The 56,342-nt window shown below is 71.1% G+C and carries 48 protein-coding genes and 3 pseudogenes (2 of these 51 running past the window's edge); 27 read left to right on the forward strand and 24 right to left on the reverse strand.

Translation table 11 applies throughout. The annotated features are described in order from the left end of the window. Nucleotides 1-856: the 3' portion of a DMT family transporter gene (locus tag KQY30_RS03145; RefSeq protein WP_217305449.1), read on the forward strand. It extends 188 nt beyond the left edge of the window; only the last 856 of its 1,044 coding nucleotides appear in the window; its start codon lies off the left edge, out of view; its stop codon occupies nt 854-856. Here the strand turns inward: KQY30_RS03145 and KQY30_RS03150 are convergent. After that, nucleotides 737-2,098, reverse strand: coding sequence for a transglycosylase family protein (locus tag KQY30_RS03150; protein WP_217305450.1), 1,362 nt, complete (start codon nt 2,096-2,098; stop codon nt 737-739). The genes KQY30_RS03145 and KQY30_RS03150 overlap by 120 nt on opposite strands. Before the next feature lie 182 nt (nt 2,099-2,280). On the opposite strand from KQY30_RS03150, the gene KQY30_RS03155 reads away from it, so the two are divergent. Continuing rightward, entirely contained in the window at nt 2,281-3,408 is a 1,128-nt protein-coding gene (locus tag KQY30_RS03155; protein WP_217305451.1) for a LacI family DNA-binding transcriptional regulator, read from the forward strand. A 421-nt stretch (nt 3,409-3,829) separates the two neighbouring features. Here KQY30_RS03155 and KQY30_RS03160 read toward each other — a convergent pair whose 3' ends face one another. Beyond that, nucleotides 3,830-5,170 carry an ROK family transcriptional regulator gene (locus KQY30_RS03160; RefSeq protein ID WP_217305452.1) on the reverse strand — a complete coding sequence of 447 codons (1,341 nt, stop codon included), beginning with the start codon at nt 5,168-5,170 and terminating at the stop codon, nt 3,830-3,832. Between the two features lie 142 nt (nt 5,171-5,312). Here KQY30_RS03160 and KQY30_RS03165 point away from each other — a divergent pair, with 142 nt between their 5' ends. The 4 genes from KQY30_RS03165 to KQY30_RS03180 are packed head-to-tail and all read left to right on the forward strand — an operon-like array spanning nt 5,313 to nt 9,873. Continuing rightward, a complete protein-coding gene (locus KQY30_RS03165) occupies nt 5,313-6,623 on the forward strand; it encodes a sugar ABC transporter substrate-binding protein (RefSeq protein WP_217305453.1) in 1,311 nt (436 codons plus the stop codon). A 10-nt stretch (nt 6,624-6,633) separates the two neighbouring features. Continuing rightward, entirely contained in the window at nt 6,634-7,644 is a 1,011-nt protein-coding gene (locus KQY30_RS03170; protein WP_217305454.1) for a carbohydrate ABC transporter permease, read from the forward strand. Beyond that, nucleotides 7,637-8,497 carry a carbohydrate ABC transporter permease gene (locus KQY30_RS03175; RefSeq protein ID WP_217305455.1) on the forward strand — a complete coding sequence of 287 codons (861 nt, stop codon included), beginning with the start codon at nt 7,637-7,639 and terminating at the stop codon, nt 8,495-8,497. The genes KQY30_RS03170 and KQY30_RS03175 overlap by 8 nt, the downstream gene beginning before the upstream one ends. A 20-nt stretch (nt 8,498-8,517) precedes the next feature. Next, entirely contained in the window at nt 8,518-9,873 is a 1,356-nt protein-coding gene (locus tag KQY30_RS03180) for a GH1 family beta-glucosidase (protein ID WP_217305456.1), read from the forward strand. 89 nt (nt 9,874-9,962) lie between these two features. Here KQY30_RS03180 and KQY30_RS03185 read toward each other — a convergent pair whose 3' ends face one another. The 6 genes from KQY30_RS03185 to KQY30_RS03210 form a co-directional block, all read right to left on the reverse strand. Further along, entirely contained in the window at nt 9,963-10,859 is an 897-nt protein-coding gene (locus tag KQY30_RS03185; RefSeq protein WP_217310702.1) for a PfkB family carbohydrate kinase, read from the reverse strand. A gap of 35 nt (nt 10,860-10,894) precedes the next feature. Further along, nucleotides 10,895-11,884 carry a zinc-dependent alcohol dehydrogenase family protein gene (locus tag KQY30_RS03190; protein WP_217305457.1) on the reverse strand — a complete coding sequence of 330 codons (990 nt, stop codon included), beginning with the start codon at nt 11,882-11,884 and terminating at the stop codon, nt 10,895-10,897. Next, nucleotides 11,884-12,783 (reverse strand): carbohydrate ABC transporter permease, encoded by a 900-nt coding sequence (locus KQY30_RS03195; RefSeq protein WP_046502106.1) that lies wholly within the window; start codon nt 12,781-12,783, stop codon nt 11,884-11,886. The genes KQY30_RS03190 and KQY30_RS03195 overlap by 1 nt, the downstream gene beginning before the upstream one ends. Next, nucleotides 12,780-13,643, reverse strand: a complete 864-nt coding sequence (locus tag KQY30_RS03200) for a carbohydrate ABC transporter permease (RefSeq protein ID WP_217310703.1) — start codon at nt 13,641-13,643, stop codon at nt 12,780-12,782. The genes KQY30_RS03195 and KQY30_RS03200 overlap by 4 nt, the downstream gene beginning before the upstream one ends. Nucleotides 13,644-13,758: 115 nt before the next feature. Continuing rightward, nucleotides 13,759-15,147 (reverse strand): sugar ABC transporter substrate-binding protein, encoded by a 1,389-nt coding sequence (locus KQY30_RS03205; RefSeq protein ID WP_217305458.1) that lies wholly within the window; start codon nt 15,145-15,147, stop codon nt 13,759-13,761. 166 nt (nt 15,148-15,313) lie between these two features. Next, entirely contained in the window at nt 15,314-16,075 is a 762-nt protein-coding gene (locus tag KQY30_RS03210; RefSeq protein WP_046502102.1) for a DeoR/GlpR family DNA-binding transcription regulator, read from the reverse strand. A 462-nt stretch (nt 16,076-16,537) separates the two neighbouring features. On the opposite strand from KQY30_RS03210, the gene gndA reads away from it, so the two are divergent. Beyond that, nucleotides 16,538-17,977 (forward strand): NADP-dependent phosphogluconate dehydrogenase, encoded by a 1,440-nt coding sequence (gene gndA, locus KQY30_RS03215; RefSeq protein WP_217305459.1) that lies wholly within the window; start codon nt 16,538-16,540, stop codon nt 17,975-17,977. 498 nt (nt 17,978-18,475) lie between these two features. Here the strand turns inward: gndA and KQY30_RS03220 are convergent, their stop codons facing one another. Both KQY30_RS03220 and KQY30_RS03225 read right to left on the reverse strand, forming a co-directional pair. Then, entirely contained in the window at nt 18,476-19,105 is a 630-nt protein-coding gene (locus KQY30_RS03220; RefSeq protein ID WP_217305460.1) for an aspartate/glutamate racemase family protein, read from the reverse strand. Nucleotides 19,106-19,199: 94 nt separating this feature from the next. Continuing rightward, a complete protein-coding gene (locus KQY30_RS03225) occupies nt 19,200-19,556 on the reverse strand; it encodes a GNAT family N-acetyltransferase (RefSeq protein WP_217305461.1) in 357 nt (118 codons plus the stop codon). Nucleotides 19,557-19,784: 228 nt separating this feature from the next. Between KQY30_RS03225 and KQY30_RS03230 the strand changes: the two genes are divergently transcribed. Then, entirely contained in the window at nt 19,785-20,984 is a 1,200-nt protein-coding gene (locus KQY30_RS03230; RefSeq protein ID WP_254406915.1) for a PP2C family protein-serine/threonine phosphatase, read from the forward strand. Between the two features lie 71 nt (nt 20,985-21,055). Here KQY30_RS03230 and KQY30_RS03235 read toward each other — a convergent pair whose 3' ends face one another. Both KQY30_RS03235 and KQY30_RS03240 read right to left on the reverse strand, forming a co-directional pair. Further along, nucleotides 21,056-21,454: a hypothetical protein gene (locus KQY30_RS03235; RefSeq protein ID WP_217305462.1), complete on the reverse strand. Its 399-nt coding sequence runs from the start codon at nt 21,452-21,454 to the stop codon at nt 21,056-21,058. A 57-nt stretch (nt 21,455-21,511) separates the two neighbouring features. Next, nucleotides 21,512-22,060: a DoxX family protein gene (locus KQY30_RS03240; protein WP_217305463.1), complete on the reverse strand. Its 549-nt coding sequence runs from the start codon at nt 22,058-22,060 to the stop codon at nt 21,512-21,514. A gap of 216 nt (nt 22,061-22,276) precedes the next feature. Here KQY30_RS03240 and KQY30_RS03245 point away from each other — a divergent pair, with 216 nt between their 5' ends. The 5 genes from KQY30_RS03245 (at nt 22,277) to KQY30_RS03265 (ending at nt 25,452) form a co-directional block, all read left to right on the forward strand. Then, nucleotides 22,277-22,678, forward strand: coding sequence for a DUF2089 domain-containing protein (locus KQY30_RS03245; protein ID WP_254406916.1), 402 nt, complete (start codon nt 22,277-22,279; stop codon nt 22,676-22,678). Then, a complete protein-coding gene (locus tag KQY30_RS03250; protein WP_217305464.1) occupies nt 22,675-22,935 on the forward strand; it encodes a hypothetical protein in 261 nt (86 codons plus the stop codon). Before KQY30_RS03245 ends, KQY30_RS03250 begins: the two co-directional genes overlap by 4 nt. Nucleotides 22,936-22,958: 23 nt before the next feature. Beyond that, nucleotides 22,959-23,390 (forward strand): hypothetical protein, encoded by a 432-nt coding sequence (locus KQY30_RS03255; protein ID WP_217305465.1) that lies wholly within the window; start codon nt 22,959-22,961, stop codon nt 23,388-23,390. A 155-nt stretch (nt 23,391-23,545) separates the two neighbouring features. Next, nucleotides 23,546-24,556 carry an SPFH domain-containing protein gene (locus KQY30_RS03260; RefSeq protein ID WP_217305466.1) on the forward strand — a complete coding sequence of 337 codons (1,011 nt, stop codon included), beginning with the start codon at nt 23,546-23,548 and terminating at the stop codon, nt 24,554-24,556. Then, the gene (locus tag KQY30_RS03265; protein WP_217305467.1) at nt 24,553-25,452 is read left to right on the forward strand and encodes an NAD(+)/NADH kinase; all 900 of its coding nucleotides are present in this window, start codon (nt 24,553-24,555) and stop codon (nt 25,450-25,452) included. The genes KQY30_RS03260 and KQY30_RS03265 overlap by 4 nt, the downstream gene beginning before the upstream one ends. Before the next feature lie 82 nt (nt 25,453-25,534). On the opposite strand, the gene KQY30_RS03270 is transcribed toward KQY30_RS03265, so the two are convergent. Further along, nucleotides 25,535-26,755: an SGNH/GDSL hydrolase family protein gene (locus KQY30_RS03270; protein ID WP_217305468.1), complete on the reverse strand. Its 1,221-nt coding sequence runs from the start codon at nt 26,753-26,755 to the stop codon at nt 25,535-25,537. A gap of 242 nt (nt 26,756-26,997) precedes the next feature. Here KQY30_RS03270 and KQY30_RS03275 point away from each other — a divergent pair, with 242 nt between their 5' ends. Continuing rightward, entirely contained in the window at nt 26,998-27,660 is a 663-nt protein-coding gene (locus KQY30_RS03275) for an endonuclease (protein WP_217305469.1), read from the forward strand. Nucleotides 27,661-27,762: 102 nt separating this feature from the next. Here KQY30_RS03275 and KQY30_RS03280 read toward each other — a convergent pair whose 3' ends face one another. Then, nucleotides 27,763-27,966, reverse strand: coding sequence for an antitoxin (locus KQY30_RS03280; RefSeq protein WP_046502075.1), 204 nt, complete (start codon nt 27,964-27,966; stop codon nt 27,763-27,765). 115 nt (nt 27,967-28,081) lie between these two features. Next, nucleotides 28,082-28,465, reverse strand: coding sequence for a luciferase family protein (locus KQY30_RS03285; protein ID WP_254406917.1), 384 nt, complete (start codon nt 28,463-28,465; stop codon nt 28,082-28,084). A gap of 223 nt (nt 28,466-28,688) precedes the next feature. On the opposite strand from KQY30_RS03285, the gene KQY30_RS03290 reads away from it, so the two are divergent. Further along, nucleotides 28,689-29,255, forward strand: a complete 567-nt coding sequence (locus KQY30_RS03290) for an inositol oxygenase family protein (RefSeq protein ID WP_217305470.1) — start codon at nt 28,689-28,691, stop codon at nt 29,253-29,255. 85 nt (nt 29,256-29,340) lie between these two features. Here KQY30_RS03290 and KQY30_RS03295 read toward each other — a convergent pair whose 3' ends face one another. Next, complete coding sequence (locus KQY30_RS03295) at nt 29,341-30,921, reverse strand: M1 family metallopeptidase (RefSeq protein ID WP_217305471.1); 1,581 nt, start codon at nt 30,919-30,921, stop codon at nt 29,341-29,343. Nucleotides 30,922-31,563: 642 nt separating this feature from the next. On the opposite strand from KQY30_RS03295, the gene KQY30_RS03300 reads away from it, so the two are divergent. The 3 genes and pseudogenes from KQY30_RS03300 (at nt 31,564) to pgm (ending at nt 34,633) form a co-directional block, all read left to right on the forward strand. After that, entirely contained in the window at nt 31,564-32,082 is a 519-nt protein-coding gene (locus KQY30_RS03300; protein WP_217305472.1) for a lytic polysaccharide monooxygenase auxiliary activity family 9 protein, read from the forward strand. Nucleotides 32,083-32,095: 13 nt separating this feature from the next. Beyond that, nucleotides 32,096-32,818, forward strand: a complete 723-nt coding sequence (locus KQY30_RS03305) for a chitinase (protein WP_217305473.1) — start codon at nt 32,096-32,098, stop codon at nt 32,816-32,818. A 175-nt stretch (nt 32,819-32,993) separates the two neighbouring features. After that, nucleotides 32,994-34,633: pseudogene (pgm, locus tag KQY30_RS03310) on the forward strand (phosphoglucomutase (alpha-D-glucose-1,6-bisphosphate-dependent)). A gap of 79 nt (nt 34,634-34,712) precedes the next feature. On the opposite strand, the gene KQY30_RS03315 reads toward pgm, so the two are convergent. After that, on the reverse strand, nt 34,713-36,281 hold the full coding sequence (locus KQY30_RS03315) for a GMC family oxidoreductase (RefSeq protein ID WP_217305474.1): 1,569 nt from the start codon (nt 36,279-36,281) through the stop codon (nt 34,713-34,715). Nucleotides 36,282-36,392: 111 nt separating this feature from the next. Here KQY30_RS03315 and KQY30_RS03320 point away from each other — a divergent pair, with 111 nt between their 5' ends. Further along, nucleotides 36,393-37,895 carry an aldehyde dehydrogenase family protein gene (locus KQY30_RS03320; RefSeq protein ID WP_217305475.1) on the forward strand — a complete coding sequence of 501 codons (1,503 nt, stop codon included), beginning with the start codon at nt 36,393-36,395 and terminating at the stop codon, nt 37,893-37,895. Nucleotides 37,896-37,961: 66 nt separating this feature from the next. On the opposite strand, the gene KQY30_RS03325 is transcribed toward KQY30_RS03320, so the two are convergent. Next, entirely contained in the window at nt 37,962-39,050 is a 1,089-nt protein-coding gene (locus KQY30_RS03325; RefSeq protein ID WP_217305476.1) for a pentalenene synthase, read from the reverse strand. Between the two features lie 34 nt (nt 39,051-39,084). Continuing rightward, nucleotides 39,085-40,449 carry a cytochrome P450 gene (locus KQY30_RS03330; protein WP_217305477.1) on the reverse strand — a complete coding sequence of 455 codons (1,365 nt, stop codon included), beginning with the start codon at nt 40,447-40,449 and terminating at the stop codon, nt 39,085-39,087. Between the two features lie 357 nt (nt 40,450-40,806). Here KQY30_RS03330 and KQY30_RS03335 point away from each other — a divergent pair, with 357 nt between their 5' ends. Then, entirely contained in the window at nt 40,807-41,355 is a 549-nt protein-coding gene (locus KQY30_RS03335) for a DUF4142 domain-containing protein (RefSeq protein ID WP_254406918.1), read from the forward strand. Nucleotides 41,356-41,440: 85 nt separating this feature from the next. Here KQY30_RS03335 and KQY30_RS03340 read toward each other — a convergent pair whose 3' ends face one another. Beyond that, complete coding sequence (locus KQY30_RS03340; RefSeq protein WP_217305478.1) at nt 41,441-42,853, reverse strand: hypothetical protein; 1,413 nt, start codon at nt 42,851-42,853, stop codon at nt 41,441-41,443. Between the two features lie 186 nt (nt 42,854-43,039). Between KQY30_RS03340 and KQY30_RS03345 the strand changes: the two genes are divergently transcribed. The 4 genes from KQY30_RS03345 (at nt 43,040) to ispG (ending at nt 48,503) form a co-directional block, all read left to right on the forward strand. Then, on the forward strand, nt 43,040-44,092 hold the full coding sequence (locus tag KQY30_RS03345) for a polyprenyl synthetase family protein (protein ID WP_217305479.1): 1,053 nt from the start codon (nt 43,040-43,042) through the stop codon (nt 44,090-44,092). Between the two features lie 66 nt (nt 44,093-44,158). Beyond that, nucleotides 44,159-45,475: a 4-hydroxy-3-methylbut-2-enyl diphosphate reductase gene (gene ispH, locus KQY30_RS03350; RefSeq protein ID WP_254406919.1), complete on the forward strand. Its 1,317-nt coding sequence runs from the start codon at nt 44,159-44,161 to the stop codon at nt 45,473-45,475. Continuing rightward, nucleotides 45,472-47,334: a 1-deoxy-D-xylulose-5-phosphate synthase gene (locus KQY30_RS03355; protein WP_217305480.1), complete on the forward strand. Its 1,863-nt coding sequence runs from the start codon at nt 45,472-45,474 to the stop codon at nt 47,332-47,334. Before ispH ends, KQY30_RS03355 begins: the two co-directional genes overlap by 4 nt. 32 nt (nt 47,335-47,366) lie before the next feature. After that, nucleotides 47,367-48,503 carry a flavodoxin-dependent (E)-4-hydroxy-3-methylbut-2-enyl-diphosphate synthase gene (gene ispG / locus KQY30_RS03360; protein WP_217305481.1) on the forward strand — a complete coding sequence of 379 codons (1,137 nt, stop codon included), beginning with the start codon at nt 47,367-47,369 and terminating at the stop codon, nt 48,501-48,503. Between the two features lie 108 nt (nt 48,504-48,611). On the opposite strand, the gene KQY30_RS03365 is transcribed toward ispG, so the two are convergent. Then, nucleotides 48,612-49,610, reverse strand: coding sequence for a hypothetical protein (locus KQY30_RS03365; RefSeq protein WP_217305482.1), 999 nt, complete (start codon nt 49,608-49,610; stop codon nt 48,612-48,614). Between the two features lie 231 nt (nt 49,611-49,841). Then, the gene (locus KQY30_RS37075; RefSeq protein ID WP_302185298.1) at nt 49,842-49,973 is read right to left on the reverse strand and encodes a hypothetical protein; all 132 of its coding nucleotides are present in this window, start codon (nt 49,971-49,973) and stop codon (nt 49,842-49,844) included. 371 nt (nt 49,974-50,344) lie between these two features. On the opposite strand from KQY30_RS37075, the pseudogene KQY30_RS36165 reads away from it, so the two are divergent. From KQY30_RS36165 to KQY30_RS03375, 3 genes and pseudogenes are all read left to right on the forward strand, one after another. After that, nucleotides 50,345-52,062: pseudogene (locus tag KQY30_RS36165) on the forward strand (ABC transporter ATP-binding protein). Nucleotides 52,063-52,151: 89 nt separating this feature from the next. Continuing rightward, complete coding sequence (locus tag KQY30_RS03370; protein WP_254407528.1) at nt 52,152-53,897, forward strand: ABC transporter ATP-binding protein; 1,746 nt, start codon at nt 52,152-52,154, stop codon at nt 53,895-53,897. Between the two features lie 86 nt (nt 53,898-53,983). After that, nucleotides 53,984-55,048 carry an iron-siderophore ABC transporter substrate-binding protein gene (locus tag KQY30_RS03375; RefSeq protein WP_217305484.1) on the forward strand — a complete coding sequence of 355 codons (1,065 nt, stop codon included), beginning with the start codon at nt 53,984-53,986 and terminating at the stop codon, nt 55,046-55,048. Nucleotides 55,049-55,182: 134 nt separating this feature from the next. Here KQY30_RS03375 and KQY30_RS03380 read toward each other — a convergent pair whose 3' ends face one another. Together KQY30_RS03380 and KQY30_RS03385 are read right to left on the reverse strand one after the other, a co-directional pair. Further along, nucleotides 55,183-55,386, reverse strand: a complete 204-nt coding sequence (locus KQY30_RS03380) for an MbtH family protein (protein ID WP_217305485.1) — start codon at nt 55,384-55,386, stop codon at nt 55,183-55,185. After that, nucleotides 55,383-56,342: pseudogene (locus KQY30_RS03385) on the reverse strand (amino acid adenylation domain-containing protein); it runs 18,131 nt beyond the window's last position. The gene KQY30_RS03380 and the pseudogene KQY30_RS03385 overlap by 4 nt, the downstream one beginning before the upstream one ends.

The raw sequence follows: 56,342 nt of genomic DNA on the forward strand, positions 1-56,342 counted from the left end.
GGCGTACGGGCCGCTCAGTCTGGTCCAGCCGCTGGGGGCGCTCACCATCGTCTTCGCGCTGCCGCTGGCCGCGCTCTTCGTGGGCCGCAGGGCGGGGCGCACCGCCTGGCGCGGCGCGCTCATGGCGACCGCCGGACTGGTGGGGCTGCTCGCGCTGACCTCGGGCAGCGACTCCCAGTCGCTGGACGGCCCGCACCGGCTCGCCCTGGCCGCGGCCACGTTCGGCGCCGTGGGGGTGCTGTTCCTGGCCGCGCGGTGGGTGGGGCGGCCGGCGGTACGGGGCGTGCTGCTGGCGGCCGCCGCGAGTGTGGCGTTCGGGATCTCCTCGGTCTTCACCAAGACCGTCACGGTGGACTGGGCCTCGGACACCGCGGCCGTGCAGGTGCCGAGCCTGCTGCTGATCGCGGTCCTCGGGGCCGGCGGGCTGCTGCTGTCCCAGGCGTCCTACCGGGGCGCCGGTCTGGCCGCCCCGCTGGCCACGGTGACCGTCGTCAATCCGGTGGTGGCCGCGGGCGTGGGGCTGACGCTCTTCGGCGAGGAGTTCCGCTACGGCTTCCTCGGCACGGGGCTGGCGCTGGGCTTCGGCGCCGTGGCCGCGGGCGGGCTGGTGCTGCTCACGATGGAGCGGCCCGGGGTGTCCTCGCCGGGCGGCCCGGCGGCTCCGGTGGACCACGCCACGGTGCCCGGTCCCGCCGGGGCCCCGGACGATGCCGTGGCCCCGGCCCTGGGAGGAGCCTCAGACGCGGATGCCCGCGGCCCGCAGATAGGCCAGCGGGTCGATGTCGGAGCCGTAGTCCGGCCCCGTACGCATCTCGAAATGGAGATGCGGCCCCGTACTGTTACCGGTCGACCCTGACCTGGCGATCCGCTGGCCGCCGCTGACCTGCTGGCCCTCGCGCACATTGAGCGCGGAGAGATGCGCGTACTGGCTGTACTTGCCGTCGGCGTGCCGGATCACGACCTGGTAGCCGTACGAGCCCGCCCAGCCGGCCGAGACGACATGCCCGGCGGCGACGGCCTTGACCGAAGTGCCGGTGGGGACCGGGAAGTCGACGCCCGTGTGATAGCCGCTGGCCCAGGAGCCGGGCTGGCCGTACCGGGTGCCGGTGGAGGCGGAGACCGGGGCGGAGACCGCGCCCGAGGCGGGCTTCTCGGCGCGGGCGGGCGCCTTGACCTGCTGCGGCTTCGGCTTGGGCTTGGCCGCCTGCTGCTGGGGCTTGGGCTTCGCGGCCTGCTGGGTCTTCTGCTCCGTCTGCTTCGGCTTCGCGGCCTGTTCCGGCTTGTCCTGCGCCTTCTGCTTCTTCTGCTGGACCGCCTGCTTCGGCTTCTCGGCCGGTACGGGCTTCGCCGTGTCCTTGGGCGGAGCGGTGGCGGCGCTGCCCTTCGGGGGCGCGAGGACATGCAGGACGAGCTTCTGGCCGGGGAAGATCAGATCGGGGTCACTGCCGATGAGCCCGCGGTTCTCCTCGTACAGCCGCTGCCAGCCGCCCTTGACGGACTCCTCGACGGCGATGGCGGAGAGCGAGTCACCGCGCGCGACGGTGTATCCCTCGCGCTGCGTCGGGACGGTGGTGGGGGACGCCTTCTTCGGTCGGCTCTGCTCGGTCCTCGCGCCCTGCGCGGCCTTGGTCTGGATCGGGCCGCTCGTCCGCTCGCTCGCGGCCCTGGGTGTGTTGCCGCCGTCGCGGGAGCGGTCCGGGGTGATGTCCGGTGCGTCGCCGCCCCGGGTCAGGCCGGCGCCGGGCGAGCAGGAGGGCCAGGCCCCGGGGCCCTGCCCCTTGAGCACCTTCTCGGCTATCGCGATCTGCTGGTCCTTGGTGGCGAGATCGGCGCGCGGGGCATACCGCTCGCCGCCGTACGCCTCCCAGGTGGACTGGCTGAACTGGAGCCCGCCGTAATAGCCGTTACCGGTGTTGATCTGCCAGTTGTTGGTCGACTCACAGGCGGCGACCTTCTCCCAGACGTCGACCGACGCCCCGTGCGCGGACCCCGCGGCTATGAACGGCAGTGCCATCCCCGCGCCGCCCGCCGTAACGGTCAGCGACGCACGGTTGATACGACTCGGCTGGTACCTGCGGTGCCGACCGGTTGCGGCCATGACTGGGCTCCCCCACTGGCTGTAGGACACGTCGCAAGCGGACAACTTACGGGCTGGGCACGGACCGTGACAAGACCTCAACTACCGGCGACCGGCGCCCGGTTCGCCGGGCCGGCCACCATCACCGCGCTCACCAGCGAAGACCACGGAGAGCGCTCTCCTCTGCTGCTATAAATAGGGGCATGACGGAACACCCGCGACCGGCCGGAGCGCCCACCCTGGAGGATGTGGCGCGAGCCGCCGGTGTGTCGCGCGCGACGGTCTCGCGGGTCGTCAACGGTGTCCGGAATGTCGACCCGGTGATACAGGAGTCCGTACGGCAGGCGGTGGCCGCGACCGGCTACACGCCCAACCGCGCGGCCCGCTCCCTGGTCACCCGGCGCGCGGACGCGATCGCGCTGGTGGTCTCGGGGGCGGGGGACGACTCGTCCGACGGCTCGGCGACCGCCCCGGCCGTCGCTGCCCAGGGCTCTACGGAAGGCGACGGGGACGCCGGGCCGGACAGCGCGAACAACTCCTTCACGGCAGGGGTCTTCGCCGACCCGTTCTTCGGCCGGGTGGTGACGGGTGTCGTCAACTACCTGCGGCCGCACGGCATGTACCCGGTCCTGATGTTCGCCGAGACGTCCGGCGCCCGCGACGAGGTCGTCTCGTATCTCCGGCAGGGCAGCGCGGACGGCGCGCTCGTCGTGTCGACCCACGCCGAGGATCCGCTGCCCGAGCTGATCACGGACGCGGGGCTGCCCGCCGTGCTGTACGCGCGTCCCGCCCGGCCGGCCCGTATCAGCTATGTCGATCTCGCCCACCAGGACGGCGCGCGGCTGGCGGCCGAACATCTGCTGGCGCGCGGCTGCCGGCGGATCGCCACGATCACCGGGCCGCTGGACGTACCGGCGTGCCAGGACCGGCTCGCGGGCTTCCGGGACACGATGGCACGGCACGGCCATCCGTACATCCCCATCGCCGAGGGACGGTTCACCCAGGAGACCGGTGAGAGCGCGATGGAGCGGCTGCTCGCCGAACACCCGGATCTGGACGGGGTGTTCGCGGCGAACGACCTGATGGCGGTGGGCGCGTGCCATGTGCTGCGCGAGCACGGCAGACGGGTGCCGGAGGATGTCGCGGTGGTCGGCTTCGACGACAGCAGCGCGGCGCTGGCGTGCCGGCCGCCGCTGACCACGATCCGGCAGCCGGTGGAGGAGATGGCGGCGGAGATGGCCCGCCTTCTGCTGGACCGCCTGTCCGGCTCGGACCGCGCGGTCACCTCGGTGATCTTCGAACCGTCCCTGGTGGTACGCGACTCGGCCTGACGACGACGGCGGGCGCAGCGACCAGCCCCGGAGCCTGCGGACCGCGGCCAGGGGGTCTTGTCGATCAGGCCGGATCGGTCAGTGGGCTCCAGTGCGTGCGGTCGCAAGGCGGAGGAGAGAGCCAGGGCGGAGTCCCGGCGGCCGACGGCAACGCCGCGAGCGTGCCTACCGGACCCCGCGAGATCGGCGCGACACCCGCCAAGACACCGGAGACGTCCGGCGGGCGCTGTGCCCGTGAGCCTCTAGGGGGTGTCTTGCCGATCCGGCCGGATCGGTGAGCGGGGTCCGGTGCGTGCGATCGCAAGGCGGAGGAGGGAGCCCAAGCGGAGCGTAGGCGACTGACGACAACGCCGCGAGCGTGCGTGCCGGGCCCCGCGAGCCCGGCAAGATCGGCGAGACACCCCCTAGTCCCGGCCGGGTCTCACCCCGGTGTGCCGCCCGTCGGTGTCGACGCGCGGCGCCAGCGGCGTGGCGCCGCGACTCCCCCCGGGTCCGGTTCGGCGGCCGGGCCGGGGACGCGGGGGCGGCTGCCGCCACGGGCCAGGAACGCCGCGAGCGGCAGGGTCGCCGCGCCCACCGTGACCGCGTCCGGGCCGAGCTGCCCCAGCTCGATCGTGGTGCGCGCCGCCGCGTGCGTCAGCGCGTACGCCTCCGCGTGCCGCCGGATCGCGGGCAGCAGATGCGGTCCGATCAGCAGCCCCGCCCACCCGCCGAGCAGAATGCGGTCGGGCAGGAAGAGATTGGTCAGATCGGCGACGGCCGCCCCCAGACACTCCGCGGTGTCGTCGAGCAGGGACACCGCCACCGGGTCGGGCGCGGGCCCGTCAGGTCCGGGGAAGGCCGCTCCGAGCAGCGCGGCCAGCGCCGTCTCGTCGTCCGCGTCGTCCGGCAGCGGTCCGCCCGCCTCGTACCAGCGCTCGCGCATCGCCTCCGCTCCGGCGTACGCCTCCAGACAGCCGATGGAGCCGCAGCGGCAGCGGCGGCCGCGCATGTGCACGGTGGTGTGGCCCCATTCGAGCGCGCTGCCCCGGCCGCTCTCCTCGACCAGCGCGCCGCCGTGGATGACGCTCGCGCCGACACCGGAGCCGATGAGCGCGATCGCGGCCGTACCGGCGCCCCGGCCGCCGCCGAACCACATCTCGGCCTGCCCGAGCGTCTTGGCTCCGTTGTCGATGAACAGCGGCACTTCGGACGGTACGTCGAGGACCTCGCGCAGCAGTCGCTCGAACGGCACCGCGGTCCACCCGATGGTCTGCCCGTGCACCACGGCGCCGTCCCGGCCACGGCGCTCGATGATCCCGGGGACCCCGATGCCGATGCCGAGGAGCTGCCCGGAGTCGGCCCCCGTGTCGCGCAGCACGTCGGCGACACCGGTACGGACGTGGGAGACGATGCGTTCGACATCGTAACCGTGCTGGGCCAGCAGCCGGTCGGTGCGGGCCAGTTCCGTGAGGGACAGGTCGAACAGCTCGACCCGGACCCGGGTCTCGCCGATGTCGATGCCGATGAGCAGTCCGCCGCCGGGGGCGACGCGCAGCAGCGTACGGGGGCGGCCGCCGTCCGAGTCGACCACGCCGGCCTCCTCCAGAAGGCCCTCCGCGGCGAGTTCGGCAACGACGTTGCTGATAGAGCCTGAACTCAGCCCGGTGGCAGGACCGAGCTCCTGGCGGCTGAGCGGACCGTCGAAATACAACCGTTGTACAACCCTGGCACGGTTGTCCCTTCGCAGGTCACGCACCGTCCGTCTGCCGCGCTCTCCCATGGTGCTCCTTCCGTGGACGCAACATACCCCGGTCACAAACCTTGACGCGACCTTCCCTCACCTCTTAAATCACGTCATAAATTAAGTCATGGAGGCCGTTCGACTCCCGAACGCTGCCACCCCCGGAAAGGGGCCATCCCACATGCGCACCATCAGAGCCGCAGCAGCAGTCGCCATCGTCAGTGCCCTCACGGCCGTCACCGGCTGCGGCGGCGGTTCCTCCAGCGACGGCGGAAGTAACGAATCACCCAAAACCCTGACGTACTGGGCATCCAACCAGGGGCCCAACATCGAGGCGGACAAGAAGATACTCACGCCCGAACTGAAGAAGTTCGAGCAGCAGACCGGCATCAAGGTCAATCTCGAAGTCATCCCCTGGTCCGATCTGCTCAACCGGATCCTCGCCGCCACCGCCTCGGGTCAGGGCCCCGACGTGCTGAACATCGGCAACACCTGGTCGGCCTCGCTGCAGGCCACGGGCGCGCTGCTGCCGTGGGACCAGAAGAACTTCGACGCGATCGGCGGCCGGGACCGCTTCGTCGAGTCGGCGGTCGCCTCGGCCGGTGCGGAGGGTCAGGACCCCGCCGCCGTGCCGCTGTACTCGCTGGCGTACGCGCTCTACTACAACAAGAAGATGTTCGCCGACGCCGGCATCACCCAGCCGCCCGCCACCTGGGACCAGTTGGTCGCGGACGGCAAGAAGATCTCCAAGGACGGCAAGTGGGCGCTGGGCGCGGAGGGCGGCAACAACTCCAACAACATCCACCAGGTCTTCGCCCTCGGTAAGCAGCACGGCGTCGACTTCTTCGACAAGGAGGGCAAGCCGACCTTCACCTCCGACGGCGCGGTCGCCGCTGTGAAGCAGTACATCGACTTCATGGCCAAGGACAAGATCATCGCTCCGGGCAACGCGGAGTACGCCCAGAACCAGTCCCTCCAGGACTTCTCCAAGGGCAAGACCGCCATGGTGCTGTGGCAGGCCGCGGCCTCGACCTTCGCCTCGCAGGGCATGAAGCCCGAGGACTGGGGCGTCGCCCCCGTTCCGGTCCAGTCCGGCACCCCGGGCTCCGGCACCCAGACCAACTCCATGGTCGCGGGCATCAACATCGCGGTGTTCAAGAACACCAAGAACATCGACGGCGCCAAGAAGTTCGTGAAGTTCATGACGAGCGACGAAGAGCAGAAGCTGCTCAACAAGACCTTCGGCGCGATCCCGCCCGTGAAGGCCGCGCAGTCCGATGCCGCGTTCGCCGCGCCCGACCTGAAGGTCCTCCGCGACACGCTCTCCACCAGCGCCGCCCCGCTCCCCCAGGTCGCGAACGAGTCGCAGTTCGAGACGACCGTCGGTGCGGCCGTCAAGGGCTTGTGGGCCGACGCTGCGGCCGGCAAGCCGGTGACCACCGAATCCGTCAAGGCGGCCCTGACCAAGGCCCAGCAGCAGATGGCGCAGTGAGGCTCTCCCCATGACCGCCACCGTGACACCCAGCAGTGGGCACAAGGCGGGCAATCCGGAGAAGACGGACAACGGGGGTGCGCGCGGACGTCGTCTGCTGCGCATCCCCGACCGGATCCGTCAGGGCGGTCTGCCCTATCTCCTGCTGCTGCCCGCGGTTGTGCTCGAACTGCTCATCCACATCATCCCGATGGTGATCGGGATCTGGGTGAGCTTCCGGCAGCTCACCCAGTTCTTCATCCGGAACTGGGGCAATTCCCCCTCCGCCGGTTTCGACAACTACAAGATCGCCATCGATTTCGACGCCCCCATCGGGCAGGCGCTGCTCCACTCGTTCCTGGTGACCTGCGCCTTCACCGTGCTCTCCGTCGGGCTGTCCTGGCTCTTCGGAGTGACAGCGGCGATCATGCTCCAGGAGAACTTCCGCGGCCGGAACGTACTGCGGACGATCTTCCTGGTGCCGTACGCCCTGCCCGTCTACGCGGCGGTCATCACCTGGGCGTTCATGTTCCAGCACGACAACGGCATCATCAATCACGTCCTGCACGACCAGCTCGGCCTCACCGACGAACCGTCGTTCTGGCTGATCGGCAACAACAGCTTCATCGCGCTGGTCGTCGTCTCGCTCTGGAAGTCCTGGCCCTTCGCGTTCCTGATGCTGATGGCCGCGCTCCAGAACATTCCGCGCGATCTGTACGAGGCCGCCTCCATCGACGGGGCCGGCATCTGGCAGCAGATCCGAAAGATCACCCTGCCGTCGCTGCGCCCGGTCAACCAGGTGCTGGTGCTCGTCCTGTTCCTCTGGACGTTCAACGACTTCAACACGCCCTATGTGCTGTTCGGCAAGTCGGCGCCGGCAGCGGCGGACCTGATCTCGATCCATATCTACCAGTCGTCGTTCGTCACCTGGAACTTCGGTTCCGGCTCCGCGATGTCCGTACTGCTGCTGCTCTTCCTGCTGGTCGTCACGGCGGTCTATCTGCTCCTCACCTCACGGGGAAGGAAGGGCTCGAATGTCTAGGCCCAGGTCTCCCATCGCACCGCCGCAGTCGTTCGTCTGGACGCGCCGCGTCGTACTGACACTGCTGGCGGCCTTCGCGCTGCTGCCCGTCTATGTGATGGTCAGCAGCTCGCTCAAGCCGCTGGAAGACGTGTCGGGCAGCTTCGAGTGGTTCCCGGCGAACTTCACGATCCGTCCGTACATCGACATCTGGTCGACCGTTCCGCTGGCCAAGTACTTCGTCAACTCGCTGATCGTGGCGGGTTCGGCGACCGTGCTCTCGGTGGTGATCGCGGTGTTCGCCGCGTACGCGGTGAGCCGCTACCGGTTCCGCGGCAAGCGGGTCTTCACCGTCACGGTGCTCTCCACCCAGATGTTCCCCGGCATCCTCTTCCTGCTCCCGCTGTTCCTGATCTTCGTGAACATCGGCAACACCACGGGCGTCGAGCTGTACGGCTCGCGCGGCGGCCTGATCCTCACCTATCTGACGTTCTCGCTGCCGTTCTCCATCTGGATGCTGATCGGGTACTTCGACTCGATCCCCAGGGAGCTGGACGAGGCCGCCATGGTGGACGGCTGCGGGCCCATCCGGGCGCTGTTCCGGGTCGTGGTGCCCGCCGCGGTCCCCGGCATCGTCGCCGTCGCCGTCTACGCGTTCATGACGGCCTGGGGCGAGGTCCTCTTCGCCTCGGTCATGACCAACGACACCACCAGGACCCTGGCCGTCGGCCTCCAGGGGTACGCCACCCAGAACGACGTCTACTGGAACCAGATCATGGCCGCCTCGCTGGTCGTCAGCGTGCCCGTGGTCGTCGGGTTCCTTCTCCTCCAGCGCTATCTCGTCGCCGGCCTCACCGCGGGCGCCGTCAAGTGACCACTTCAGAAAGGCAGTCCGTGAACGACCTCAACGCCCTTCCGGCCGATTTCACCTGGGGCGTCGCCACCGCCGCGTACCAGATCGAGGGAGCCGTGGCCGAGGACGGCCGCACCCCCTCGATCTGGGACACGTTCTCGCACACGCCCGGCACCATCGACAACGGGGACACCGGCGATGTGGCCTGCGACCACTACCACCGTGTGCCCGAGGACATCGGGCTGATGAAGCGGCTCGGCGTGGACGCGTACCGGTTCTCGATCGCCTGGCCGCGGATCGTACCCGGCGGCGACGGACCGGTGAACGAGAAGGGACTCGCCTTCTACGACCGGCTGGTGGACGGGCTGCTGGAGGCGGGCATCACCCCGTTCGCCACGCTCTACCACTGGGATCTGCCGCAGATCCTCCAGGACCGCGGCGGCTGGCCCTCCCGTGACACCGCCGAGCACTTCGCCGCGTACGCCTCGGCCGTCGCCGAGCGGCTCGGTGACCGGGTGAAGGACTGGGCGACCCTCAACGAGCCGCTCTGCTCGTCCTGGATCGGCCATCTCGAAGGCACCATGGCGCCCGGTCTGAAGGACCTCACGGCCGCGGTGCGCACCTCGTACCATCTGCACCTCGGGCACGGCCTCGCCGTACAGGCGATCCGCGCGGCCTCCTCGGACGCCCGCGTCGGCATCGTCAACAACCTGAGCCCGATCGAGCCGGCCAGCGACAGCGACGCGGACCGCGCGGCGGCCGTGCGCGCCGACGGGCACACCAACCGCTGGTGGCTGGACCCGATCCACGGTCGCGGCTACCCGCAGGACATGCTCGACCTGTACGGAGTGGACCTGCCGCAGCGCCCCGGCGACCTGGAGACCATCGCCACGCCGCTGGACTGGCTGGGGCTGAACTACTACTTCCGCCAGATCGTCCAGGACGACCCGACCGGGCCCGCCCCCTTCGCCCGCCAGGTCGACGTGCCCGGCGCCCGCCACACACACATGGGCTGGGAGGTGCACGCCGAGGGTCTGGAGCAGCTTCTGCTCCGCCTCACCGACGAGTACGGCGCGCGCCGCATCTTTGTCACCGAGAACGGCTCGGCCTTCCCCGACACCGTGAAGGCGGACGGCACCGTCGACGACCCCGAGCGCTCCCGCTATCTGGACGAGCACCTCGCGGCCTGTGCGCGGGCGGTGGAGAAGGGCGCGCCGCTCGCCGGGTACTTCGCCTGGTCGCTGATGGACAACTTCGAGTGGGCGTACGGCTACGACAAGCGGTTCGGTCTGGTCCATGTGGACTACGAGACGCAGCGCCGCACGATCAAGGGCAGCGGCCACCACTACGCGGACATCATCCGCGCGGCCAACGGCGGGTCAGGCAAGGCCGCCTGACACGCCCTCATTCGCCGTGAAACGGCCGGAGCCACCGTCCTGGGGAGGTCGGACGGTGGCTCCGGACGCGGCGGAGTTCCCTCAATCGCTCAGATACTGGCCGGTATTGAGGGTTCCGTACCGGTCTGGGCGCAGACCGAGGCGGCCACCTGCGAGGCGAAGCCCAGCATCCGTGTCACCTGGTCGCGCGAGAGCGCGTCGGCGCCCCCGTCGCGGTGAGCGCCGGTCGTGGTCAGCCAGTTGAGGACGCCCGACATGAAGGCGTCGCCCGCACCGATGGTGTTGACCACCTCGACCGGCACCGCGGGCACCGACACCGGCTCGGCCGGGCCCGCGTAGCCCGTACTGCCCCGGGCGCCCCTGGTGAGCACCACCAGTCTGCCCTCCCCCGCCAGCCGCCGGCAGGTCTCGTCGGGGTCCACGCCGGGCCAGAGCCGGGCCATGTCCTCGTCACTAGCCTTGATCACCTGCGCCAGGCCGCACAGTTCGCGCAGCCGCCGCCCGCCCGCCTCCGGATCGATCGTCCGGTCCTCGCGCACATTGGGGTCCACCACCAGCAGGGTGTGCCCGGCGGCGGCCCGCGCGGTGGACGCGACGGCCTCGGCGGCCGGATCGACGACCGCCGCGACCCCGCCCGCGTACACGGCCGCGAACCGTTCCACCTCGCCCGCGTGGTCCGGCAGCCGGAACGTCGCCGTGTCCCGCAAGTGGAAGTGGTAGCTGGTGCCGTCCGGGCCCGGGTCGGCGACCGCGAGCGTGGTGGGCAGCTCCGAGCGCGCGCACAGACCGAGTTCGGTACCGGCCGAGACCAGCCGCTCCTCGATCATCCGCGCGAAGCCGTCGCCGCCGAGCGCGCCCGCGAACCAGCTCGGCGTACCGAGCCTGGCCAGTCCGGCCGCCACATTGGCGGGTGCCCCGCCCGGTTCGGCGTGGTACGTCCGCGGCTCACGCGGTGACGGTACGAGGTCGATGAGCGCCTCCCCCATCACCAGGACGGCGCCCGGCCGCACGGCGGCTCCGCTCACGGCTCGACCACGATCTTGCGGCCGAGACCCGCCTTGAACCGCTCGATCGCCTGCGGGTACTCCTCCAGCGGCAGCCGGTCGCTGATGAAGACCGCGGGGTCGAGCACCCCGGCGGCGAACAGCGCGGCGGCCCGCTCGTAGCTGTGCAGCACCGCCATGGAGCCGGTGATGGTGATCTCCTGGTTGTAGATGCGGTACGGCTCGATGACCGCCTTCGTCGCGTAGTCGGAGACACCGAACTGGAGGAAGGTGCCGCCCTTGGCGACCCGGCCGATCCCGTCCTGGATGGCCGCGGCGTTGCCGGTGGCGTCGATGACGACGTCCCAGCCGCGCGGCCGGTCGAACTCGTCGGCCGAGGCGGCGGAGCGCGAGCAGCCCAGCTCGGCGGCGGTCGCCAGCCGGTCCGGGTTGATGTCCAGCACATCGACGGTGGCGGCACCGGTCCGCTTGGCGAGTTCCAGCATCATCAGTCCCATGGTGCCCGAGCCGTAGATCAGCACCTCGGCGCCGAGGGTGGAGCTGAGCACGTCATAGCCGCGGACCGCGCAGGACAGCGGCTCGATCAGCGCCGCGTCCCGTACGTCGATGTGGTCGGGCAGCCTGACGCAGTTGGCAACCGGCGCGACCGCGAACTCGGCCGCGCCGCCGGGCTTGCTGACCCCGATCGCGTTCCACCGGTCGCACAGGTTTCCCCGTCCGGCCCGGCAGTAGCGGCACTCGTGGCAATAGAGCGAAGGGTCGACGGCGACCTTGTCACCGACGGCCAGTTCAGTGACGTCGGAGCCGATCTCCACGATCTCGCCCGCGAACTCGTGGCCGGGCACGATCGGCAGGGTGGGCGCGAACTCCCCCTGGAGAATGTGCAGATCGGTGCCGCAGAGGCCGCACGCCGCGACGGACACGACCACGTCCCGGGGGCCCGGGGCGGGGTCGGGCACCGTCGTGACGGAGACCTTGCCGACGGCTTCGACGATCGCTGCCCTCATTACTTAACAGCTCCAAGAGAAAGGCCCTGGACCAGCTTGTCCTGGGCGGCGAAACCGGCGGCGAGCACCGGCAGGGAGACGACGACGGACGCCGCGCAGAGCTGGGCGAGGAAGAGGCCCTGGCTGGTGACGAAGCCCGTCAGGAAAACAGGAGCGGTCTGGGCCGTCACCCCGGTGAGCACCCGGGCGAAGAGCAGCTCGTTCCAACTGAAGATGAAGCAGATCAGCGCGGTGGCCGCGATGCCCGGCGCGGCGACCGGGGCCACCACCCGCGCCAGTACGGTCGGCAGCCGCGCGCCGTCCACCTGTGCGGCCTCGATGATGGAGACCGGCACGTCCGCGAGGAAGGACTGCATCATCCACACCGCGATGGGCAGATTCATCGAGGTGTAGAGGATGACGAGCAGCCAGATGTTGTCGAGCATCCCGGTGTTCTTCGCGAAGAGATACACCGGCAGCAGTCCGGCGACGACCGGCAGCATCTTCGTGGAGAGGAAGAAGAACATCACGTCCGTCCACTTCTCCACCCGCTTGATGGAGAGCGCGTACGCCGCGGGCAGTGCCAGGACGAGCACGAACACCGTGGAGAACACGGACGCGGTCAGGGAGTTGATCAGCGGCGGCCAGGGGCTCGCGCCGCCGTCGGCCCCGAAGAAGACCCGGTAGCTGTCGAGGGTCAGTCCGGCGGCGAAGGACGGCGGGTTGGTCGCCGCGTCCGCCTCCGAGTGGAAGGAGGTGAGCAGCATCCACAGCGCCGGCAGACAGAAGACGATCCCGACGATCCAGGCCAGCAGCCCGAGCCCGGCGGAGCGCCGCCTGGCCCGCCGGGCGGCGGGTGCGTACGGATCGATCCTGGGCCGGGCGACCGGTGCGGCGTGCGGGGCGGAGAGTGCGCTCATGCGCGGTTCGCCTCCTCACTGAAGAGGGACGAGACCACACGCAGGGCGAAGGTCGCGATCACGATCGTGCCGATGACCACGACGACTCCGGCGGCGGAGGCCAGTCCGTACTCGTGAGCCTGGTAGAAGGTCTGGTAGATGGTGTACGGGAGGTTCGCGGTGCCGAGCCCGCCCGAGGTGAGGGTGAAGACCGCGTCGAAGTTCTGCACGATGTAGATCGAGCCGAGCAGCACGCCCAGCTCCAGATAGCGGCGCAGATGCGGCAGTGTCAGATAGCGGAAGGTCTGCCAGGTGGTGGCGCCGTCCAGCTTGGCGGCCTCGATGATCTCGGCGGGCCTGCTCTGGAGTCCGGCGAGCAGGATGAGCATCATGAACGGCGTCCACTGCCAGACGAGGGCCGCCTCGACCGCGATCAGCGGCATGTCGGAGATCCAGTCCGGCTGGGCCGGGCTGGAGACCCCGAAGAGTCCGGTGAACCACGCCCAGGCCCCGTTGAACAGGCCGTACTCGGGGTTGTAGAGCGCGTGCTTCCACAGCAGCGCCGCCGAGACGGGGACCAGCAGGAACGGGGTGATCAGCAGCGTACGGACAAAGCCGCGGCCGAGGAACTTGCGGTCCAGCAGCAGGGCCAGCAGCAGCCCGAGGATCACACTGACGATCACGACGCTCGCGGTGAGCAGGACGGTGGTGAACACCGACTCCCGCAGGCTCTCGTCGGAGAACACCGAGCCGTAGTTGGCGAGTCCGGCGAAGGCGCGCTCGTCGGGCGCCAGCGAGTTCCAGTCGAAGAGCGAGATCACCAGGGTCGCCACGAAGGGCAACTGGGTGACCGCGACCAGGAAGATCAGCGCGGGCAGCAGCGGGGCCCGGGTGGCCCAGGCGCGGGCCCGGCCGGTGGCCCCCGGCCGGCGCGCCGGGGCGCGCCGGGGCGCGACGCGCCGGCCGGGGAGAGGGGGGCGGTACCGAGGGAGGTGCTCACTGCTGCTCCTTGCCTACCTTCTCGGCGAGAGCCTGCGAGGTCTTCAGCGCGTCGGCGACCGACTTCTTGCCGGCGATGGCGGCGCTGATCTCCTGGGAGACCTTGGTGCCCAGGTCGGTGAACTCGGGGATGTCGACGAACTGGATACCGACGGTCGGCCGCGGCTGGGTGCCCGGGTCACGCGGGTTCGCACTGGCTATGGCCTGCTTGGTGACCTCGGCGAAGGCCGCCGCGTCCTTCAGGTAGTCCGGGTTGGCGTAGGTCGAGGCCCGCTTGCCGGCCGGGACATTGGCCCAGCCGATCTTCTCGCCGACGAGGTTCTCGTACTCCTTGCTGGAGGCCCAGGAGATGAACTTCCAGGCGCTCTCGGTCTTGGTGGAGGCCTTCTGCATGCCCCAGGCCCAGGTGTAGAGCCAGCCGGAGCTCTCGGTCTTGTCGACGGGGGCCGGTACGTAGCCGATCTTGCCCTTGACCGGGGAGCCGTTGGCCTCCAGCGATCCGGCGCCGGCGGTGGCGTCGTACCACATGGCCGAGTTGCCCTGCGTCATGTTGTTGAGGCACTCGGCGTAGCCGGACTGCGGCGCGCCCGCCTGGCCGTGGTTGCGCACCAGGTCGACATAGAAATTGGTGGCCTTGGTGAACTCGGGCGAGGTGAGCTGCGCCTCCCAGTCCTTGGTGAACCAGGTGCCGCCCATGGTGTTGACGACCGTGGTCAGCGGGGCGATGACCTCGCCCCAGCCGGGCAGTCCGCGCAGACAGATGCCCCGCATGTTCTTCTGCGCGCCGTCCACCTTGGCGGCGAGATCGGCGACCTGCGCCCAGGTGGGCTTCGCGGGCATCGTCAGCTTCTTCGCCGCGAACACGTCCTTGCGGTACATCAGGAAGGACGACTCGCCATAGAAGGGCTCGCCGTAGAGCTTGCCGTCCTCGGCGGTGAGGGAGTCCTGGAGCGGCTTGAGTATGTCGGCCTGGTCGAAGGCCTTGTCCTTGGCGGAGTACTCGTCGAGCGGGTGGAGCCAGCCGTTCTTGGCGTAGAAGGGCACCTCGAAATTGCTGATGGTGGCTACGTCGTACTGCCCGGCCTGGTTGGAGAAGTCCTGGGTGATCTTGTCGCGGACGTCGTTCTCCGGCAGGACCGTGAAGTTGACCTTGATTCCGGTGTCCTTGGTGAAGTTGTCCGCGGTGAGCTTCTGCAGCTCGACCATCTGCGGGTTGTTCACCATCAGCACATTGAGCGTGTCACCGTCCGAGGAGGAGGTGCCGCCCGCGCCGCTGCACCCCGCGAGCAGGGCGATCAGGGCCGCGCTCGCGACCGCGGCTTGGATCCCGCTTCGGCTTCCGCGACGCCGTCGTTGCTGGAGGTGCTGAAGTGGCTGGAGGGGCATGACGTTCTCTCCTGGGATTGCGGGTTGCTGGGGACAGGGGGACTGCGGAGGGACTGCGAGGATTCCGGAGGACTCGCAGTGGGATTTATGGGTGCTTATAGGGGTACTGGAGGACCTATGGATGTACGAAAGGGTGTACGAGAGAAAATGAGCGGGCCGGACCGGATCAGACCCGGATGACCTGCGGCCCGAGCAGCGAGTACCGCTGGGCCTCGGCCGAGGGCAGCCCCGCGTCCGTCACGATCGACTCGAAGTCACCGACCTCGGCGAAGCGGCAGAAGCTGACCGCGCCGAACTTGGTGTGGATCCCGGCGAAGACCCGTCGCCGGGCGCTCCGCATGGCTTGTGCCTTCACCTCGCTGACCGCGGGGTCGGGGGTGGTGAGCCCGTACTCGCGGGATATGCCGTTCGCTCCGACGTACGCCAGGTCGATGACGAACTCGGAGAGCATCCGGGTGGTCCAGTGGTCGACCGTGGCCATGGTGGAGCCCCGGACCCGGCCGCCGAGCAGCAGTACGGCGATCTTCTCGGCGTCCGCGAGCGCGGTCGCCACCGCGAGGGAGGCGGTGACCACGGTCAGCGGGCGGTCCCGGGGCAGTGCCTCGGCCACGAGCTGCGGGGTGAAGCCCTCGTCGACGAAGACCGTCTCGGCGTCACCGAGAAGATCGGCCGCGGCGACCGCGATCCGTGACTTCTGGGGGACGAGCCGGGTGGTCCGTACCGCGAGGGTGGTCTCGAACCCGGCGCTCTCCACCGGGTAGGCGCCGCCGTGGGTGCGCCGTACGAGTCCGTGTTCCTCCAGGGCGTGCAGGTCTCGCCGTACGGTCTCCTTGGCGACCCGGAGTCTCCCCGCCAGCGCGGTGACCTCCACCGATCCGTCTCGTCGGGCGATCTCAAGGATTTCTCGTCGGCGCTCGTCGGTGTCCACGACCACACACTTCCCTGCTTTGCTGCGGCTCAGCACCCGTTCGGGCTCATGCGTCGTTTGTACAAGCAAGGGACCCGCCGCCACCAGCTTCTTCGCAACATTGGCTGTGCCCGTTCATGCCCGTTTCACCAAGAACGTTTACGCTGGTCACTCCGGCAATCGGGGGTTCAACCATCCGGGCCGCTGCCCGATTGGTGCCCGGTACGAGCCCGTTCGGCGCCCGGTGCGGTACACGTTATCGCCGTGACCGGAGCGGGCATTCGGAAGCCCGGTCACACCTGCGCAGTGTGCGCCTCGCGCTCACACGGAGAACTACGGCACGATGCCACAGGCCCGGAAATGCACAAGGTCCAGGCGCGCTTGACGATTGATGAACAGCCGCGCTCCGCCGTACGTACCGCCTTTCGGCGGGACTCACCGGTGGCGCGCGGCGCATCCGACGGATACCCAGGAGCACACGACATGAGTGGAACAGCCCAGATCGGTGTCACGGGGCTCGCGGTGATGGGCCGCAACCTCGCCCGGAACTTCGCCCGCAACGGCCTGACGGTCGCGGTGCACAACCGCACCGTGTCGAAGACGCGTGCTCTGGTGGACGAGTTCGGGGACGAGGGCACCTTCGTCGCGGCCGAGTCCGCGGCGGACTTCGTCGCGGCGCTGGAGCGTCCGCGCCGGCTGATCATCATGGTGAAGGCCGGTGGTCCGACGGATGCCGTGATCGAGGAGTTCGCCCCGCTGCTCGAGGAGGGCGATGTCATCATCGACGGCGGCAACGCCCACTTCGCCGACACCCGGCGCCGGGAGCGGGAGCTGCGCGAGCGCGGGATCCACTTTGTCGGTGTGGGCATCTCGGGCGGTGAGGAGGGCGCGCTGCACGGTCCGAGCATCATGCCCGGCGGTTCCGCCGAGTCGTATGCCTCGCTCGGCCCGCTGCTGGAGCGGATCGCGGCGAAGGCGCCCGACGGCACGCCGTGTGTGACCCACATCGGTCCGGACGGGGCGGGCCACTTCGTGAAGATGGTGCACAACGGCATCGAGTACGCCGACATGCAGCTCATCGCCGAGGCGTACCACCTGCTGCGGTCCGTGGCCGGCTACTCCCCCGCGAAGATCGCGGAGACCTTCAGGTCCTGGAACACCGGACGGCTCGACTCGTATCTGATCGAGATCACCGCCGAGGTGCTCGCCCATACGGACGCGGCGACCGGCAAGCCGTTCGTGGACATCGTGACCGACCAGGCCGAGCAGAAGGGCACCGGCCGCTGGACCGTGCAGATCGCCCTCGACCTGGGGGTCCCGGTCTCCGGTATCGCCGAGGCGGTGTTCGCACGCTCGCTCTCCGGGCACGCCGGGCTGCGCGAGGCCTCCCGCTCGCTGCCGGGCCCGACGGCGGCGCCGCTCTCCGAGGCGGACGCGGCGCGCTTCGCCGACCAGGTCGAGCAGGCGCTCTACGCCTCGAAGATCGTCTCGTACACCCAGGGCTTCCACCAGATCCAGGCGGGCAGCGAGGAGTACGGCTGGAACATCGACCTCGGTTCCGTCGCCGCGATCTGGCGGGCGGGGTGCATCATCCGGGCCGCGTTCCTGGACCGGATCCGCGAGGCGTACGACACCCAGCGCGACCTGCCGAGCCTGCTCTCCGACAAGCAGTTCGCCGAGGAGATCGGCGCGGCACAGGAGGACTGGCGCGCGGTCGTCGCCACGGCCGTGCACCAGGGCGTGCCGACGCCGGGCTTCGCGGCGGCGCTGTCGTACTACGACGCGCTGCGCGCGGAGCGGCTGCCCGCCGCGCTGACGCAGGGGCAGCGGGACTTCTTCGGCGCGCACACCTACCGGCGCACGGACCGCGAGGGCTCGTTCCACACGCTGTGGGGCGGCGACCGCTCGGAGGTCTCCGCGTAGCGCGTGCTTCCCGCTGAGGTCCCGTCGCCGGGTCCGTCAGGTCATCGCCGCCGGGCGCCGTCCCAGGGGCCCGGGTGAGGGTTCCGGCTCCGGCGGCGGTACGGGTCCGGGGCCCGGCGGCGGCGGGCTCGGAATCGGGTCCGGTGTGGGTACGGGACCGGGTCCCGGCGGGGGCGTCGGGTGCGGCGGCGGTGTGGGCATCGGCGGTGGAGCCGGTGGCACCGGGTCGGGCCCGGGGCCCGGTGGTCCGGGCCGCGGGGTGGACCCGGGCGGTACGGGGTCGGGGTGCACGGGATCGGGGTGTACGGGGGCGGGGTTCGGGCTGGTCATGGCCTTGCCTCCAGGGGTGCGGGCGTCCTGCGTTCTCACTCTCTCCCGGTGCGCGTGCCCCCGCGCGCCGGGTCCACGCGTGATCCGTCGCCAGCGCCCGCGCGGCGAACACCCGGTGGCGCTGAGGGGCACCCGGGAGGTTTTCCGTACCGCCCGGCCGGACCGGCGTCAGATCGCGGCGGCGGCCGCGGCAGCGGCGTTCAGGCCCGGGCGCGGGCTGGAGAACACCGGGATCCCACAGGTCGTACGGTCGGCCGCGTCGGCCATAGACGCCTGGGCCAGTACGACCACATCCGCTCCGGTGATCCCGTCCACCACGGCGGCCACCATGTCCAGATAGGCGTCGCGGTCGCCCGCCTCGAAGCGCTCCCAGGCGCCCTCGACCAGCACCATGCGCAGATCGACCGGGCGCCCCGCCGCCTCCTGGCGGATCAGCGCGGCCGTCGGTTCCAGTGTGCTCTCCAAGGCGGCGACCACGACGACCCGGCCGGCCGCCGCGGCGGCCGCGGCCATCGGCCGGTCGACCCGCAGCACGGGCACGCCGAGGACCGCGCTGGTCTTCTCCGCGACCTCGCCGATGGTCGAGCAGGTGCAGAGCACGGCGGTCGTGCCCTCGGCGACCGCGGGGGCGAGCGCCGCCGCGATGTCCTGGGCCACGGATTCGGGGCCCTCGGCCCGCGCCCTGATGAGCAGGGACTCGTCGACGACATGGCGGAGGGCGAGTCCGGGGTGGTCCACGTCCCGCAGGGCGTCGAAGACCGGGACATGGACCGGGGAGGTATGGAGCAGAGTCAGCATGATCGCGATGCTAGTACCGCGACCGGCATTCTCCACTTGACCGGGCAAAGCACGCCGGAACGGACAGCGTCATCGGCCAGGCGCCCACGCCGCCTCAGTCCTGGCGGGGGTCCCGAGCCTCCTTGAGTCCCTCCAACGCGGCCTTGACCACGTCGGCGGGGGCCGCCGGCGCGTCCTCGGGATGGCGCTGGGCCCACCGCGCGGCGTACGGGCAGACCGGCACGACGGGGACGCCCTCGCGCCCGGCCATCGCGTACAGCTCGCGCACCATCGCGCCCGCGATGCCCTTGCCCTCGTGCCCCTGCTCCACCACGGTGTGCACCGCGACCAGCGCCGGCGGGACCTCGGCGGCGTCGAGCGTGAGATAGACGATCGAACCGACCACCCGGCCGTCCTGATACGCCTCCAGCCGGCCCTCGGAGCGGTGGTCGCGGATGTCGAGATCTGACATGAGAGTGCTCTCCCTGATTCGGTGCGACCACGCGGTTGTCGGGACCGACATGGGCGTCCAGCCTGCGGAATATAACCCGGAAAAGTGCATTTCTGTACTATCCTTCACCAATCACGGCCGGACCTGGGCCGCAGGGAAGCACCGGACACCGGCAGCGCCCGCGAACGTCTGTCGCCCGTCGGCACACCGCTCAAGCACAGGCACACCATGGAAGCACTCCGCCGGAGGATGAAGCCGCAACGTATTCTCGCCGCTCTGGCGCGGCTCTTCGAGGCTGCCACGACCAGCCGCCTGCGAATGCCGGGCAGTGCGGCGGCCCAGCAGCCGGCGGTCATGAGATCGCTGTCGCAGGCGCCCAAGTTGCTTCCGGTGGCCGTGCTGTGCACGGTCACGGTAGCGGGTTTCCTCGTTCCCCCCGAAATCCATCTGGCCTCGCTCCTGGTGGCCGTCCCCGCGATGACCGCGGGACTCGCGGGCCCCGGGGTCACGGGGGTCATCACCGCGGTCTCGTGTGTGGCCGGGGTCTCCCTGGACATCCGGGACGGCCTGCTGAACTCGGCGATCCTGCCCATCCATGTGATCGATCAGCTCGTGGTGTGCGGTCTGGTCCTGCTCTTCTGGTATCTGCGGGGGCTGGACACGAAGGCGTTCAACCAGGTCCGAACCGTCTCCGACACGGTGCAGCGCGCGGTCCTGCGCCCCCTTCCCCGCCGGATCGGACGGCTGCGGATCGCGTCGGTGTACCGCTCGGCGGCGGCCCAGGCGCAGATCGGCGGCGATCTGTACGCGGCGGCGCGGATCCCCGGCGCGGTCCGGCTCATCATCGGGGACGTACGGGGTCACGGGCTTCCGGCGGTCGACGACGCCACCACGGTGCTGGGCGCCTTCCGGGAGGCCGCGCACCGGGCCGCCACCCTGCCGGAGCTGGTCGCCTCCCTGGAGGGCAGTGTCCGCAGGCATCTCAAGGAGGTCAGCGCGGCCGACCGCGACAGCGGTGAACGGTTCATCACCGTCCTGGCGGTCGAGGTGCCCGACGACACCCCTGTGGTCCGGATGATCAGTTGCGGCCACCCGCCGCCCCTGCGCTCCGACGGCGGCCCGGCCGAGCCCCTGCGCTCGGCACAGCCCGCGCCTCCCCTCGGCCTCGCCGGTCCGGCCGAGGAATACCACCTCGATGTCTTCCGGCTGGAGCCCGGCGAAACACTCCTGCTCCACACAGACGGCCTGCTCGAAGCGCGCGATGCCGCCGGCATGTTCTATCCGGCGTCCGACCGGATGGCCCAACTGCGCTGGCGCGAACCCGATCAGCTTCTGGAAGTCGTGATGAAGGACCTGCTGAGACACGTGAACGGCCGATTGCAGGACGACGTGGCACTCGTCGCGATGGAACGCCTGCGGGAACCGACGGCGCAGCCGGCGAACCCGTAGGACCTGCCTGCGCCCGTCGGGTGGCACGCGTGGCGCGGGTCGTCGCGCCCTGCTCCCGACCGCTGCCGACCTCAGCGGAGCCATGCCGGATGACCGAGGTGCTCGGCGACCCGCTCGCGCAGGAGGAGGTACTCGTCCCGGCGACGGGGCAGGGGGCCCGGCGGGCGGGCCACGGCGCGCCGGGCGGTGACGGTCTGGCCTCGCGTGAACTGCTCGTGGGTCAGGTCGAGTTCGACACCGCTGGGCAGTCGGTTCCACCAGTGGTAGCCGTGCTGGTCGCCGTCGAGGTGCACTTCGCCGAGCATGAGGTCACCGCCGAACATGTCATGGACGATCAGGGCCGTGATGTCACAGTGGCCCCAGGCCGGGTTGGCGGGGTGCCAGTCGGCGCGGTCGTCCGGTGAGCAGGTGTCGGCGGCCCAGCTCGTTCGCAGGGCCTTGTCGAGGTCGAGCAGGCTCCAGGGTTTCATCCCCGCAGCATCGCATCCACCACTGACAGTCACCCCCGGCGTCCACAGGGCCGCCGGTCAGGCACCGTTCAGGGCCGCCTCCTCGGGCTCCCGGGATGCCGCCATCGCCTTCGCCCGTTTCCCGATGACCGCGGCCGCCGCCGCGGCGCTGACCGCGAAGGCCGCAGGGACCATCCAGGACCGGTCGAGGCGGTGACAGGTGGCGTGGTCCAGGGAGTAGCGGCCCGCGCCCGTCAGACCGAGGGACGCGGCCGTCCAGCCGAGGAAGCCGGGCAGTTCGAAGCCGCCGGACTGGCCGAAGAAGCCGTTGGGCACATGCACCGCCGACGCCCCCGCCATCCCGCCGGCCGCCGCCGCTCCGGCCGCCGGGGTGGCCAGGCCCAGCGCCAGCAGCAGCCCGCCGCCGGCCTCGGCGACCCCCGAGGCCACCGCGCTGGGTTTGCCCGGCCGGTAGCCCATGGCCTCCATGCCCTGCGCGGTGCCCTCGATCCCGCCGCCGCCGAACCAGCCGAAGAGTTTCTGGCCGCCATGGGCGACGAGCACGGCTCCGATGCCGAGCCGCAGGGCGAGCAGACCGAGGTCGCGACGGTTCACACAGGTCGTCATGGCGGGCTCCGGAAGGCGGGCGCCATCGAGCGATGGCCGAGGGGGACGGACGTACGACTCCACTCTCGGCGGCTCGTGGCGCCGAGGGGCAGCGTTGCTGGGCCGTACGGGTCGCCGTGACGGCCCCGGGCCTGACCTCACCATGTCACATAATCAAGATCGGAATTATGAAACTCAATATCTACTGGTTGACTCCTTAAAAATCTCAAGGTAGACATGACGCATGAACAGGTCGCGGAGAACAAGGAGCCGAGGATGGACTGGCAGGACCTGACGGACCTGACGCGCGGTCGGCCGTTCACGGTCGAGCGGGTCCGCCTCGCCGACAGCGGCATCGCGATCGAGGGGCGGTTCGAGCCGCCGCAGTTGGCCCAGCTCGGCATCGACGACCAGATCTTCGTCGCCGCGTTCGTCCGGGCGCACGGATCCATCAAGGAGATGGAGAGGATCTTCGGGGTGAGCTACCCGACGGTCAAGGCCCGGCTGAAGCGGATCGCCGAGCACCTCGACTTCGTCGACGTCGACCCCGCGCCCACGAGCGCCGCCGACGTCGTCGACCGCCTGCGCCGGGGAGAGATCAGCGCCGAGGACGCCCTGGCCGAGCTGGAGGGGCGATGATCCCGCAGCTCGTGACGGTGCGCGTGCGCCGCTCCAACGGCCGCCGGGTGCGGATGTACATCCCCGTCGTGCCGGTGGCACTGGTGCTGTCACCGCTGCTGGTGCTCGCCGTGCTGGGCGGATATGTCGCATGCCGCATGTTCCGGATCAGCCCGGGAGGCGCGCTGCGCGGTGCCGGACGGGTGCTGTGGGCGCTGCCCGGCGCCCGGTTCGAGATGGAGCAGAGCCGGACAGTCGTACTGGTCAGCGTGAGATGACTCAGCGAAACGGGAGGACACACATGAACGAGCAGGGCCGCCAGATCCTGGAGATGCTGGCCGAAGGAAAGATCACCGCGGACGAGGCCGAGCGGCTGCTCGAAGCGCTCCAGCGCACGCAGCCCGAGACGCTGCCGGGAACGGCCTCCCGCCCGAAGGCCCGCCCCAAGTATCTGCGCGTGGTGATGGACGCCGAGGACGACACCGCCGGCGACGGCCCCACCCGGCTCAACATCCGCATCCCGCTGCAGTTGCTGCGCGCCGGCGTCCGGCTCACCACCCTGATCCCACCGGTGGCCGTCACCAAGGTCAACGCGGAGCTGGACAAGGCCGGCGTGCCGATCGACCTCGCCGAGCTCAAGCCGCAGCACCTCGACGACCTCATCGAGCACCTCGACGATCTCATCGTCGACCTCGACGACCCCGGCTCCAAGATGCGGGTCTACTGCGAGTGATACCGCCCGTCCGGTACCGCCCGTCCGGGGGCGCCGTCCTCGACCGCGGCGAGCGCTGAAGAACACGGCCGACGAGCCACCCACTCACGTCACCTTGACGATAAACAGACCGGCCCAATATCGTCGCCGTGACGAAAAAGAGGGGGTCACTTTCCATGGCCGACATCACTCGCCGCTTCGGCCGGCGCCATCTCCGCTCCGCGCCCACCACCCATGTCCGCCACCACCGGCGCGGCAAGCTCGTCCACGACGGACCGGGGCTGAGCTTCCGGTTCCGGGCGCTGACCGCCGCGCTGTCCGAAGTCCCGGTCGACGACCGCGAGTTGGCGATGGCCTTCCACGCGCGTACCGCCGACTTCCAGGACGTCACGGTGCAGTCCACCGTGACCTACCGGATCAGCGACCCGGCCACCGCCGCCGCCCGTATCGACTTCTCCATCGACCCGGACACCGGTGCCTGGCGCGGCGCGCCGCTGGAGCAGATCGCCACCCTGCTCACCGAGACCGCCCAGCAGCACGCCCTCGACGTGCTGGCCCGTACCCCGCTCTCGGCGGCTCTCGCGGACGGTGTGGCGTCGGTGCGCGAGCGGATCTCCGAGGGCCTCGGTGCGGAACCGCGGCTGCCCGCCACCGGGATCGAGGTGGTGGCGGTACGTGTCGTCGCCGTACGCCCCGAGCCCGAGGTGGAGCGCGCGCTGCGCACCCCCGCCCGCGAGCAGATCCAGCAGGAGGCGGACCGCGCCACCTACGAACGCAGGGCCGTGGCCGTCGAACGCGAGCGGACCATCGCCGAGAACGAACTCGCGAGCAGGATCGAACTGGCCCGCCGGGAGGAGCGGCTGGTCGAGCAGCACGGCACCAACGCCCGCCGCGAGGCCGAGGAGAGCGCCGCCGCCGACGCGATACGGGCGGAGGCCGAGGCCCTCCGTACCGTACGGCTCGCCAGGGCCGGGGCGGAGGCCGCGCGCGAGACCGGCGAGGCACGCGCCGCCGCCCAGTCCGCCTGGCTAAGGGTGCACGCCGAGGTCGAGGCCGCCACCCTGCACGCGCTGGCCGCCACCCGGCTCGCCGAGAACCTGCCGCGTGTCGAGAGCGTCACCCTCTCCCCCGATGTGCTCACCGGCCTGCTGGCCAGGCTGGGCCGTCCCGGCGGGGACGAAGCGTGAGTCTCGCGCCGCGCGCGGTGCTGGTGCACCGCACCAGTGAGTACGAGGAGTTGCTCGCCCGGCACGGCACCCACGGCCAGGCCGCCTTCTTCCTCTCCTCGCGCGGCCGGTCCATCGAGGAGGTCGCGGAGCGGCACCGGCGGGCGCGCCGGGCGCTGGCCGAGGTGGCAACGGCGGTGCCGTCGCTGTGGCGGCAGGCCCGGGTGGAGCGCGCCGATCTGGACCGGTTCCTGTTCGCTCCCGAGGACGTGGTGGTCGTGGTGGGCCAGGACGGTCTGGTCGCCAACACCGCCAAATATCTGTCCGGCCAGCCGGTGGTGGGCATCGACACGGACCCCGGCCGCAACCCAGGTGTACTGGTGCGCCACCGCGCCGCCGACGCGCCCGCGCTGCTGCGGGCGGCCACCGCCGATTCCGGCACCGTGGACGAACTGACGATGGTGGAGGCGGTCACCGACGACGCCCAGCGGCTGCTCGCGCTGAACGAGATCTATCTCGGCAGGCCGGGCCACCAGACCGCCCGCTACCGTCTCGGCCCCGACGACGAGAGCGCTCCCGCCGAGGCCCAGGCGTCCTCGGGGGTGCTGGTCGGCACCGGTACGGGCGCCACCGGCTGGCTGGGTTCGCTGCGCCGCGAACGCGGTGGCGGGCCGCCGCCACCGGGCCCGGCCGAGCCCCGGCTGCTCTGGTACGTACGGGAGGCCTGGCCCTCCCCGGCCACCGGCACCTCGCTGGTGGCCGGGGTGCTGACCGCCACGGAACGGCTACGGCTCACCGTCGAGTCGGACCGGCTGGTCGCCTTCGGGGACGGGATGGAGAGCGACGCACTGGAGCTGACATGGGGTCAGACCGTGCGGGTGGGCAGATCCCCGACCTCTCTGCGGCTGCTGGGCTGAGCACCGGCGGCAGCGGATGCGCCAGGAGGCGGGAAGGCCCCGCAACGGAGGAATTTCCCAACCCCCTGGCGCACCACGGGTGTTACCGGTCGCAGCGCAGGCTTCGCAGATCGATGGCGTCGGCCATGACCTTCATCCCCGCGTCGTTCGGGTGGAGATGGTCCCCGCTGTCGTACGCGGGGAGGATCTTCGCCGGGGCCGCCGGGTCCTTGACCACCGCGTCGAAGTCGACGACCGCGTCGAACGCCCCGCCGCGGATGAAGGAGTTGACCTGCTGGCGGACCGCCTCACCGCCCGCGTTCCACTCCCCCCAGCCCTCGTACGGCATGACGGTCGCGCCGACCACACAGACACCGGCGGCATGGCTCCGGTCAATGATCTGCCGGTATCCGTCGATGAGCTGGGCGGCCGTGGGCGCGGGGTTGGCCTTGATGTCATTGACGCCTTCGAGCAGGATCACCGTACGCAGGCCGCGTTGCGACAGGACGTCCCTGTCCAGCCGCTTCAGCGCGCTCACCCCGGCACCGTCGGAGAGCACCTTGTTGCCGGAGATCCCCTCGTTCGCGACCCCCTTGAGCGTGGTGCCGGGGTCGGCGGCCAGCCGGCCCGCGAGGAAGTCGGGCCAGCGGCGGTTGGTGTTCGCGGTCGAGCTGGCGCCGTCGGTGATCGAGTCGCCCAGCGCCACGACCGCCCCGGTGCCGCGCGGGGCGTCGACCACGACCGCGTCGAGGTAGTAGCGGAAGCCGGTCTGCTGGGTGTACGAGGTGGCGGCCTCCTCGGCCGTGTGGTCACCGGCGGGCGCGATGTACGAGGTCTGGTGCCCCATCCGGTGGCCGGTGGCCGTACCGGCGGCGTTCTGTACGTACACACTGATCGCGAGATCGGACTGCGGGCGTACGGTGCCGGGCAGCGGGTCGCTGTAGACGGAGCCGCCCGGCGGCACGGTGACGGAGGCGGCGCCACCGAAGGACAGCGCGCGGTTGGTGCCGGGGGCCACGGCGGCGCCGGAGGCCCGTACCCCGGCGTAGGCGCGGCCGAAGGTCACCGGCTGTTCACCGAAGGCGTTGGAGAGCCGGATCCGCAGTGCGCTGCCGCCGGCACTGGTGTGCACGACGATCCGGTGGCTGCGGCCGGCGACGGCGGCGTCCAGCCGGTCGGCGCTGGCGCCCCAGGTGACCACTGAGGTGGTGGCGGGACGGGCGGCGGTGGCGGTGGGCGCCGCGAAAACGGTGGCGAGCGCGAGAGCGAGGGTGATGACGGCGATCGCACCGGGAGCGCGAAGGGGTAACACCGGTCTGTTCATTGCGGGTTGGACCCTCTCGTGACGACGTTAGTCGTGCCCATGACATAGAAGGACACGGACAGAAAGCGCTTCCGGTTCAATGTTCGAACGGGCCCGGCGTCGCCGTCGTGCACTGTCGCGGTGTTCTGGACGATGCGACCGGCAGCGCCCGGAGTCACAATGGAGATGCGGGACACACCCGGCGGGGACCGGGCGGCGCCGGGCGGGTACCCGCGACATCCGCCGCACGGAGGAGGCGCGTCGTGCCGGACACCAGCGATCGCGAGACCGTACGGAAACTGCTCGCCACCCATGGCCGTACCTACGCCGACCAGGCGCACATCCAGCTCCGCGACACACCTCAGCCGCTCTATCAACTGCTGGTGCTGTCCTGCCTGTTGAGCGCGCGGATCCGCAGCGACACCGCGGTCGCCAGTTCCCGCGCCCTCACCGGGGCGGGGTTCCGCGACGCGCGGCGGATGGCGGACGCCACCTGGCAGGAGCGGGTGGACGCGCTGGGCCGGGGCGGTTACCGGCGTTACGACGAGCGCACCTCGGCCCAGCTCGGCGCCGGCGCCGAGCTGCTGCTCGACAAATACCACGGCGATCTGCGCCGCCTCCGTGCCGAGGCGGGCGGGAACATCGACAGACTGCGCTCACTGCTGCGGCAGGTTCCGGGACTCGGCCCGGTCGGCGTGGACATCTTTCTGCGCGAGGTCCAGGGGGTCTGGCCGGAGGTCGCCCCGTATCTGGACAAGAAGGCCCTCCAGGGAGCACGCAAGCGCGGGCTCCCCGACGAGCCCAGGGCGCTGGCCCGGCTGACCGGTCACACCGATCCCGCCGTCTTCGCCGCGGCGATGGTACGGGCGGCTCTCGAACGGCCGAGGGAACGGCCGGGGACGGACGGCGCGCGGGACGCGTCATGAACGGCCGTCACAAGAGGCCGTGCCGTTACAAGAAGGACGCGTAGAAGCAGTTGGCGGTCACGGAAGTCGACGGTGCGTCAGGAGTTGGGCGGCCGAGGGGCGTCAGGAGTTGGGCGGCCGGGGGTCTGACGACGGCGGCTTGTCGGTGCCGAGCCGCTCATTGATCTTCTTCTGCGCGGTGTCGACCTGTGACTGGTACTTGTTCCCCGTCTTCCGGTCGACCGCGTCGCCGGCCTTCTCCACCCCCTGGCGGACCGCGCCCTCATGCCCCTTGATGAGGCCCTTCAGTTTGTCGAGCATCGACATGTTCGGCTCCTCGCTCGGAACGGACTCATGTCCACCTTCACCGCTGCCCGGCGATCCCGCATCCGCAGATCCCGCATCCGCGTCGGTACGGAACAGCGGCGGCGCGGAACGGCCGTCAGTGCGACGAGGAGAGCGCGCGCTGCCGGGTGCACGGATCGCTCAGGGCCTCCGTGCCGTCCTCCTCGGGCAGCGCCCCCGCGGCCAGCAGCGCCGCGCTGACGAGAGTGGCCAGCAGGTCGATGTCGGCGCCGGTGTCGAGCCGTACGGTCACCCAGCCGCAACCCGCCCGCAACCGGAGTGCGGTGGACCTCTTGAGCGCGGGGCGGAGCTTGGCGATCATGGCGTGGGTGAGGTGCACATCGGCTTCGTTTTCGCCGTGGAAGTGCACGATGTCCCGTGTTCCCGCGCGTACGCAGGAATCTGTGCCGCAATAAGCCCGGCCACCGCTGAGACCCGGCCAGGTCATCAGCCGTTCGCCGGCATGTCTGGCAGCGTTCATGCTTCCAGCGTGCCGTACGCCGCGTCGCCGCACAGTGGAACGCTGAACAAAGAGTGCTCCATTTTTCCGGCGCCCCACGCCGCCGTGCAGGCCACGGGCCGACGGTTTTTGTTCGCCACGTGTTCAACGCTCCGTCCGGCGGCCCGTTCACCCCTTCGTGATCTCCTCGGCAGGGCGGGGGCAGTTGGCGACGGCGGACGTTTCAGAACGGGAAAGGGCCACCATGGCTGCGAACTCGGTCGACGAGCTGATGGATCTCCTCCACGCGTGCCGGGGCGTCCGGGACTTCCCGGGCGGCGGAGCCGATTCCGTCGATCTCCATGAGCACGCGCTTCAGACAGCCGCCCTGCTGCGCCGCCGCCATCCCGCCGACAAGGAACTCCAGATCGCGGGTCTGGTCCACGATCTGGGCCATCTCCTGCTGCCCGGTGACGACGTGGGGCACGCCGGCCGGGCCGCCGACGCCGTACGCCCGCTGCTCGGCCACCGGGTGGCCAGGCTCGTACAGCTCCATGTGCCCGCGAAGCGGTATCTGGCCGCGATGGAGCCGTGGCACACGCTCCCCGAGCACAGCGCGCGGACCCTGCTGCGCCAGGGCGGGCCGATGACCCGGGCGGAGGCGGAGGCGTTCGCGCTGGACCCGATGGCCGAGGACGCGGTACGGCTGCGCCGGGCCGACGAGGAGGGCAGGGCCGTCGGTCTTGACGCGGGGATCCTCGACGACTGGCGGCCGGTCCTCGAATCGGTCGCGGCCGGCCACCACCACGTCGGGGCGCGCTCGCTGTACTAGGGCGTATGCGAGCGGCACTGGTACGTGTCCGATGACTTACTGCGCCGGGGACCCGGACGGTGTCCGGGCCCCCGGCGACCGTACGCTACGAAAGCGTCGCGCTGCCCTGGTCCTTCGGGGCGGGGAGGAGCTGACGGCGGGCGGTGGAGCCCGTGGGCGGGGTGACGGTCCAGTCCGGGTGGCCGGGCATCCTGGGCGTCTTCGTGCCGTACAGCCAGTCGGTGAGGAAGCCGGTCAGGTCCTGCCCCGACACCTCGGAGGCCACCGCGATGTACTGCTTGGTGGACGCGTGGCTGTTGCGGTACCGGTCGAGGAAGGTGTGCTCGATACGGCTGAAGACCTCCTCGCCGACCAGCGTCCACAGCGCGTACAGCACCAGCACACCGCCGGTGTAGCGCTGGCTGTGGAAGAGGGTGGCCGCCGTCGGCGACGCGACCGGACCCGCGTCCTGGCGCCACTGGTCGCCCCGCGAGTAGACGTCCTTCATACGGGCTTCCATGCTGGTCAGGCCGATCGAGTCGGGCCAGCCGCGCTCGTACCGGTACAGCAGCCCGTAGTAGTCCGCGTGCCCCTCGTTGAGCCAGAGGTCGGCCCAGGTGGCGGGCGAGACGAGATTGCCGAACCAGGTGTGGACCAGCTCGTGCATCATGTGCGAGCCGATCAGGTTCTCCGCCTGGAGAAGGTAGTTCGGCTTGTAGATGGTGAGGGTCTGGGTCTCCAGACCGGTGAAGTCGAAGGCGTTGGGATCGTCGGTGTTGGCCGGGAGGATGCCGTACGCCTCCAGGGGGAAGCGGCCCAGCCGCCGCTCCAGCCAGACGATCTGGTTGGGGGTCAGGGAGAGCGCGGGCTCAAGTGCCGCGGCCCGTGCGGTCGGTACGACGTCGCGCACCCGCAGCCCGCTCGGGCCGGGCCGCTCGATCACCTTGTAGTCGCCCACGGTGACCTGGATCAGCTCGGTCGCGAGGGGCTCGCGCGAGTGGTACGTGACCGTGGTGGTGCCGTTCGCGGTCCTGGTGGAGACCAGCGAACCGGTCGCGACGGCCGTCAGCGCCTCGGGCGCGGTGATACGGAAGGTGAAGTCGGCCTTGTCGCTGGGGTGGTCGTTGCAGGGGAAGACCGTACGCGCGAGATCCGGCTGCCCGGCCACCGCGAAGCCGTCGGGCGTGGGCACCCAGCCGTTGTACGGAAACGCGAGCTTGCGGGGGTCGGCGGTGTAGTCGACCCGCACGGTGAACCTGGCGCGGTCCGCCAGACGGGCCGGCGGGGTGACGACCAGCTTCTCGGGCCGCTGTTCGAAGGCCGCCTCGCGACCGTCCACGCGGACCCCGTGGACCACGAAGCCGACCGCGTCGAGGGAGAAGAGGGAGAGATCCTGCTTGGCGTACGCGGTGACCGTGACGCTCGCGTCGACCAGCCGGGTGTCGGCGTGGTAGGTGAAGTCGAGGAGGTAGGCGGAGACGCGGTAGCCCGTGTTGCCGAGCACCGGATAGACGGGGTCGCCCAGGCTGTCGCCGCCGGGGGTTCCGCCCGTTCTCAGGCCTCTGGCGTCCTGCCCTTCGGTGGTCCGTGTCCGCGCCGCGGCCGAAGCGGCCGGGGAGAGGGCGAGAGCTGCTGTGGTGCCGAGGAGCGCGGCGGCCGGTGCCGTCACTCGGGTGCGATATCGCATGTTTCTCTTTCGGTTCGTTCCATGAGGGCGTGAAGTCCCGGCGGCGGACGGAGGCATGCCTCCGCGACCGTCGTGACTCTCCCCCGTGACCTCAGGCGTTACGGCTGCGAGTGCCTCTGACCCTGCCGTAAGTGCGACCTGAGCAGCATGATTGACGCGGTGGATCACCGCGTCAACTGCCCACGCGGAGGGCCGCTCCGGACATTTCGACGGCTCGAATCAGCCCGGGAACGCCCGTGATCCGGCCTCGGACCGGCCCCGGAGCCGACGCCGGGGCACGCCGGGAGCCCCCCTCGGAGCCCTGCTCGGGACGGCGTCGGGACGGCCCTGTGACAGGCCTGTGACAGGTGTTACGAGACGGACGCCGGCCGGAGCGCGGCCCGCACCCGCGCCCTCTCCTCGCCCACCGGCCCCAACTGGCCTTTGCCGCAAGGCCCTTGACGAGGACACGTCGGCCGGTATGGTCTAGTCCAAGTGGTCGAGACCTTTCCGGTCGCAACGCCCCTGGCGGCGTCCGGCGCCCAGGAATCCACCACCGCCCTTCGCGCCTCTTGGCCCCCACACTCGAGAGGCCGACCTGCCGTATCGGGATCCCCCACGGTCCGGATATCACGCAGGAAGACCTGATGTGAAGGAGAACGCATGCACCCGAAAAGGAAAATGGCGGCAGCGCTCGGCGCCGCCCTCGCTCCGGTTCTCGCCATAAGCCTTCCCACCGGTTCGGCGAGCGCTCATGGATATATTTCCTCGCCGCCCAGCAGGCAGGCCCAGTGTGCCGCCGGAACCGTCGGCTGCGGTGACATCAAATACGAACCGCAGAGCGTGGAAGGCCCCAAGGGGCTGACCAGTTGCAGCGGCGGAAACTCACGCTTCGCCGAACTCGACGACGACTCCAAGGGCTGGGCCGTCACCCCGGTCGGCAGCACCACCACCTTCAACTGGAAGCTGACGGCACGTCATTCCACCAGCACCTGGAAGTACTTCGTCGGCGGACAGCGGGTCGCCGAATTCAACGACAACGGGGCCCAGCCCGGTGCGACCGTGAGCCACCAGGTGAATTTCGGCGGCATCACCGGCCGGCAGAAGGTCCTCGCCGTCTGGAACATCGCGGACACCGTCAACGCGTTCTACGCGTGCGTCGATGTCAACATTGGCGGCTGAGGGAGGGGACCCGATGCGTACACGCACGCGCGTGCTGATCACCGCGACCGCTTCGGCCGCCGCGCTCTCGCTGGTCTCCCTCGCACCGTCCTCGGTGACCGGCACGGCACAGGCCGCTGATTTCATCGTCAGCGAGGCCCAGTTCAACCAGATGTTCCCGAACCGGAATCCCTTCTACACGTACGGCGGACTGACCGCGGCGCTGAGCGCCTATCCCGGATTCGCCGGGACGGGAAGCGACACCGTACGGAAGCAGGAGGCCGCTGCGTTCCTGGCGAATGTCAGCCACGAAACCGGCGGTCTGGTCCATGTGGTGGAACAGAACACGGCGAATTACCCGCACTACTGCGATGCTTCGCAGCCCTACGGCTGCCCGGCGGGAGTGGCCAAGTACTACGGCCGCGGCCCGATTCAGTTGAGCTGGAACTTCAACTACAAGGCCGCGGGCGACGCGCTGGGCATCGATCTGCTGAACAATCCAGATCTCGTGCAGAACGACTCGGCCGTGGCATGGAAGACCGGACTCTGGTACTGGAACACCCAGAGCGGTCCCGGCACCATGACCCCGCACAATGCCATGGTGAACGGCGCGGGTTTCGGCGAGACCATTCGCAGTATCAACGGCAGCATCGAATGCAATGGCGGAAACCCCGCCCAGGTGCAGAGCCGGATCGACCGCTACACGAGTTTCACCGGGATCCTCGGAGTGGCGCCGGGCGGCAATCTCGGTTGCTGATGCAGACACCGCAACGCCGCCAGGGGCGGTGCCACCGGCTCACCGGCCGGTGGCACCGCCCCTTCGCGACGGCGGCGCTCCGCCCGGTACGGCGGGGCGCTCGCGGCGCGCTCCGGCGGCCCGGGAAAATGGGCCGGGGAACCGATCGCAGCAACCGACCTGGAGGAGTGGGCAGATGCCGCACGAACGAGCGGGACAGCCGGCCCGGCCGGAGGATCTCATCGATGTCGCCCGGCTGGTGACCGCGTACTACGCACTGCGCCCGGACCCGGCCGAGCCGGCCCAGCGCGTGGCGTTCGGCACCTCCGGACACCGCGGATCGTCCCTCGCCACCGCGTTCAACGAGGACCACATCGCCGCGACCAGCCAGGCGATCTGCGAATACCGCGCCGGACAGGGCACCACGGGCCCGCTCTTCCTGGGCGCCGACACCCACGCGCTGTCCGAGCCGGCCCGGGTGACCGCCATCGAGGTCTTCGCCGCCAACGAGGTGACCGTCCTCATCGACAGCGCGGACGGCTACACCCCCACCCCGGCTGTGTCGCACGCAGTCCTCGCCCACAACCGCGGCCGCGCCTCGGGGCTCGCCGACGGTGTGGTGGTCACGCCGTCCCACAACCCGCCCGCGGACGGCGGTTTCAAGTACAACCCGCCGAGCGGCGGCCCGGCCGGTTCCGAGGCCACCGGCTGGATCCAGGACCGGGCCAACGAGATCATCGCGGGCGGGCTCAAGGACGTACGGAGAATCCCGTACGCCCGTGCCCTGGATGCGCCGACGACCGGACGGTACGACCTCCTCGGCGCCTATGTGACGGATCTGCCGGCGGTACTGGACCTGGACGCGGTGCGCTCCGCGGGGGTACGGATCGGCGCGGACCCGCTGGGCGGGGCGTCGGTCGCGTACTGGGGCCGTATCGCCGAGCAGCACCGGCTCGATCTGACGGTGGTCAATCCGCTGGCCGACCCCACCTGGCGGTTCATGACGCTGGACTGGGACGGGAAGATCCGGATGGACTGCTCGTCGCCGTACGCCATGGCCTCGCTGATCGACCGGCGCGACGAGTACGCGATCGCGACCGGCAACGACGCGGACGCCGACCGGCACGGCATCGTCACGCCGGACGCCGGGCTGATGAACCCCAACCACTATCTCGCCGCCGCCATCGCCTATCTCTACGCACACCGCGAGCGCTGGCCGGCCGGGGCGGGCATCGGCAAGACGCTGGTGTCGTCCGGGATGATCGACCGGGTCGCCGCGGATCTCGGGCGCGAACTGGTCGAAGTGCCCGTCGGCTTCAAGTGGTTCGTGGCCGGACTGTCCGACGGCTCGCTGGGCTTCGGCGGGGAGGAGTCGGCCGGGGCGTCCTTCCTGCGGCGCGACGGCTCGGTGTGGACGACCGACAAGGACGGCATCATCCTGGCGCTGCTGGCCTCGGAGATCCTCGCGGTCACCGGGCGTACGCCGTCGGAGCACTACGCCACGCTCACCGGCCGGTTCGGGGCGCCCGCGTACGCCCGTATCGACGCGCCCGCCACCCCGGCGGAGAAGTCGGTGCTGGCCCGGCTCTCCCCGAGCAGGTCACGGCGGACACGCTCGCGGGCGAGCCGGTCACCTCGGTGCTGACCGAGGCGCCCGGCAACGGGGCGCCGATCGGCGGTATCAAGGTGATCACCGAGAACGCCTGGTTCGCGGCCCGCCCCTCGGGCACGGAGGACGTCTACAAGATCTACGCGGAGTCGTTCCTCGGGTCGGACCATCTCGGGCGGGTCCAGGAGGAGGCGAAGGGGGTCGTGGCGAGCGCGCTGGAAGGCTGAGACACGGCGGACGGGCCGCGGAACGTCAGCCGGTGCTCGGGAGCGTCGGTTGGCGTTCCACTGCTCGGTCGGCGTTCCGCTACGGAGTGCGCCGGAGGAGGTCCGCGGCTCGTTCGGCGATCGCGTAGACGGTGGCCACGGTGTTGGCGGACACGATCGTCGGCATCACCGAGGCGTCGGCCACCCGCAGTCCGCCGATCCCGCGCACCCTCAGCTCCGTGTCGACGACGGCCATCCCGTCCGTACCGATCCTGCATGTGCCCACCTGGTGCGAGTACGTCCGCAGGCTCGCGTACAGATACGCGCGCACGGCGTCGCCGTCGTCGTCCCGTACCCTGGGCCCGGGCAGGACCTCCTCGCCGCGCCAGGTGTCCAGGGCCTGGGCACGTCCGATCGCGCGGGCGATCCGCAGTGCGGCGGCCATGGCGTCCAGGTCGCGGGGGTCGCCGTAGTAGTCCGGGTCCAGCCGGGGCGGCGTCCCCGGCCGGGCACCGGCCAGCCGCACGGAACCGCGGCTGCGGGGCGCCACCGCCGAGAAGGCGATGGAGATGCCCTGCCCGGGATCGGGCAGCCGGGGCGGCAGCGCGGGGGCGTGGTACGGGATGTCCATGACCTGGAACTGGAGGTACGGCACGTCCGCCGCGCCCGGGGCATCCGGCGCGTCCCGGCCGGCGGCGGCGTTCTGGGCGGGGTCGCCGCGCACCAGGCCGATCACCTCCGCGTGGTTGTTCACCCCGGCCGGTATCGGCCGCGCCGGGCCGTAGACAACGGTCGACCGGGGATGGTCCTGGAGATTCGCGCCCACTCCGGGAAGGTCCAGAACGACCTCGATCCCCATCTGGCGGAGATGGTCCCGGGGCCCGATGCCCGACTGCATCAGGAGCTGCGGCGACCCCACCGTGCCCGCGGTCAGGACGACTTCTCCCCGGCACCCGGCCCGGAACACCTCGGTGCCCACGCCGTACTCCACCCCCGTACAGCGCCCGTCCTCCACCAGGACCCGATGGGCCGACGCCTCCGTCACCACCCGGAGGTTGGGGCGGCGCAGCACGGGCGCGAGATAGGCGTCGGCGGCGCTCTGCCGTCTGCCGCCGACGATATTGAGATCCGCCCAGCCGAAGCCGCGCTCCAGTCCGCTGTTGATGTCCGCCACGAGCGGGTAGCCGGTCTCGGCCGCCGCCGCCAGCCCTGCCCATGCGACCGGATGCCGGGATTCCGCGGGCCGTACGGTCAGGGGTCCGCCGACGCCCCGTACGGCCGGATCGCGCCCCTCGGCGTGTTCGCTGCGCTTCAGGTACGGCAGCAGGTCGTCGAATCCCCAGCCGGTGGCGCCGGCCGCGGGCCACGCGTCGTAACCGGAGCGGTGGCCACGGAGAAAGCACATGCCGTTGATGGCGGAGGATCCGCCGAGGCCACGCCCGCGCGGCCAGGGGATCTTCGTACCGGTCGCGGACTGCGCCACCGAGACACCGGCCCAGTCCGCCGATGTCCCCTGGAGCGCCGGCCAGGTGGACGGCGCGGTCTCCAGCGGCCTTCGGCTGCCGGCCTCCAGCAGGAGTACGCGGGAACCGGCGTCCTCCGACAGCCGCGCGGCCAGCACACAGCCCGCGGTACCCCCGCCCACCACGATGACGTCGTACAGGTCCACTGTGGATTCCCTTGCGCGACTGCGGATCCCCTTGCGGTTCGTCCCACCAATGGCAGGGTACTAAAAAGGGGCAAAATGGGTTAATTGCCTTCTGCGGGAGAGGAACGGCCGATGAGCACCGGAATACGCGGCGAAGCCCCCGGTACGGACACGATCCCCGGCGTCGACGAGATCGCCGACCGCCATTGGCGCATGCTGATCGGCGGCCGGCTCACCGATGCCGCCTCGGGCGCGACGCTCGATGTGGTGAACCCGGCCGACGCGAGCACCATCGGCCGCTTCCCTCAGGGCGACGCGACCGATGTGGACGCCGCGGTCGACGCGGCGCGCACGGCGGCGCCGGGCTGGGCGGCCACGTCCATCACGGACCGTGCGCGCGTGCTCCGCGAATTCGCCGACGCGATCGAGGCGAACGGTACGGAGCTGGCCTGGATCGACACCATGGACTACGGCAGCCCGGTCACGATGATGCGGAACGACGTCCGTATCGCGGTGGCGCAGCTCCGCTACTTCGCGGGCCTCGCGCTCCAACTCCGCGGCGAGACCATTCCGATGGCCGACCGGAACGCGATGGACTTCACGCTGCGGGATCCGTTCGGGGTGGTGGGCCGGATCGTACCGTTCAACCATCCGCTGATGTTCGCCGCGGCCCGGATCGCGGCCCCGCTGCTGGCCGGCAACTCCGTGGTACTGAAACCGGCGGAGGCGACCTCCCTGTCGGCGCTGCGGCTGGGCGAACTGGCGGCGGACATCGTGCCGGACGGTGTGCTGAATGTCGTCACCGGGCTGGGCGGGGTGGCCGGGGACCGGCTGGTGACCCACCCGGATGTGCCGCGTATCGCCTTCACCGGCTCCGACACGGTCGGCCGCGGGATCCAGGCCAGGGCCGCGAGCGCCGCGGTCAAGAAGGTCACGCTGGAGCTCGGCGGGAAGAACCCGCTGATCGTCTTCGCGGACGCCGATCTGGACGAGGCCGCCGACAGTGCCGTACGGGGAATGAACTTCACCTGGCAGGGCCAGTCCTGCGGATCGACGTCACGGCTGCTGGTCCACCGGTCGGTGTACGACCGGGTGGTCGGCGAGGTCGGCCGGCGGATGGACCGGATACGGATGGGCGACCCGCGGCTGTCCGACACGGAGATGGGGCCGCTGGCCTCGGCGAACCAGTACCGCAAGGTGACCGGTTATGTCCGGGCGGGCCTGGCGGATCCCGCGCTGGAACTGATTACCGGCGGCAAGATCCCGGACGGCCCGGGCTTCTTCGTACCGCCCACGCTCTTCTCCGCCCCTTCGGGCGCGACCGGCCCGCTGTTCAGCGAGGAGATCTTCGGCCCGGTGCTGGTCGCGGCGCCGTTCGACAGCTACGACGAGGCCATCGCCCAGGCGAACGCTCTGCCGTACGGGCTGACCGCCGCGGTCTGGACGACCAGCCTCCGTACCGCCATGGCGGCGGCCCGCGATCTGCGGACCGGTTACCTCTGGGTCAACTCCAGCGCCGCGCACCTGCCCGGCACCGCCTTCGGCGGCGTCAAGAACTCGGGGGTCGGCCGGGAGGAAGGCATCGAGGAACTCCTTGAATACACCCAGCCCAAGAACGTCTACCTCCGCTTCTGACCGGCGGGCCGGTGGTGATGACGAGCCGGGCGGCCATGTCGCGCGGGCGCCGCTCCCGGCCGGGCGTCATCGCGCGGGCGGGACGGTGACGATGTCGTCGAGGCAGCCCGAAGCGCTCAGCAGGGCGATGGATTCCGCGGAGTAGCGGTTGCTGACGGCGCACCAGTCGTAGCTGGCGCGCATCGCGGCACGCATGTCCCCGATCAGTTTGTATCCGTCGGTGCGATCGGCGGGAGCGATGCCCAGCCGGTCGCAGACGCCGGGCATCCGCGCCTCCAGCCGCAGGAATCGATCGGTCCACTCCCGGACCATGCCCACGGCGCGGGTCAGGGCTTCCGGGCGGGTGCAGGACCACTGGTGCTGGAGCACGAGGACGAGATTGTGGGGATCGCCGAGTGCTTCTTCCTTCTCCAGCCCCAGCAGGTCGTTGACGATACCGGCGACCAGCACGGTCAACCCGTACATCTCCTGGAAGGGCCCGCTGCGGTAGACCGGCTCGGGGACCTCGTACCGGCCTATGCGCTCGGCCGCGTCCAGCAGCACGTACATGATGCCTGTCCGGTTTCTCAGCGCGAGGTATTCGGCCGTGTCCGGGACATGGCCCTTCCGGCGGTTGTCCGCCTCGGAGACGAAGGACAGCAGGTAATCGCGCCAGTTCCGGGCCGCCCGCTCCTTCCATGCGGCGCTCATCCCCGCCTGTTCCCGGGCCCACAGGTCGGCCAGGGCGTTCCTGGCGGCCGACGCCGGACCGGGAGGGGGAGCGTGGCACTCGCCCTGAGGCCGGTCGAACACTCGGGTCAGGGGGGCCAGGATCCGGGTGACCGCGTCGGGCCGGTGACCCACGTCCCCGTCGAATTGATCGTCCAGAAGCATGAGCCAGCCCAGCAGGTCGGTGGCGAATTCGAGATCGTCCGCCATCGCGTCGGGATACCAGCGGGCAGGCAGTTCCGCGGGCCGCCACGACAGGAAATGCCCGGCGGCCTCCGGACTGCGCAGCAGGTCGAAGTCCGTGAGCCAGGAGATGAGTTGGGTGTTCGCGCGCGCCAGGTGCGGATTCATCCGCGGCGGAAACGGGATGTCGAACTCGATCCTGCCGGGCGACGGGTCCTCGCTCGGAAAAGCGTCGGCAGCGGAAACGGTGTTGTTGTCCTGCATGGGGACCGGCCTTCTTTCCTCCGCCGGATACGGGTCAGGCGGGCTCGACCGTCACCGGCAACCGGTTGGGCCGGATGACGGCCGAGGTGACCTCCCGGACGGTGTGGCCGGGCACGGGCCGGACATCCCAGTGGGCGAGGACGGTGGCGGCGACAGTGATCATCTCCGTACGGGCGAACACGTCGCCGACGCATTTGCGGCCGCCCGCCCCGAACGGCATGTAGGCCTGCCGGGGGCAGGAGTCGCGCCGTTCCGGCAGCCAGCGGTCGGGGTCGAAGCGCTCGGGACCGGGAAACAGCCGAGGGTCCCGGTGCAGGGCATGAAGGCTGAACCCGATTTCCGTCCCGGCCGGGAGGCGGACACCGTCGATCTCCACGGGCTCGACGGCGCGGCGCGTCAGGAAGGGCACCCCTTGCAGGCGCAGCGCCTCGTCGACGACGCGGCCGGTGTATTCGAGACGCCCCACGTCCTGGTGGCGGATGAGCCTGGAACGCGCGACCTCCCGGGCCTCCTCCCGGACCCGCCTCGCCGCCTCGGGCAGCCGGCCGAGTTCGTGGAAGATCCAGGCGAGGGTCGCCGCGGTCCCCTCGATTCCGCCGACCAGGATCGTGACGAGTTCGTCCCTGATCTCACGGTCGTCGAGAGCCTGACCCGTGTCGGCGTCCCGCGCGAGCATCAGGCCGGAGAGCAGGTCGCCGTGATCGCGGCCGTCGGCACGGTAGGCGCGGATCACCTCGTCGATGACCGTGCGCATACGGCGGGAAGCGGCGTTGAACCTGCGGTTCGCGGGGACCGGGACGTGGTCCAGGAAGCGCGGCAACAGGGTCCGGACGAGCAGGTTGTCGAAGATGACGGGGCCGTCACGGCGTACGGCGAGTTCGGCCCGCCGGCCGAGCGGCGCGGAGAACATGGCCTCGGCCAGGATGGCGGCGACCAGACCGCACAACACCTCGTCCAGCACTACGGTCCGGCCCGGCTGCCACGATTCGGTCATGGCCGCTGTCCGCCGGGACATGATGGCCGTGTAGTCCACGATCCGGTCACGGTGGAAGCTCGGCTGCACAAGCCTGCGGTGGGAGCGGTGGACTTCCGCGGAGGCGGTCGCCAGACCGTCCCCGGCCAGCGGACGGAGCCGGTCGAAGAACCGGCCCTTCTCGAAACTGCGTGCTTCGGTGACCAGGAGACCGTGGACCAGGTCGGCGCGTGTGACGCAGCAGACCGGGAGAGTTCCGATGTCGATCCGGACGAGGTCGCCGGCCGATGACAGGCCCCGCAGGAATTCCAGTGGGTGCCGCCACAGGGACAGCGCGTGGCCGAGGACCGGGAGCCGGCCCGGTGCGACGGGGACGGCGGCCAGGCCGGCCGGCAGGACCGGCGCGGCCCGTGTCTCGTTGGTCATGGTCAGCCTCCCGTGGACGGCGGATCGCTGGATCGCTACGGCCGTACTCGCAGGCTGCGCGGCGACCACGGACAGCACCACCCCGTGACCGCCACGACGGAGTGAACGCGTTGAACGCCTTGTCCTGACCGGCTCCTTCACCGCCTCCGTCACTGACTCCATCTCCGCCTTGGCCTCCGCCCGGGGCCGGGGAACGCGGCGGGCGGCGGCCATTGGTGTGAGGAAAGAGTGATTGTGTGACCACGCCCTGTGGCGAGGGAAAGCATCATCACCCGGACACCGACTCGCGTGCCCGTTCAGAAACCGGTCCGACGCCGATCTCCGTGTGCCCCGGACCGGGCGAAGGGAGCGACGCAGATGACTGCTGTACGACGTATGGCCGCCGCCGCGATACTCGTGGCGCTGACCGGCATATCCGCCATACCGGCGCCGTCCGCGTTCGCGGCGGCCCCGGCCGAGACCCCTGCCGCGACCGACGCGCCCTTTCTCACGACGATCCACCAGGCGAACCTGGCGGAGATCGCGGCAGGAGAGGACGCGGGCAAGAACGCCAGGGCGGCCTGTGTGAAAAGCGTCGGCGCGCGCATCGTGCGCGACCACAGAAAGCTCGATGCCGGTGTGATCGCGCTGGCGGCCAAACTCGGCGTCACCCTCCCGGCCGGGCTCACCACGGCGCAGGAGGAAGACCTCGCCGCCATACAGGCCAAGGCGGGCACACACGCGTACGACCCCTCCTGGCTGGCCGACCAGGCCACCAGCCACATCCAGGCGCTGGCCCTGATCGACACCGAGGTCAAGACCGGCGGGAACGCCGAAGTCCGGGCGGCAGCCGCGGCCGCGCGTCCCGTCGTCGCCACGCACCTCGCGCTGATCCGCGCCTGCGAAGCCGAAATCGGCGCGTCGTAAAACCCCTTGGCAGATCCGCCGCAGCGGAAAGGCGGTGCCGGAGGCGCCGGCACCGCCTTTGACGCGCTCTGCTCCAGGGCGTCGCTCAGTAGATGTCGTCGCCCGCCTTCAGGAATGCCCCCGCCCGCTTGCGGACCGCGGCCGCCTGTCGCTGGGCGCCGTGCGGGGCGAGGGCGCCGGAGAGACGGTCGAGGGCCTGGCGGGCCTGGGCGGAGCGCAGATGGGGGTAGTGGTCGAGGAACTGGTTCCAGTGGGTGCAGGCGGCCTCCAGATGACCGATGCGCAGTAAGGTTTCAGCAAGCAGCCCGTGCGTGAGGGCGTAACTCTTGTGCTGGGTCGCGGAACGGTGCCGTACCGCGTCCCGCAGCGCGGTCAGGGCCTGCTCGGGCTCCTTGAGCGCCAGAAGCACCTCGGCCTTCAGATAGTCGAGCCCCGCACGCGGATAGGCGGTGAACGGGCCCGGCGGACTTGACGCCCGGTCATGGGCGCTCTCCGCCGCGGTGAGATCCGCGAGCGCCTCCCGGCGCCGGTGTTCATGGGCATGGGTCAGGGCACGCTGGGCGTGTACGAAGGCACGTACCGCGGGGTCGGGGGTACGGCCCGCGGTGTCGATGGCGGCCTCGGCCAACTGGTGGGCGTGGTGCGGGTGGCCGAGCAGCGTCGCCTGGGTGCTCAGGGCGCGCAGGGTGATGGCGGCGGTGGTGTTCTCGCCGCTCTCGTGGGCGAGGTCGATGGCGGTCCGGTAGTAGCGCTGGGCCAGCCCGTGGTGGCCCGCGTCAGTGGTCATGGTGCCGAGGATGTGGGTCAGGCGCGCCGTACCGACCAGCAGGTCCCTGTGGACCGCGGTGGTGGCGGGCGCGGCCAGCAGGGCGCACACGTCGTCGGCGAGATAGGCGGCCAGGGCGGTACGGGCATGACCGCCGCCGTGCGCGCCGGAGAGCGAGGTGAACAGCCGGGCGACGACATCGAGTGTCTGCGCCGTGGCGGCGGTGGCCGAGGGGCCTGTCCGCCCGCCGACTCCGGCCGTGGCCGGCGCGGAGCGCGGCGGCACCCGGTCGGAGGGCCGTGGCGTCCGGCCGGCCGGCACGGGGTCGCTCAGTACGTAGGACGAGCGCAGCAGCGGGCCACGGCGTCCGGGGTCGGACTCGGAGCGGCAGAGCACGGCCAGCCGGGCATCGGGGCCGGCCGCGCCGAGACGGGCGAACCACGGGGCGGCGGGCACCGGTTGGGTGAGCCCGGTGTCCTCGGCCGTGACCAGACGGGCGGTACGACGGCTCAGCGCCTGGGCCACCAGATCGGGCACCGGCGGGCGCGGCCGGGAGCCGCTGAGCCAGTGGGCCACCGACGTCCGGTCGTAACGGAGGGTCCGGCCCTGCGCGGCGCCCAGCGTGTTGACGTCGCGGGCCAGTTCCGCGCCGCTCATGCCCGTCTCCGTCAGCAGGGCCGCGAGCCGGGAATTGGGACTTTTGCGCGGCATTTGCTCATCGATCTCCTTCATGGGGGCAAGTGTCCGTGGAGGTGGATCTGTCGCATTGTTCACTGTGGTCCCGCGTCTGTACAGGCGCGTGCAACGCGTTCACGCACCCACCGTCCCATATGACCCGTCACCCCCCTCCGGACGCCGGTTAATGGACCTGGACCGGACGGCGACAGGCCGGCGGTGGGACCCCGAGGGGGCGCGGAGATGACGGATGTGACCGGCGCGACGAAGGCCGGGCGGCGGTCCGCCGAGGACCAACTGGCCCTGGCCCGGCGCCTGGTCGTACCACCGCTGCGGTCCTGGGTGGGGCATCTGCCGGTGCACACCCGGCACGTGGCCGAGTACCACTTCGGCTGGCGGGACGGTGCGGGGAGGGCGCTGCGCGGCGGTGGCGCGGTGGGCAAACTGGTGCGCCCGGCGCTCGCGTTGGGCTGTGCGCGGGCGGTGGGCGGCAGGCCGGAGGACGCCGTCGACGCGGCCGTTGCGGTGGAGCTGGTCCACAACTTCTCGCTGCTGCACGACGATGTGATCGACCGGGACGGGACGCGGCGTCACCGGCCCACGGTCTGGCGGGAGTTCGGTGTCCCCGCCGCGGTGCTGACGGGAGACGCGCTGCTCTCCCTCGCCTTCCGGGTGCTGGCCGAAGGGCCCGCCGGGCGGGACGGGGCCGCGGTCCGGGTGCTGGCCGCTGCGGTCACCACGCTGATCGAGGGCGAGGGCGCGGATGTGTCCTTCGAGACGCGGGACGACGTCGGCGCCGCGGAATGCGCGGCCATGGCGGCGGACAAGACGGGCGCGCTCATGGGCGCGGCCTGCGCGCTCGGGGCGCTGACCGCGGGCGGCGACCCGGCCGGGGCCGAGCGGCTGGCCGCCTTCGGGCGCCATCTGGGCACCGCGTTCCAGGCGGTGGACGACCTGCTGGGGATCTTCGGTGACCCGGGGGTCCTGGGCAAGCCGGTGGGGGCGGACCTGGCGGCCCGGAAGAAGTCCCTGCCGGTGGTCGCCGCTCTGGCCTCGGACTGCCCGGCGGGCGCCGAGCTGCGGCTGCTCTACGCGGACCGGGAGCCGCTGGACGGCGCCCGGCTGGCACGCGCCGTGGAGCTGGTCGCCGCGGCGGGCGGGCGCGACGCGGCACGCGAGCTGGCCGACGTGCGGTGTGCCGCGGCGCACGCCTGTCTGCGCCAGGCCCGGGCCGCGCCTGCGGCGGCCGATGAACTGAGCGCGCTGGCAGATCTGCTGACGAGACGTCAGTACTGAGCCGGGCCTGCCGGCCTGCGGTGATGTCAATCCGGAATGTATTCGTTCGACGGACGGAAGAGGCAGATGAGTGAAGCGGCTGTGCGCGACGGTGTCCCGCACCTCCACCCGATGAATGTGATCAGGCCCGTGGGCGGCGGTGTGCTGGTGGCCGACCGGCTCCGGCTGCACGGCGGCCTGTTGGTGCCCTGTCGCGGAGCACCTCTGCTCGCGGGCACTCTGACCGGGGAGGGCCTCCCGGTGCGGACGGCCGAGCTCACCGTCGTGGACAACGCCGGTGACGGTCCGGGGGCTTCCGGCGGTCACCGGGGAGGCCGGGGCGTGTGGACCGAAGTCACCGTCGGTACGTCCGGATCCGCCCCGGCGATGGCGCTCGCGGCCGCCACCGACGACCTCGCCGAGCTGCCCGTACTGCACGCGGCTCTGGACGCCTGGCGCTCGGTGTGCCGCCCGCGCACGGTGCTGCTCGCGGCCCCCCGCTCGTTCTGCGCGGGCGTGGAACGCGCCATCGAGGTGGTGGAACGGCTGCTGGAGCGCCGTACGAACGGAACGCCGGTCCATGTGCGCAAGCAGATCGTCCACAACACCCATGTGGTGCGTGAACTGGAGGAACGCGGCGCCGTGTTCGTGGACGAGCTGGACGCCGTACCGGACGGGGCGACCGTGGTCTTCTCCGCGCACGGAGTCTCCCCGCAGGTCAGGCGGGTGGCCGCGGAACGGGGCCTGGATGTCGTCGATGCCACCTGTCCGCTGGTCACCAAGGTGCACAGCGAGGCGCGGCGGTTCGCCGAGCGGGGCGACACGGTCCTGCTGATCGGCCACGCGGGGCACGAGGAGACCGAGGGCACCGCGGGCGAGGCGCCCGGCCGTACGGTGCTGGTGGAGTCCGTACGGGACGCCGAGACACTGCGGGTGCCCGACCCGTACCGGGTCTCGTACCTCACCCAGACCACCCTCGCGATGGACGAGACCGCCGACATCATCGCCGCCCTGCGGCAGCGCTTCCCCCATCTGCGCGGGCCGGGCAGCGAGGACATCTGCTACGCCACCACCAACCGGCAGCGTGCCCTGGAGGCGGTCGCCGCCGAGGCCGACGTGGTCCTTGTCGTGGGGTCGGCCAACTCCTCCAACTCGGTGCGTCTGGCCGAACTGGCGGAGCGCCACGGCAGCCCCGCCGAACTGGTCGACAGCGTCGCGGACATCCGCCCCGAGCATCTGGCCGGGGCCGCCACCGTGGGCCTGACGGCGGGCGCCTCCGCACCGCCCTCACTGGTCGACGGCGTGCTGAACGCGCTCTCAGGTCTCGGGCCGATCAACGTCGAGGAGCGGGAGACCGCCGTGGAAGATGTGCGTTTCGCCCCGCCGAGGACGGTGAACCGATGACCACCAGTACGACGAGCCTGCTCTCCCGGATCGAGGGACCTGACGATGTACGGGCCCTGCCGTCCGGGTCGTTGCCCGCGCTGGCCCATGAGATACGCGAGTTCCTCGTGGAGAAGGTGTGCGCGGCCGGCGGCCATCTCGGTCCCAACCTCGGCGTGGTGGAGCTGACCATCGCCCTGCACCGGGCCTTCGACTCGCCCCGCGAGCCCGTTCTCTTCGACATCGGCCACCAGGGCTATGTGCACAAGATTCTGACGGGGCGTCAGGACTTCGGCCGGCTGCGGCAGCGCGGCGGCCTCTCCGGCTATCTCAGGCGTGACGAGTCCGCGCACGACTGGATCGAGAACTCCCACGCCTCGACCGTCCTCGGCTATGCCGACGGCCTCGCCAGGGCCCGCGCCCTGAGCGGCATCCGTGACCCGGTCGTGGCTGTCATCGGGGACGGCGCGCTGACCGGCGGCATGGCCTGGGAGGCCCTCAACAATCTGGGCGCGGCCGAGCTGCCGGTGATCGCGGTGCTGAACGACAACGGCCGTTCGTACGCACCGACGGGCGGCGGACTCGGCGCTCATCTGGCCGAGTTGAGAAACCGGGCCGCGTCGTCCGAGCCCGCGCCGGCTCCCGCTCGCGGCACCCGCGATGTCTTCACCGGTCTCGGTCTCGCCTATCTCGGTCCGGTCGACGGCCATGACATCGAGGCCGTTGAGAGCGCTCTGCGCGAGGCCCGTGCTCTGCACCGTCCGGTGGTGGTGCACACGGTCACCGTCAAGGGGAAGGGCTATTCCCCGGCCGAGGACGACGAGGCCGACTGTCTGCATGCCGTGGGCCGCGTCGACCCGCTCAGCGCCGCCCCGCTGAGCCCCCCGGGACCCACCTGGACCTCCGTCTTCGCCGCCGAACTCGCCGCGCTGGGTGCCGAGCGCGAGGATCTGGTCGCCCTCACCGCGTCCATGCTCAGGCCCACCGGGCTGTTGCCGTTCGCCGAGCGGTTCCCCGAGCGGATCTTCGACGTGGGGATCGCCGAGCAGCACGCCGTAACCGCCGCGGCGGGGCTCGCGCTGGGCGGCCGCCACCCGGTCGTCGCCCTGTACGCCACCTTTCTCAACCGGGCCTTCGACCAGGTGCTGATGGATGTCGCCCTGCACGGGCTGCCCGTGACCTTCGTACTGGACCGGGCCGGCATCACAGGCCCGGACGGGCCGAGCCACCACGGCATGTGGGACCTCACCCTGCTCGGCGCGGTCCCCGGGCTGCGGATCGCCGCGCCGCGCGACGGCGCCCGGGTGCGCGAGCTGCTGCGCGAGGCGGTCGCCATCGGCGACGGGCCCACGGCGCTGCGGCTGCCCAAGGCCGCCGCCGGCGAGGACCTGCCGGCGGTGGAGCGCTTCGACGGCCTCGACATCCTGCACAGCGCCGCGCCACTGCCACCGGACGTACTGCTGGTGGGGGCCGGCGCGATGGCGGGTCCGGCCGTGGCCGCCGCGCGCGGGCTCGCCGGGCGGAACGTCGGGGTCACGGTCGCCGACCCGCGCTGGGTCGTGCCGGTGCGCCCGGCCCTGGTACGGCTGGCCGCCCGCCACCGGCTGGCGGTGAGCGTCGAGGACGGCGGCCGTACGGGCGGAGTGGGCGCGGCGCTCGCCCAGGCGTGCGCCGAGGCCGGTGTCAGTACGCCTGTGAGCGCTCTCGGGCTGCCGCGCGACTTCCTCCCGCAGGGCTCCCGTACCGGTCTCCTCGGCGACTACGGCCTCGACGAGGCAGGCATCACCGCGCACGTACTGCGGCTGCTGCGCACCCCGCGGTTCCGTACCTCGTCGATCCCCACCTCGCCGTCCCGCACCCCGCCGCCCCGCACCCCGTAGTCCGCAGTCCGCAGTCCGGAAAGGAACCCGCCATGAACCAGCGGTACGAGCCCGAGCGGCGGTACGAGCCGTCCGAGCCGCCCCGACGCCCCTCGCACGCCGTCCGGGTGGGCGATGTCCAAGTGGGCGGCGGCGCCCCCGTGTCCGTACAGTCCATGACGACCACGGTCACCGCGGACGTGGACGCCACGCTCCAGCAGATCGCCGCGCTGACGGCGGCGGGCTGCCAGATCGTACGGGTCGCCGTCCCGTCGGGCGACGACGCCAGGGCGCTGCCCGCCATCGCGGCCAAGTCACGGATCCCGGTGATCGCCGACATCCACTTCCAGCCGCGGTACGTCTTCGCCGCGATCGACGCGGGCTGCGCCGCCGTACGGGTCAACCCCGGCAACATCAGGCGCTTCGACGACCAGGTCGCCGATATCGCGCGGGCCGCGGACGCCGCCGGGATTCCCATCCGTATCGGCGTCAACGCCGGTTCCCTGGACCGGCGGCTGCTCGCCAAGCACGGCAGGGCCACCCCCGAGGCGCTGGTGGAGTCGGCGCTGTGGGAGTGCTCGCTGTTCGAGGAGCACGGCTTCACCGATCTCAAGATCTCGGTGAAGCACCACGATCCGCGCACGATGGCGGCCGCGTACCGGCTGCTGGCCCGGCGCTGCGACCATCCGCTGCATCTCGGCGTCACCGAGGCGGGCCCGCTGCTCCAGGGCAGCGTCAAGTCGGCTGTCGCCTTCACGCAGTTGCTCAGCGAGGGGATCGGAGACACGATCCGGGTCTCGTTGTCGGCGCCTCCGGTGGAGGAGGTGAAGGCCGGTCTGAGCATCCTCGAATCCCTCGGCCTGCGCGAGCGCGGCCTGGAAATCGTCTCCTGCCCGTCCTGCGGTCGCGCGCAGGTCGATGTGTACCGCCTCACCGAGCAGGTCCAGGCGGCCTTCGAGGGCTTTCCCCATCCGCTGCGGGTGGCCGTGATGGGCTGTGTGGTCAATGGTCCGGGCGAGGCGCGCGAGGCCGACATCGGTGTCTCGTCGGGCAACGGCAAGGGCCAGATCTTCGTACGCGGCGAAGTCGTGGCGACCGTACCGGAGTCGCGGATCGTGGAGACGCTGCTCGACGAGGCGCTGCGGCTGACGGACTCCGGAGCGGGCGGAGAGGACGGAGCCGGCGCCTGAAGGCGGCCTGCTGAGGGCGGCCTGCAAGCGCCGGGTCCAGAGCTGCTCGAAGGCGGCCGGAAAGCCCGGAAAGCGGTGGGCCCCGGAGCCGGAGGAGGCTCGAACAGGCTAGAGAAGGCTCGAATAGGCGGGCTCGCCGGGCGGTACGGGCCGGGCGTACCGCTGCGTCGAGCGGCTCCAGTCGTCGTAACCGACCATCGCCGAGCGCATGCAGTCGCAGAACCTGAGAACGGCCTCGGTCTCGTCGCCGGTCAGGTCATGGGCCCGGCAGGCACCGAGCAGCCGCTGCTCGATCCCGGCGAACTCCCGGCACCAGTCCCCGACCTGGTCCGTGATCGTACGCAGCGCCTCCCGACGCCCGCAGTCCAGCTCGTGCTCGACGACGAGGACGTAGTTGTACGGATCTCCCCGTGACTCCTCCTTCTCCAGGGAGTGCACATCATTGGCCGTGGTGACGAAATCACTGGTGATGTCCAGCATCCGGCACAGTTCGGGCATCTCCCGGGCCCGGGCGGAGGTTTCAAATCCGTATGCCTTCTCGCTGAGGTCCATCATCGCGTACACCAGACCGGACCTGCGGCGGAGCGGAACGAACTGTTCGGTGCCGAGCATCTTCCGCGCGGGCCGGTCACGCGACTCCTCCGCGCCCGCCTCCATGAACCAGCGGAAGTGCCGGGCCGTACGCCGCTGCCAGTCGGGCGTGGCACCTGAGGCCAGCCGCGACCACACATGGGCGAAGGCGCGGTACAGCGGCGCTTCCGGAATCCGCTCGGGCCAGGTCTCCCCGGGGCGCATCACACCGAGCACATCGGCGACGGCCCGGTCCAGTTCCTCGGCGGAGTGCCGGCGGCGGTCGTCGAACTGGTCGTCGTAGACGGTGCATGCGACGACCGCGTCCACCGTCAGATCCAGGCCGGGGCCCACGGCTGACGGCACCCATTCGGCCATCAGCTTCGCGATGTCCCACTGGTGGATCCGCCGCTCGTCGAGCGGGGAGGTCGCGAGGCCCTGCTGCCGGGCCCAGATCAGACTGCGTGCGCGCGCCCCTTCAATATCGGGGCTGGTGCGCAGCTCAAAAGGGAGGTGGAAGTCGATGTCCTGCGGCATGGTGTCCTCGGGGCGGGCTCGGGGGTGAGTGGCGGTCCGTGCTGAACTCACCCTGGCCGACCGGGCGGAGACCGCGGGCTGCCGCACCCTCCGCGATCCGTGCACGTGTTGAACGATCCCGTCCCGCTCCTGTCTCACGGTCCGGAGCGCGTCGAACGATCCCGCGAACGGTTCCGCGTGCCGTGGGCATCCGCCCGGTCCACCGCTGCCCGCCGAAACTCCGGCCGGGGATCAGTCCTCCGTCCCCGCCTCCTCACCGATCTCGGTTCCGGGCTCCTCCTCGCCGGACTCCGGCCCCGACGCCTCCGCGTTCACATCCGCGGAAGCCTCCTCACCGACCTCCGAGACGGGCGGATCGTCCATTTCGTTTCCCCCTTTTCAATTCGGTTACCCCGTCCTCGCAGGATACCCATCGGGGATTTACCGCGTACCCGGCCGTTGGTGAATTCTCTTCGTTCGTCAAGGCCGGGTGAGTCAGAAAGAATCCGGTGCCCCCCATTCCGCCGAGGAACAGAAAATGCCACAGGTTATTGACTTCCGCTTACCCCTCCCGCCACGCATGGCAATTGCCTGCCGCTGATCGAAAGGGAACTCGGCCGCGACGGCGCGTCGTGCCGTGATCCAAGGACGCCGACAGCAGTGGCCACCAGCAATAACTTAGTGTAGCCTTACCTAAGTTTTCAGGCTTACGCGCCTGACTGTCGGGCGGGGATCTCAGGAACCGGAGGGGTGCGGTGGGGGCGGAAGGCCCGGCGGGGCGGGATGTCCTGAGACGCGCGGTGACGGGGCAACGGCGCGATGTCGCGCTGTCGTCCCTCCTCGCGGCCGGGCATCAGGCGGGCGAGGCGCTCACTCCGGTGCTCATCGGCCTGGTGATCGACCGGGCCGTCGCCAGGAGCGACGGAGCCGCGCTGTGGTGGTGGACCGGCGTGCTGGCCGTCGCGTACATCGGGCTCTCGTTCAGCTTCCGGACCGGTGCGCGGCTCTCGGAGCGGGCCGCCGTCGCGGCCTCGCACGAACTGCGGATCGCGCTGGTCGGCCGGGTGCTTCATCCGGGGGGCGGCACCGAGGCGCTGGGGCTGCCCGGCGCCCTGGTGAACACCGCCACCGAGGACGCCAAACGGGTCGGCGCCGTGAACGTCGCGGTGATGGAGGCGGTGGCCGCGCTGGCCGCGCTGACCGTCAGCGCCGCGGCCCTGCTCTGGATCTCCGTACCGCTCGGCCTCGTCGTCCTGCTGGGCACACCGCTGCTGCTGTGGCTCGGCCATCTGCTGAGCGGGCCGCTGGAGCGGCGCAGCGAGGCCGAGCAGGAGCGGGCCGGGCAGGCGTCGGCGGTCGCCGCGGATCTCGTGGCCGGTCTGCGGGTGCTCAAGGGAATCGGCGCCGAGTCCGCGGCCGTCGCCCGCTACCGCTCCGCCAGCCGTGCCTCCCTGGCCGCCACCCTCCGCGCGACCCGGGCGCATGCCTGGCAGAAGGGAATGACCCTCGGGCTGACAGGTGTGTTCATCGCCCTGGTCGCCCTGATCGGCGGTCGGCTGGCCGCCGACGGCGACATCAGTCTGGGCGGGCTGGTCTCGGCGGTCGGGCTGGCGCTGTTCCTGCTCGGGCCGCTCGAAGTGGTCGGCTGGGTGAACGCGGAGTTCGCCCAGGGGCGTTCGTCCGCGGCACGTATCGCGAAGGTGCTCGCCGCTCCTCCGGCGGTGGAGCCCGGCCCGGCCGAACTGCCGGTGACGGTACGCGGCCATGTCCGGCTGCGGGGCGTCTCCCGCGCGGGTCTGCGTGATGTCGATCTGGAGGCCGCGCCCGGTGAGTTGCTCGGAGTGGTGGCCGACGATCCGGCGGACGCGCTGGCGCTGCTCGGCTGTCTGGCACGGGTGGCGGATCCGGACGCCGGGGCGGTGGAGCTGGACGGTGTGGCCCTGACCGCCCTGGACCCGGCGGAAATCCGGCGGGTGCTGCTGGTCGCGGGGCATGACGCCGACCTGTTCGAAGGCACACTGGCCGGCAATGTGTCGGCCGCTGTACGGCGCTCCCCCGGCAGCGCCGCGGAACTCCCGCGCGTCACGGCGGCGGCGATGGCCGCGGCCGGCGCCGACGAGGTCGCCGAGGCTCTCCCCAGGGCGCGGCGACGACGGTCACCGAGCGCGGACGGTCGCTCTCCGGCGGCCAGCGGCAGCGCGTGGCCCTGGCCCGGGCACTGGCCGCCGAGGCCCCGGTGCTGGTTCTGCACGACCCCACGACCGCGGTCGACACCGTCACCGAGGCCCGGATCGCCGCAGCACTCAGGGACTTCCGGCACGGGCGTACGACGATCCTGGTCACCACGAGCCCGGCGCTGCTCGCGGTGACCGACCGGGTGGTGTTCCTGCGTGGCGGACGCGTCACGGACGCGGCGCCCCACGCCCGCCTCGTACAGCGCCACGAGAGCTACCGGACGGCGGTCTTCGCGTGAAGGACGACCACACCCGGAGGGACAACCGCGCCACCGCGGACGACCGCACCGGGGAGAACGGCAACGCCGGCGAGGAGGACGGCCGGGCGCTGCTGCCCACCGCCTCCGCCCGCCGCACCCGCGCGGCGGTACGCGAACTGCTCCGCCCCCACCGGCCGTTGGCGCTCGCGGCCCTGGTCACCATGGTCGCCGCGACGGCGGTCGGACTGGTCGTGCAGCCGGTGCTCGGCCATATCGTGGACGTGGTCACCGAGGGCCGGCCGGCCGACGCGGTCGTCGCACCCGTGGCGCTGCTGGCGGCGGTCGCCGTCGTCCAGGGCGCCGCCACCGGCCTCGGGCTGTCGCTGGTCTCACGGCTCGGCGAGACCGTACTGGCCCGGTTGCGCGAGCGGTTCGTGGACCGCGCCCTGGATCTTCCCCTGGAGCAGGTGGAGGGCGCGGGCGCGGGCGACCTGACGGCGCGTGTCACCGGCGATGTGTCGCTGATCGCGGACGCGGTCCGCAACGCACTGCCCGAGCTGGCCCGTTCGGTGCTGGCGATCGTGCTCACCCTGGGCGCGCTGGCCCTGCTCGACTGGCGTTTCCTTCTCGCCGCGCTCCTCGCCGTCCCCGTACAGGCGTACACCGCGCGGTGGTACGTACGGAACGCGGCGCCGCTCTACGCCGAGCAGCGCATCGCCCACGGGGCCCAGCAGCAGCAGCTTCTGGACAGTATCGGCGGGGCGCGGACCGTACGTGCCTTCCGGCTGGAGGACGAGCACACCGAGCGGGTCACCGAGCGGTCCCGGTCCGTGGTGGCGCTCACCATGCGCGGTGTCCACCTGGTCCTGCGTTTCTACAGCCGGCTGCATCTGGCCGAGTTCACGGGTCTCGCGGCCGTACTGGTGGCGGGCTTCCTGCTGGTGCGTGCCGGTTCGGTCTCCGTCGGTACGGCGACGGCCGCGGCGCTCTACTTCCACAGCCTCTTCACTCCCGTCAACTCGGCGCTGATGCTGGTCGACGACGCGCAGTCGGCGACGGCGGGCCTGGCCCGGCTCGTCGGGGTGGTCGACCTGCCCCCCGTACGCGCGGAGGGACGGGCCGTACCGCGTGACGCGTCGGTCGCCCTCGACGGGATCGGTCACGCGTACCGGCCGGGGCATCCCGTCCTGCGCGGGGTGGATCTGACGGTCCGGCCACGGGAACGCGTCGCGCTGGTCGGGGCCAGCGGAGCGGGAAAGACCACCCTGGCGAAGATCACGGCCGGTATCCACCGGCCGTCCGAGGGCACGGTCCGGATCGGCGGCACGGAACTGGGCTCGCTCGGCGCTGCCGGGGTCCGCAGGAACATCGCCCTCGTCACCCAGGACCTGCATGTCTTCGCCGGGCCGCTCGCCGACGACCTGCGGCTGGCCCGTCCCGACGCCACCGAAGCGGAACTGCGCGCGGCGCTCGACCGCGTGGACGCGCTGAGCTGGGCCGCGCTGCTGCCGGACGGCCTGGCCACCGTCGTCGGCGAGGGCGGGCACCAGCTCACCGGCGCGCAGTCGCAGCAACTCGCCCTGGCACGGCTGGTGCTGGCCGATCCGCCCGTGGCGATCCTCGACGAGGCCACCGCGGAAGCGGGCAGCGCCGGGGCACGCGCCCTGGAGAAGGCCGCCGCCCGCGCGGTGGACGGCCGTACGGCCCTGATCGTCGCCCACCGGCTGACGCAGGCCGCGAGCGCGGACCGGATCGTGGTCATGGACGCCGGCCGGGTGGCGGAATCCGGCACGCACGACGAACTGCTCGCGGCCGGCGGCACATACGCGGCCCTGTGGGAGGCCTGGTCGTACCGCCGCGACGCCGCGCCCTGACCCCTCCGGACCCCGCACCGCGACCCCTTGCACCGCGACCCCCGCACCCACCCACCAGAGAAGCACCTGACACGAAGGACCCCTTGATGGCCCGCACTTTCCGCGCCGACCGGCTCGCCGCCGCGTCCGCGTCCGCACTCCTGCTGTTCGCCGTCACCGCGTGCGGTTCCGGTCCGGACCCGGAGCCGGACCCGGCGGCCCCGGGGAAGGACTCGGCGGCAGCCGGTTCGTACCCCGTCACCATCGCCCACAAGTTCGGCAGTACGACGGTCGGATCGGAGCCCGAGCGGATCGTCACGGTCGGCCTCACCGACCAGGACGCCGTGCTCGCGCTGGGCAAGGTCCCGGTCGGGACGACCGAATGGCTGGGCGCGTACAAAGGCGCGCTGGGGCCGTGGGCCACGGCCGAGCTGGACGGCGGTGCGACCCCGACGCTCCTCAAGGACACCGGTACCGGGCCTCAGGCCGAGCGGATCGCCGCGCTCAAGCCGGATCTGATCATCGCTCTGTACTCGGGTCTCACCAAGGAGCAGTACACGACGCTCTCGAAGTTCGCCCCGGTGATCGCCCAGCCCAAGCAGTACAACGACTACGGCATCCCCTGGGAGCTCCAGACGGAGACGATAGGCAAGGCCCTCGGCAAGGAGGCCGAGGCGAAGAAACTGGTCGACGGGGTGGAGGCGAAGTTCGCCGCGGCGCGCGAGAAGCACCCGGACTTCGGCGGCGCCACGGGCGTGATGGCCACCCCGTACGAGGGGAAGTTCGTCTTCGGCAGCCAGGACCCGCGTTCACGGCTGCTGACGTCCTACGGCTTCAGCCTGCCGGCCGGACTCGACAAGGCGATCGGCGACAAGTTCGGCGCGAACATCAGCGAGGAGCGGACCGATCTGCTGAACCAGAAGGTGGCGGTGTGGTTCGTGGAGGACGTCGAGAAGAACGCGGAGAAGCTGCACAAGGACCCGACGTACGGGGATCTGGACGTGGTGAAGCAGGGGCGTGAGGTCTTCGTCCCCGAGACGAGCGACTTCGGGAACGCGCTGTCCATGGGAACGGTGCTGAGCCTGCCGTACGCGATGGAGCGGCTGGAGCCGATGCTCGCGGCGGCGGTGGACGGGGACCCCGCGACAAAGGTGGAACAGCCGCGGTCGTAGCCGCGAGCGCAGGACGGAGTGAAGGGCCCGGACCACTCGGTCCGGGCCCTTCGTCTCACCGCTGCTGAAAGTGCCTCACCGGCACTGAAGATGTCTCACCGGTGCTGAAGTTGCCTCACCGTGCTGAAGGTGCCTCACTGGTGGTGAAGGCTCCTGGGGCGCAGATCCGTCCAGTGGGACTCGACGTAGTCCAGGCACTCCTGACGTCCTCCGGGGCCGTGCACGCGGGTCCAGCCGGCCGGGATGTCCACGAAGTCCGGCCACAGGCTGTGCTGTCCCTCGTCGTTGACCAGCACCGAGTAGACCCCGTCGGGGTTCTCGAACGGGTTGCTGCTCATGATCGTCTCTCCTCGATAGTTGCCGTGGCGCGAGCCACCAGCGCTTCCAGCGCCCGGAACCAGGTCCGCGCGAGGTCCCTGACGTCCTGCTCCTCCAGTACGGCCGCCGGCCAGGACCAGTTGGCGGCCAGGACCGGACCGCCGGGACGGTCCTCCGTGACGACATTGATGCCCAGCGCGTGCCCCTCCCGCATCGCCGGCTCCGGGCCGATGTCCGCCGCGTCCTCCTCCGGGGCGTACGACCAGTCGGTCGCCTCCGGAACGTCGAAGCGGCCCAGATAGTTGAACTCGACCCGCGGTGCCTCCAGCGCCGCGAGTACCGGAGCCGTCCTCGGGTTGAGATGGCGCAGCATGCCGTAGCCCACGCCGTTGGCCGGCAGCGCGGCCAGATGCTCCCTCACGCGGCGCAGTGCCTCGTCGACGGCCGGGCCGCCCGCGAAGGCGTCGGCCAGGTCGACCGGGCCCGGGTCGAGCCGGACCGGGAAGACGCTGGTGAACCAGCCGACGGTACGGGACAGATCGGCGTCCTCGGCCAGTTCCTCCTCGCGGCCGTGGCCCTCCAGGTCGACCAGCACCCCGCCGCCCGTGCCCGCGCCGCGGCGCCGCAGCCAGTCCGCCAGCGCGAGGCCCAGCCCTGTCAGCAGGACGTCGTTGACGGTCGCGCCGAGAACGGCGGGGGCGGTGGACAGCAGGGGGCCCGTCCGCTCCGGGTCCAGCCGCAGCTCCAGTTCGTGTACGGTGCCGGCCGTGTCCCGCGCGGGGTCCAGCGGGCGGACCAGCGGGAGCGGCTCCGCGCCGTCGAGAAGACCGGTCCAGAAGGGCAGTTCGGCCTCGCGTTCCGGCTGCCGGGCGAGTTCCGTGAGGCGGTTGGCCCACTGCCTGAACGGCGTTCCGACCGGGGCGAGTCCGGCCGGGCGGCCCTCGGACACGTCCTGCCAGGCGACCGCCAGATCGGG

It is taken from the genome of Streptomyces sp. GMY02, from assembly GCF_019056675.1.
Lineage (GTDB): Bacteria > Actinomycetota > Actinomycetes > Streptomycetales > Streptomycetaceae > Streptomyces > Streptomyces odonnellii.

Coding starts and splice junctions, on each gene's coding strand:
- KQY30_RS03150 (WP_217305450.1), bottom strand. CDS start 2,098: ATGGCCGCAACCGGTCGGCACCGCAGGTACCAGCCGAGTCGTATCAAC.
- KQY30_RS03155 (WP_217305451.1), top strand. CDS start 2,281: ATGACGGAACACCCGCGACCGGCCGGAGCGCCCACCCTGGAGGATGTG.
- KQY30_RS03160 (WP_217305452.1), bottom strand. CDS start 5,170: ATGGGAGAGCGCGGCAGACGGACGGTGCGTGACCTGCGAAGGGACAAC.
- KQY30_RS03165 (WP_217305453.1), top strand. CDS start 5,313: ATGCGCACCATCAGAGCCGCAGCAGCAGTCGCCATCGTCAGTGCCCTC.
- KQY30_RS03170 (WP_217305454.1), top strand. CDS start 6,634: ATGACCGCCACCGTGACACCCAGCAGTGGGCACAAGGCGGGCAATCCG.
- KQY30_RS03175 (WP_217305455.1), top strand. CDS start 7,637: ATGTCTAGGCCCAGGTCTCCCATCGCACCGCCGCAGTCGTTCGTCTGG.
- KQY30_RS03185 (WP_217310702.1), bottom strand. CDS start 10,859: ATGGGGGAGGCGCTCATCGACCTCGTACCGTCACCGCGTGAGCCGCGG.
- KQY30_RS03190 (WP_217305457.1), bottom strand. CDS start 11,884: ATGAGGGCAGCGATCGTCGAAGCCGTCGGCAAGGTCTCCGTCACGACG.
- KQY30_RS03195 (WP_046502106.1), bottom strand. CDS start 12,783: ATGAGCGCACTCTCCGCCCCGCACGCCGCACCGGTCGCCCGGCCCAGG.
- KQY30_RS03205 (WP_217305458.1), bottom strand. CDS start 15,147: ATGCCCCTCCAGCCACTTCAGCACCTCCAGCAACGACGGCGTCGCGGA.
- gndA (WP_217305459.1), top strand. CDS start 16,538: ATGAGTGGAACAGCCCAGATCGGTGTCACGGGGCTCGCGGTGATGGGC.
- KQY30_RS03220 (WP_217305460.1), bottom strand. CDS start 19,105: ATGCTGACTCTGCTCCATACCTCCCCGGTCCATGTCCCGGTCTTCGAC.
- KQY30_RS03225 (WP_217305461.1), bottom strand. CDS start 19,556: ATGTCAGATCTCGACATCCGCGACCACCGCTCCGAGGGCCGGCTGGAG.
- KQY30_RS03230 (WP_254406915.1), top strand. CDS start 19,785: ATGAAGCCGCAACGTATTCTCGCCGCTCTGGCGCGGCTCTTCGAGGCT.
- KQY30_RS03235 (WP_217305462.1), bottom strand. CDS start 21,454: ATGAAACCCTGGAGCCTGCTCGACCTCGACAAGGCCCTGCGAACGAGC.
- KQY30_RS03240 (WP_217305463.1), bottom strand. CDS start 22,060: ATGACGACCTGTGTGAACCGTCGCGACCTCGGTCTGCTCGCCCTGCGG.
- KQY30_RS03245 (WP_254406916.1), top strand. CDS start 22,277: ATGACGCATGAACAGGTCGCGGAGAACAAGGAGCCGAGGATGGACTGG.
- KQY30_RS03250 (WP_217305464.1), top strand. CDS start 22,675: ATGATCCCGCAGCTCGTGACGGTGCGCGTGCGCCGCTCCAACGGCCGC.
- KQY30_RS03255 (WP_217305465.1), top strand. CDS start 22,959: ATGAACGAGCAGGGCCGCCAGATCCTGGAGATGCTGGCCGAAGGAAAG.
- KQY30_RS03260 (WP_217305466.1), top strand. CDS start 23,546: ATGGCCGACATCACTCGCCGCTTCGGCCGGCGCCATCTCCGCTCCGCG.
- KQY30_RS03270 (WP_217305468.1), bottom strand. CDS start 26,755: ATGAACAGACCGGTGTTACCCCTTCGCGCTCCCGGTGCGATCGCCGTC.
- KQY30_RS03280 (WP_046502075.1), bottom strand. CDS start 27,966: ATGTCGATGCTCGACAAACTGAAGGGCCTCATCAAGGGGCATGAGGGC.
- KQY30_RS03285 (WP_254406917.1), bottom strand. CDS start 28,465: ATGAACGCTGCCAGACATGCCGGCGAACGGCTGATGACCTGGCCGGGT.
- KQY30_RS03290 (WP_217305470.1), top strand. CDS start 28,689: ATGGCTGCGAACTCGGTCGACGAGCTGATGGATCTCCTCCACGCGTGC.
- KQY30_RS03295 (WP_217305471.1), bottom strand. CDS start 30,921: ATGCGATATCGCACCCGAGTGACGGCACCGGCCGCCGCGCTCCTCGGC.
- KQY30_RS03300 (WP_217305472.1), top strand. CDS start 31,564: ATGCACCCGAAAAGGAAAATGGCGGCAGCGCTCGGCGCCGCCCTCGCT.
- KQY30_RS03305 (WP_217305473.1), top strand. CDS start 32,096: ATGCGTACACGCACGCGCGTGCTGATCACCGCGACCGCTTCGGCCGCC.
- KQY30_RS03320 (WP_217305475.1), top strand. CDS start 36,393: ATGAGCACCGGAATACGCGGCGAAGCCCCCGGTACGGACACGATCCCC.
- KQY30_RS03325 (WP_217305476.1), bottom strand. CDS start 39,050: ATGCAGGACAACAACACCGTTTCCGCTGCCGACGCTTTTCCGAGCGAG.
- KQY30_RS03330 (WP_217305477.1), bottom strand. CDS start 40,449: ATGACCAACGAGACACGGGCCGCGCCGGTCCTGCCGGCCGGCCTGGCC.
- KQY30_RS03335 (WP_254406918.1), top strand. CDS start 40,807: ATGACTGCTGTACGACGTATGGCCGCCGCCGCGATACTCGTGGCGCTG.
- KQY30_RS03340 (WP_217305478.1), bottom strand. CDS start 42,853: ATGAAGGAGATCGATGAGCAAATGCCGCGCAAAAGTCCCAATTCCCGG.
- KQY30_RS03345 (WP_217305479.1), top strand. CDS start 43,040: ATGACGGATGTGACCGGCGCGACGAAGGCCGGGCGGCGGTCCGCCGAG.
- ispH (WP_254406919.1), top strand. CDS start 44,159: ATGAGTGAAGCGGCTGTGCGCGACGGTGTCCCGCACCTCCACCCGATG.
- KQY30_RS03355 (WP_217305480.1), top strand. CDS start 45,472: ATGACCACCAGTACGACGAGCCTGCTCTCCCGGATCGAGGGACCTGAC.
- ispG (WP_217305481.1), top strand. CDS start 47,367: ATGAACCAGCGGTACGAGCCCGAGCGGCGGTACGAGCCGTCCGAGCCG.
- KQY30_RS03365 (WP_217305482.1), bottom strand. CDS start 49,610: ATGCCGCAGGACATCGACTTCCACCTCCCTTTTGAGCTGCGCACCAGC.
- KQY30_RS37075 (WP_302185298.1), bottom strand. CDS start 49,973: ATGGACGATCCGCCCGTCTCGGAGGTCGGTGAGGAGGCTTCCGCGGAT.
- KQY30_RS03375 (WP_217305484.1), top strand. CDS start 53,984: ATGGCCCGCACTTTCCGCGCCGACCGGCTCGCCGCCGCGTCCGCGTCC.
- KQY30_RS03380 (WP_217305485.1), bottom strand. CDS start 55,386: ATGAGCAGCAACCCGTTCGAGAACCCCGACGGGGTCTACTCGGTGCTG.